Annotated in this window: 47 protein-coding genes and 1 tRNA gene (2 of these 48 running past the window's edge); 29 read left to right on the top strand and 19 right to left on the bottom strand. The window is 60.3% G+C overall.

Annotated elements, in window-relative coordinates:
• Window positions 1-565 carry the 5' portion of a metal-dependent hydrolase family protein gene (locus E0502_RS09140; RefSeq protein ID WP_137677714.1) on the bottom strand. It extends 707 nt beyond the left edge of the window, so the window shows 565 of its 1,272 coding nt (coding positions 1-565); the start codon lies at window positions 563-565; its stop codon lies off the left edge, out of view.
• 141 nt (window positions 566-706) lie between these two features.
• On the opposite strand from E0502_RS09140, the gene E0502_RS09135 reads away from it, so the two are divergent.
• Window positions 707-2,764: a S9 family peptidase gene (locus E0502_RS09135; RefSeq protein WP_137677713.1), complete on the top strand. Its 2,058-nt coding sequence runs from the start codon at window positions 707-709 to the stop codon at window positions 2,762-2,764.
• 97 nt (window positions 2,765-2,861) lie between these two features.
• Here the strand turns inward: E0502_RS09135 and E0502_RS09130 are convergent, their stop codons facing one another.
• Both E0502_RS09130 and E0502_RS09125 read right to left on the bottom strand, forming a co-directional pair.
• On the bottom strand, window positions 2,862-3,725 hold the full coding sequence (locus E0502_RS09130) for a MipA/OmpV family protein (RefSeq protein WP_137677712.1): 864 nt from the start codon (window positions 3,723-3,725) through the stop codon (window positions 2,862-2,864).
• A gap of 80 nt (window positions 3,726-3,805) precedes the next feature.
• Window positions 3,806-4,396, bottom strand: coding sequence for a DUF2585 domain-containing protein (locus tag E0502_RS09125; RefSeq protein WP_137677711.1), 591 nt, complete (start codon window positions 4,394-4,396; stop codon window positions 3,806-3,808).
• 111 nt (window positions 4,397-4,507) lie between these two features.
• Here E0502_RS09125 and crtY point away from each other — a divergent pair, with 111 nt between their 5' ends.
• The 7 genes from crtY to E0502_RS09090 all read left to right on the top strand — a co-directional run bounded on the left by crtY (window position 4,508) and on the right by E0502_RS09090 (window position 12,993).
• Window positions 4,508-5,725, top strand: a complete 1,218-nt coding sequence (crtY, locus tag E0502_RS09120) for a lycopene beta-cyclase CrtY (protein WP_137677710.1) — start codon at window positions 4,508-4,510, stop codon at window positions 5,723-5,725.
• Window positions 5,722-7,233, top strand: coding sequence for a phytoene desaturase (locus E0502_RS09115; protein WP_137677709.1), 1,512 nt, complete (start codon window positions 5,722-5,724; stop codon window positions 7,231-7,233). Before crtY ends, E0502_RS09115 begins: the two co-directional genes overlap by 4 nt.
• A complete protein-coding gene (locus tag E0502_RS09110; RefSeq protein WP_137677708.1) occupies window positions 7,233-7,814 on the top strand; it encodes an LOG family protein in 582 nt (193 codons plus the stop codon). Before E0502_RS09115 ends, E0502_RS09110 begins: the two co-directional genes overlap by 1 nt.
• A gap of 29 nt (window positions 7,815-7,843) precedes the next feature.
• The gene (locus tag E0502_RS09105) at window positions 7,844-8,836 is read left to right on the top strand and encodes a phytoene/squalene synthase family protein (protein WP_137677707.1); all 993 of its coding nucleotides are present in this window, start codon (window positions 7,844-7,846) and stop codon (window positions 8,834-8,836) included.
• A gap of 170 nt (window positions 8,837-9,006) precedes the next feature.
• On the top strand, window positions 9,007-9,435 hold the full coding sequence (locus tag E0502_RS09100; RefSeq protein ID WP_137677706.1) for a nuclear transport factor 2 family protein: 429 nt from the start codon (window positions 9,007-9,009) through the stop codon (window positions 9,433-9,435).
• Window positions 9,432-11,330, top strand: a complete 1,899-nt coding sequence (locus E0502_RS09095; RefSeq protein ID WP_137677705.1) for an acetyl-CoA carboxylase biotin carboxylase subunit — start codon at window positions 9,432-9,434, stop codon at window positions 11,328-11,330. Before E0502_RS09100 ends, E0502_RS09095 begins: the two co-directional genes overlap by 4 nt.
• Before the next feature lie 112 nt (window positions 11,331-11,442).
• A complete protein-coding gene (locus E0502_RS09090) occupies window positions 11,443-12,993 on the top strand; it encodes an acyl-CoA carboxylase subunit beta (protein WP_137677704.1) in 1,551 nt (516 codons plus the stop codon).
• On the opposite strand, the gene E0502_RS09085 is transcribed toward E0502_RS09090, so the two are convergent.
• On the bottom strand, window positions 12,990-14,255 hold the full coding sequence (locus E0502_RS09085; protein WP_137678756.1) for a multidrug effflux MFS transporter: 1,266 nt from the start codon (window positions 14,253-14,255) through the stop codon (window positions 12,990-12,992). The two genes, E0502_RS09090 and E0502_RS09085, sit on opposite strands and share 4 nt — an antisense overlap.
• Before the next feature lie 64 nt (window positions 14,256-14,319).
• Between E0502_RS09085 and dinB the strand changes: the two genes are divergently transcribed.
• The gene (gene dinB, locus E0502_RS09080) at window positions 14,320-15,450 is read left to right on the top strand and encodes a DNA polymerase IV (RefSeq protein ID WP_137677703.1); all 1,131 of its coding nucleotides are present in this window, start codon (window positions 14,320-14,322) and stop codon (window positions 15,448-15,450) included.
• On the opposite strand, the gene E0502_RS09075 is transcribed toward dinB, so the two are convergent.
• From E0502_RS09075 to E0502_RS09055, 5 genes are all read right to left on the bottom strand, one after another.
• A complete protein-coding gene (locus E0502_RS09075) occupies window positions 15,442-15,924 on the bottom strand; it encodes an NUDIX domain-containing protein (RefSeq protein ID WP_137677702.1) in 483 nt (160 codons plus the stop codon). The two genes, dinB and E0502_RS09075, sit on opposite strands and share 9 nt — an antisense overlap.
• Window positions 15,912-16,532: a 6-phosphogluconolactonase gene (locus E0502_RS09070; RefSeq protein WP_137677701.1), complete on the bottom strand. Its 621-nt coding sequence runs from the start codon at window positions 16,530-16,532 to the stop codon at window positions 15,912-15,914. The genes E0502_RS09075 and E0502_RS09070 overlap by 13 nt, the downstream gene beginning before the upstream one ends.
• Window positions 16,533-16,607: 75 nt before the next feature.
• Window positions 16,608-17,069: a Dps family protein gene (locus E0502_RS09065; protein WP_137677700.1), complete on the bottom strand. Its 462-nt coding sequence runs from the start codon at window positions 17,067-17,069 to the stop codon at window positions 16,608-16,610.
• 98 nt (window positions 17,070-17,167) lie between these two features.
• Window positions 17,168-17,728, bottom strand: a complete 561-nt coding sequence (locus E0502_RS09060) for a hypothetical protein (RefSeq protein WP_137677699.1) — start codon at window positions 17,726-17,728, stop codon at window positions 17,168-17,170.
• A 12-nt stretch (window positions 17,729-17,740) separates the two neighbouring features.
• The gene (locus E0502_RS09055) at window positions 17,741-19,090 is read right to left on the bottom strand and encodes an alkaline phosphatase PhoX (RefSeq protein WP_137677698.1); all 1,350 of its coding nucleotides are present in this window, start codon (window positions 19,088-19,090) and stop codon (window positions 17,741-17,743) included.
• Between the two features lie 116 nt (window positions 19,091-19,206).
• Between E0502_RS09055 and E0502_RS09050 the strand changes: the two genes are divergently transcribed.
• From E0502_RS09050 to E0502_RS09040, 3 genes are read left to right on the top strand one after another with little or no spacing between them, the layout of a single operon-like run.
• Complete coding sequence (locus tag E0502_RS09050) at window positions 19,207-20,001, top strand: SDR family oxidoreductase (RefSeq protein WP_137678755.1); 795 nt, start codon at window positions 19,207-19,209, stop codon at window positions 19,999-20,001.
• 18 nt (window positions 20,002-20,019) lie between these two features.
• Entirely contained in the window at window positions 20,020-21,228 is a 1,209-nt protein-coding gene (locus E0502_RS09045; RefSeq protein WP_137677697.1) for an acyl-CoA dehydrogenase family protein, read from the top strand.
• A 4-nt stretch (window positions 21,229-21,232) separates the two neighbouring features.
• The gene (locus tag E0502_RS09040) at window positions 21,233-22,336 is read left to right on the top strand and encodes an acyl-CoA dehydrogenase family protein (RefSeq protein ID WP_137677696.1); all 1,104 of its coding nucleotides are present in this window, start codon (window positions 21,233-21,235) and stop codon (window positions 22,334-22,336) included.
• Window positions 22,337-22,410: 74 nt separating this feature from the next.
• On the opposite strand, the gene E0502_RS09035 is transcribed toward E0502_RS09040, so the two are convergent.
• From E0502_RS09035 to E0502_RS09015, 5 genes are all read right to left on the bottom strand, one after another.
• Window positions 22,411-23,523, bottom strand: a complete 1,113-nt coding sequence (locus tag E0502_RS09035; protein WP_137677695.1) for a hypothetical protein — start codon at window positions 23,521-23,523, stop codon at window positions 22,411-22,413.
• An 18-nt stretch (window positions 23,524-23,541) separates the two neighbouring features.
• Complete coding sequence (locus E0502_RS09030; RefSeq protein WP_137677694.1) at window positions 23,542-24,528, bottom strand: hypothetical protein; 987 nt, start codon at window positions 24,526-24,528, stop codon at window positions 23,542-23,544.
• Between the two features lie 72 nt (window positions 24,529-24,600).
• The gene (locus E0502_RS09025; RefSeq protein ID WP_137677693.1) at window positions 24,601-25,845 is read right to left on the bottom strand and encodes an HBL/NHE enterotoxin family protein; all 1,245 of its coding nucleotides are present in this window, start codon (window positions 25,843-25,845) and stop codon (window positions 24,601-24,603) included.
• A 273-nt stretch (window positions 25,846-26,118) separates the two neighbouring features.
• Window positions 26,119-26,192, bottom strand: a tRNA-Gly gene (locus E0502_RS09020).
• A 130-nt stretch (window positions 26,193-26,322) separates the two neighbouring features.
• Window positions 26,323-28,764, bottom strand: a complete 2,442-nt coding sequence (locus tag E0502_RS09015) for a TonB-dependent receptor (protein ID WP_137677692.1) — start codon at window positions 28,762-28,764, stop codon at window positions 26,323-26,325.
• A 90-nt stretch (window positions 28,765-28,854) separates the two neighbouring features.
• Between E0502_RS09015 and E0502_RS09010 the strand changes: the two genes are divergently transcribed.
• The 12 genes from E0502_RS09010 to mmsB all read left to right on the top strand — a co-directional run bounded on the left by E0502_RS09010 (window position 28,855) and on the right by mmsB (window position 39,950).
• Complete coding sequence (locus E0502_RS09010) at window positions 28,855-30,417, top strand: tetratricopeptide repeat-containing sulfotransferase family protein (protein WP_161593746.1); 1,563 nt, start codon at window positions 28,855-28,857, stop codon at window positions 30,415-30,417.
• A 74-nt stretch (window positions 30,418-30,491) separates the two neighbouring features.
• Window positions 30,492-31,706 carry a DUF819 family protein gene (locus tag E0502_RS09005; protein WP_137677690.1) on the top strand — a complete coding sequence of 405 codons (1,215 nt, stop codon included), beginning with the start codon at window positions 30,492-30,494 and terminating at the stop codon, window positions 31,704-31,706.
• Window positions 31,707-31,797: 91 nt separating this feature from the next.
• Window positions 31,798-33,300 (top strand): CoA-acylating methylmalonate-semialdehyde dehydrogenase, encoded by a 1,503-nt coding sequence (locus E0502_RS09000; protein WP_137677689.1) that lies wholly within the window; start codon window positions 31,798-31,800, stop codon window positions 33,298-33,300.
• A 135-nt stretch (window positions 33,301-33,435) separates the two neighbouring features.
• Window positions 33,436-33,816 carry a hypothetical protein gene (locus tag E0502_RS08995; RefSeq protein WP_137677688.1) on the top strand — a complete coding sequence of 127 codons (381 nt, stop codon included), beginning with the start codon at window positions 33,436-33,438 and terminating at the stop codon, window positions 33,814-33,816.
• A 132-nt stretch (window positions 33,817-33,948) separates the two neighbouring features.
• Entirely contained in the window at window positions 33,949-34,443 is a 495-nt protein-coding gene (locus E0502_RS08990) for a hypothetical protein (RefSeq protein WP_137677687.1), read from the top strand.
• A complete protein-coding gene (locus E0502_RS08985) occupies window positions 34,440-34,829 on the top strand; it encodes a RidA family protein (RefSeq protein ID WP_137677686.1) in 390 nt (129 codons plus the stop codon). The genes E0502_RS08990 and E0502_RS08985 overlap by 4 nt, the downstream gene beginning before the upstream one ends.
• Window positions 34,830-34,880: 51 nt before the next feature.
• A complete protein-coding gene (locus E0502_RS08980; protein WP_137677685.1) occupies window positions 34,881-35,813 on the top strand; it encodes a polysaccharide deacetylase family protein in 933 nt (310 codons plus the stop codon).
• A 48-nt stretch (window positions 35,814-35,861) separates the two neighbouring features.
• On the top strand, window positions 35,862-37,007 hold the full coding sequence (locus tag E0502_RS08975; protein ID WP_137677684.1) for an acyl-CoA dehydrogenase family protein: 1,146 nt from the start codon (window positions 35,862-35,864) through the stop codon (window positions 37,005-37,007).
• Window positions 37,004-38,062 carry an enoyl-CoA hydratase/isomerase family protein gene (locus E0502_RS08970; RefSeq protein WP_137677683.1) on the top strand — a complete coding sequence of 353 codons (1,059 nt, stop codon included), beginning with the start codon at window positions 37,004-37,006 and terminating at the stop codon, window positions 38,060-38,062. Before E0502_RS08975 ends, E0502_RS08970 begins: the two co-directional genes overlap by 4 nt.
• The gene (locus tag E0502_RS08965) at window positions 38,059-38,856 is read left to right on the top strand and encodes an enoyl-CoA hydratase-related protein (protein ID WP_137677682.1); all 798 of its coding nucleotides are present in this window, start codon (window positions 38,059-38,061) and stop codon (window positions 38,854-38,856) included. Before E0502_RS08970 ends, E0502_RS08965 begins: the two co-directional genes overlap by 4 nt.
• 1 nt (window position 38,857) lies before the next feature.
• Window positions 38,858-39,061 carry a hypothetical protein gene (locus E0502_RS08960; RefSeq protein WP_137677681.1) on the top strand — a complete coding sequence of 68 codons (204 nt, stop codon included), beginning with the start codon at window positions 38,858-38,860 and terminating at the stop codon, window positions 39,059-39,061.
• Window positions 39,062-39,080: 19 nt separating this feature from the next.
• Window positions 39,081-39,950, top strand: coding sequence for a 3-hydroxyisobutyrate dehydrogenase (mmsB, locus tag E0502_RS08955; protein ID WP_137677680.1), 870 nt, complete (start codon window positions 39,081-39,083; stop codon window positions 39,948-39,950).
• Window positions 39,951-40,090: 140 nt separating this feature from the next.
• Here the strand turns inward: mmsB and E0502_RS08950 are convergent, their stop codons facing one another.
• Entirely contained in the window at window positions 40,091-40,834 is a 744-nt protein-coding gene (locus E0502_RS08950; protein ID WP_137677679.1) for an Nmad3 family putative nucleotide modification protein, read from the bottom strand.
• A gap of 74 nt (window positions 40,835-40,908) precedes the next feature.
• Between E0502_RS08950 and E0502_RS08945 the strand changes: the two genes are divergently transcribed.
• The gene (locus E0502_RS08945; RefSeq protein ID WP_137677678.1) at window positions 40,909-42,183 is read left to right on the top strand and encodes a lipopolysaccharide biosynthesis protein; all 1,275 of its coding nucleotides are present in this window, start codon (window positions 40,909-40,911) and stop codon (window positions 42,181-42,183) included.
• A 6-nt stretch (window positions 42,184-42,189) separates the two neighbouring features.
• Here the strand turns inward: E0502_RS08945 and E0502_RS08940 are convergent, their stop codons facing one another.
• Window positions 42,190-43,125, bottom strand: a complete 936-nt coding sequence (locus tag E0502_RS08940; protein WP_137677677.1) for a tetratricopeptide repeat protein — start codon at window positions 43,123-43,125, stop codon at window positions 42,190-42,192.
• A 146-nt stretch (window positions 43,126-43,271) separates the two neighbouring features.
• Between E0502_RS08940 and E0502_RS08935 the strand changes: the two genes are divergently transcribed.
• Genes E0502_RS08935 through E0502_RS08920 form a run of 4 tightly spaced genes read left to right on the top strand, consistent with a single transcriptional unit; the run spans window position 43,272 to window position 49,362 of the window.
• A complete protein-coding gene (locus E0502_RS08935) occupies window positions 43,272-45,812 on the top strand; it encodes a cyclic nucleotide-binding domain-containing protein (protein ID WP_137677676.1) in 2,541 nt (846 codons plus the stop codon).
• Window positions 45,813-45,820: 8 nt separating this feature from the next.
• A complete protein-coding gene (locus tag E0502_RS08930) occupies window positions 45,821-46,678 on the top strand; it encodes a hypothetical protein (protein ID WP_137678754.1) in 858 nt (285 codons plus the stop codon).
• Between the two features lie 10 nt (window positions 46,679-46,688).
• A complete protein-coding gene (locus E0502_RS08925) occupies window positions 46,689-48,491 on the top strand; it encodes a cytochrome c3 family protein (protein ID WP_137677675.1) in 1,803 nt (600 codons plus the stop codon).
• Window positions 48,492-48,513: 22 nt separating this feature from the next.
• On the top strand, window positions 48,514-49,362 hold the full coding sequence (locus E0502_RS08920) for a metallophosphoesterase (RefSeq protein WP_137677674.1): 849 nt from the start codon (window positions 48,514-48,516) through the stop codon (window positions 49,360-49,362).
• A gap of 286 nt (window positions 49,363-49,648) precedes the next feature.
• Here the strand turns inward: E0502_RS08920 and E0502_RS08915 are convergent, their stop codons facing one another.
• The 3 genes in view from E0502_RS08915 to E0502_RS08905 are tightly spaced (at most 48 nt apart) and all read right to left on the bottom strand, a layout consistent with a single transcriptional unit that may run on beyond the window.
• Complete coding sequence (locus tag E0502_RS08915) at window positions 49,649-53,821, bottom strand: multiheme c-type cytochrome (protein ID WP_192895947.1); 4,173 nt, start codon at window positions 53,819-53,821, stop codon at window positions 49,649-49,651.
• Window positions 53,821-55,773, bottom strand: a complete 1,953-nt coding sequence (locus E0502_RS08910) for a hypothetical protein (protein WP_420813521.1) — start codon at window positions 55,771-55,773, stop codon at window positions 53,821-53,823. The genes E0502_RS08915 and E0502_RS08910 overlap by 1 nt, the downstream gene beginning before the upstream one ends.
• Before the next feature lie 48 nt (window positions 55,774-55,821).
• Window positions 55,822-57,671, bottom strand: the 3' portion of a protein-coding gene (locus E0502_RS08905; protein ID WP_240048982.1) for a heme-binding protein. The gene runs 112 nt beyond the window's last position; the window shows 1,850 of its 1,962 coding nt (coding positions 113-1,962); its start codon lies off the right edge, out of view; it ends in the stop codon at window positions 55,822-55,824.

Below are 57,671 nucleotides of genomic sequence, written 5' to 3'. Positions count from 1 at the left end.
CAGCGCCGGTGCATGCAAAGCTGGTGCCCAGCGCATCGTTTACTTCACGGCGGAAACCGTTGGTGTCGCCGTGCCCGCCGACGATGGCGATGGTCCGACCCGAAGTGACGATGCGCGGCCCCGGAAGCATGCCGTCCGCTGTCGCCATTCGCAGCGATTGTGTCACCTGGTCGCTGCGTGAACCGAGATCGCGCACAGTGGTGAAGCCCGCTTTCGCGGTAACGTGCGCATTCTTGGCCGCGACCAGAGTGGACCATTCGGGCGGATTGACAGCGGAACGCCAGAACTCGCCGCTCGGGTCGCCGGAAAGATGCGTGTGCAAATCGATCAGGCCGGGCAGCACAGTGTGCTCGGGCAAATGGATCATCGCTGCGCCTTCAGGCGTCGGCTGGAAACCGTCCACGATGCTGACGATCTTTCCGTCGGTGACGGTTATGGTCGCCGGACCGCTCGGGTTGCCCGATGCGTCGGTGATGACCGAGCCGGCATGGATGATTGTCGTGTCAGCCAGTGCCGGTGTCGCAATAAATGCCGCCCCGGCGACCAGTTTTGAAATGATGCGCATGAAGTCCTCTCCTGTTGCGCCAGTGATGCCGCCAAGCGGCCCGGTGCACAACCCCGCCTTTTGCTCATCCGGTTGCGTGTGAAACCACATTCGGTATGACGCGTTCACACAACAGTTCGTCACAAGAGGAAATTTCCGCATATGACCCGCAAGCTGCTGCTCGCCGCCACTCTGCTTGGCTCAGTCTCGATTGCCGCGACCGCCGCTGCGCGGCCGATGACGCCGGAGGATGTCGCCAAATTGAAAAGCGTTGGCGCAATTGCCGTTTCGCCTGACGGCCAGCGCGTCGCCTATACGACAGCGGCCTTGCCTGATGTCACCGAAGGCGAGGACAATGGCAGCACCACGCAGGAGCTGAAGATCGCCACCGGGCCGGATATGGCGAGCCTGTATTTGCCCGAAGATGTCAGCCCTTCGGGAGTCACCTTCTCGCCCGACGGAACCATGGTCAGTTTCACCTGGGCCAATGATGATGACGACCGGGCTGTATGGGGCGTGCCTGTCTACGGCGGCACCCATCGCAAGCTGGCCGGAGTCGAAGACAGCGACGTGCGATCCTATGTCTGGGCACCCGATGGCCACAGCATTTACATGCTGGTCGGCGCAGAGACCGACGAACAGCGCGACACGCAGCGCAAGGGCGGTTTCGACGCAATCGTGTATGAAGAAGAAGCACGCTTGCCGCGCATGTTTGTGGCGCAGGTCGGCGAGACGCCGGACGAAGACCCGCGCCAGATCCAGATCCCGGGCTATGTCAATTCATTCGATGTCGCGGCCGATGGCAAGACAGGCATCGTGATGAGCCAGCCGACCCCACAAATCGATGACACGTACACTTCGCAGCGGGTCCACATTATCGACCTTGGCACAGGCAATGTCCGGACCGTCGTTGAAACACCCGGCAAGCTGGGCGACGTTGAAATTTCGCCCGACGGCAGGCAGCTTTCGATGATCGCCGGTGTCGACAAGAACGATCCTGCCGATACGACGCTGCATCTGGTCGATGTAGCCACCGGCAGCTACCGCGCGCTCAACGAAGGCGCTGCCGAAGCGGCAGTCGATGCCGAATGGCTTGCCAACGGCTCGCTTGCCGCAGTGATCCACAAGGGCGCCTCTAGCCATATCCGCCTTTACGCGCCCAACGGCGCACTGCTGACCGAGGAGCCGGCAGAAGGGCTTTCGCTGTCTTCGGTCGAGACCGGCGGCAACAATATTGTCGTGAGAGCAAGCGCCCCGACTCATCCGTCCGAACTGTACTTTTACAGCAACGGCACGTTCGAGCGTTGGACCAACCACAATGCGTGGCTGTCGGAAATCGATTTCGGAACGCAGCGGACATTCACGTACACCGCGCGCGACGGTCAGGAAATCGAAGGCGTGCTGATCGAACCGGTTGGCGGAGCGCCCGCGGGCGGAGCCCCGCTGATCCTCAATGTCCACGGCGGTCCGGAAGCGCATGACAGCAATGGCTGGCAGACCGCTTACTCGAAACCGGGACATGTCGCAGCCGGGCAAGGCTATGCCGTTTTCCTGCCCAATTATCGCGGCTCGACCGGATACGGCACAGCGTTCTCAAAACAGCACCAGGGCAACTACACCGATCCGGAGTTCACCGATCTGGTCGACGCCAAACGGGCGCTGGTCGCTGAAGGCATAGCTGATGCCGACCGGGTCGGCGTAACGGGTGGTTCCTATGGCGGCTATGCCACAGCCTGGACCAGCACCTATTTCAGCGACGAATTCGTCGCCGGGGTGATGTTTGTCGGCATTTCGAACCAGATTTCGAAATTCGGCACGACCGACATTCCCTATGAAATGTACAATGTGCATAGCTTGGCATGGCCATGGGACAATTGGCAGAAGATGCTCGAAGTCAGCCCGATTTACCATGTCGACAAGGCCAACACCCCGCTGCTGATCATGCATGGCGAGGAAGACACGCGTGTCAGCCCGAGCCAGAGCTACGAACTCTATCGCAGCATCAAGGTGCGCAAGCCCGATGTGCCGGTGCGACTTGTCCTCTATCCCGGTGAAGGCCACGGCAATTCCAAGGCTGCCAGCCGTTACGACTACAATTTGCGCATGATGCGCTGGTTCGACACCTATCTCAAAACCGGCGACCGCAATGCCGAGATGCCGTCACCGCGCCCGATGCTGCCGGAAACGGCCAAAGGCGGCGGCGACGGTAGCGACGACTAAGCCAGCACACGCAATCTGGCAGAGACCGTGCAAAGCAAAAGGCCCGCCGCCCTATTGGGTAGCGGGCCTTTTTTCTCAGCCTATCGAGTGCCGCCGGCTAGAAGGTGTAGCCGATACCCGCAGCGATGAAGAACTGGTCTGCGTCACCCCGAAGGCTGGTGAACGGCGTGCGCTTGGCATCGCCGAGCATCCGCGAGTAGCCCCCGATGCCGACCAGCGAAAGGCCGCCATTGGTCGCATCGCCATCGAGATCGAAGCCCAGCAGGATGGTTGCGCTGGCTTTCGTGAAGCCACTATCTGCGCTGAATTGCGGCAATCCGCTGGTCACGCTGTCAGCTGCATCGATAGTGAAGTAATAGTCGGCATAGCTGTCATCGACATATTCCGCGCCCAGCGTCAGCGATGCGATCGCTCCGCGGCTGAGCGGGGTGAAATACGTCACCGACGGGTCGATCACCATGCCGTCATGCGCCCCGGCGACGTCCCACCGCGCGTCGACATTGAAACTCAGACTGTCATAGGGGTTGAGCAGGCCGGGAAAGCTTACACCTGCGGTTGGGCCGACTTCGATGGCCGTTTCCAATTCACCCAGGCTAGCCACCACCGCATCTTCGATCCGGCCGGCACGATTACGCCGGATACGCGCGGTCACACCCAGATCGAAGTTGGGTCCTGTTTCCGTGTCGGGGATGAAATCGAGTGCCAGACCGCCGGGACGAGGATTGATATCGACCCCGCCAAACGAGCCTTGGACAATCGGCAACACGGACACGACATAATCGTCAGACCCGTCATAGCTTGGCGAATACGCAGCGCCGATGCCAATGCTGACCCAGTCGCCATCGAAGACGGTTTCGCCAATCGGCGGCGGCCCCTGCCGCGTTTCGACGGCAACTTCGTCCTGTGCAAAAGCGGGCGAGGCGAGGCACAGCGCCAGCGCGGCGGAAGTAAATTTTTTCATCGGAATCCCTCGGTGTCTTTAGACACCAACGCCCCGCTGACCGACACGTTCCAATCGGAATGTGTTACATGCTCGTGCGTTCAGCCCATTCCCTGCCACTGCCTGATCGCTTCAATCGGCCAGAACAGCATGATGACGTTGAGCGTCAGGTTGTCGCGAATGATCCACAGCGTAAGCAACTCGAAGAAAATTGCGATGCCAAGGCTGATCTTCCACGGGATACGCGCCGCGAACAGGAAGCCGATCATCATCCAGCCGATATCCGACATGGAGTTGAGAATGGAATCTCCAGAATAGCCGAAGCTGATCGTCACTTCGCGATAGCGGTCAATCACCGCCGGAGTGTTCTCGGAAATTTCCCACGCCGCTTCGACCAGCACTGCGATCGGGAGCGCCCACGCCGCGGGCTTACCGCCAAACCACGCCCATTTGCGCCACAATAACACTGCGAGACCGTACATGATGATACCGTGGATGAAGTGGCTCGGGCTGTACCAGTCGGTGATATGCTGGCTGTTGCCAGAGCTTTGTACGCTGCCGTGCCATAGCTTGATCTCACCACAGGTGCAGATCGGCGGGCGATCCATCGCGATCAGCACCACGAGAGTGACTACCAGCACGGCAATTGTCGCGATGATCGCCTTGCGATGCGGCATGAGAGTGTTTTTCATGCGGACGGTGTCGTCAATTTGCCGCCGCATAACAAGCATCACGGCACAATTTCCCACCGTGCGCGCCTGGACGATTGCCCGCCTGCACAATCCTCCTTAGAGCAGCTTGCGATGACCGGGCGCGCCACCGATAGACGAACAGAAATCGCCATTGTCGGCGGCGGGCTTGCCGGCGGGCTGATTGCGCTTGCGTTGCGGCGCCACCATCCGGAAATGCAGGTGACGCTGATTGAAGCGGGCGAAGCGCTGGGCGGCAACCATCGCTGGAGCTGGTTCGACAACGATCTCGACGCCGAAGGGGCCGAACTGCTGGCCGGATTCCGCAAGACGCATTGGAGTGGATATTCAGTCCGCTTCCCCGCCTATCGCCGGCGGTTCGACACCGGCTATAATTCACTTGCCTCGCCCGATTTCGATGCCGGCCTTCGCCGCGATTTGTCTCAACAGACAATCCATACGAAGCGGCGGGTCGAACAGCTCGATGCGGGGGGCGTGACACTGGATGATGGCTCGCGCATTTCCGCCCGCACGGTGATCGATTGCCGGGACGCTGCGCCAAGCACTCACCTCACCGGCGGCTGGCAGGTCTTCATGGGCCGCCACATCCGCACGCCGCGATTGCACGGAATAGAGCGTCCGATCATCATGGACGCTTCAGTGGACCAGCATGCGCCGCACGGGACCGGCGGTTCCTACCGCTTCGTGTACGTGCTCCCGCTCGGTGCCGACGAATTGTTCGTCGAAGACACTTACTATGCCGATGCGGCAATGCTCGACCGCAATGCGGTCTCGGGCAGGATCGATCGCTATCTCGACGCGCATGGCTTGCAGGGTGACATTATCGGCGGCGAAACGGGTGTGCTCCCGGTGATCACCGGTGGCAATTTTGTCCGCCATCAGGAGGACATGCGGATCGAAGGCGTTGCTCTGGCGGGCGCGCGGGGTGGCTTCGTCCATCCGCTGACAAGTTACACATTGCCCTTCGCGGTAGAAACCGCGCTGGCCATCGCCAAAGATGCCACTCTCCCGGGCGAACAGCTTGCGGCCTGGCTCGAAGCGCGGGCCAGAAAGCACTGGGCGCGCACCGGGTTTTACCGCATGCTCGGCTCCATGTTGTTCGGAGCGGCAGAGCCCGCGGAACGCTACCGCATCTTCCAACGTTTCTATCGCCTGAATCCCGGACTGATCGAGCGCTTCTATGCCGGACAATCCAATTTGGCGGACAAGGCGCGCATCCTGACCGGGAAACCGCCCGTATCTGTCTTCAGGGCAATCGGGGCACTTGCGGGCAAAGGCGAACCTTTGGTCGCTGAAAAAGGAAACTCATGAATAACAAGCAGCCAGTATCTCAAGACGAAGCAAAGACGGCCTGCGTTGTCGGATCGGGTTTCGGCGGCATGGCGCTGGCAATGCGGCTGCAATCGGCCGGGATCCAGACCACCGTTATCGAAGGCCGCGACAAGCCCGGCGGCCGGGCCTATTTCTGGGAGAAGGAAGGCTTCACTTTCGATGGCGGCCCTACAGTGGTGACCGATCCCGATTGCCTGAAGGAACTCTGGGCCCTGTCCGGTCACAAGATGGAAGAAGACGTCGAACTAATGCCGGTCAGGCCGTTTTATCGGCTCAACTGGCCGGACGGGACAAACTTCGACTATTCGAACGACGAGGCTGAGCTCAATTCCGAGATCGCCAAGCTCGATCCCGCTGACATTGCCGGCTATGCGCGGTTCCTGGAATATGCAGCAGGGGTCTACGAGGAAGGCTATGTCAAGCTCGGCACAGTGCCGTTCCTCGATTTCAAATCGATGATCAAAGCCGCACCCGCTCTGGCCAAGAAGCAGGCATGGCGCAGCGTCTATTCGATGGTTTCCAGTTTTGTGAAGAGTGAGAAGCTGCGCGAAGCGCTGAGTTTCCATACCCTGCTGGTCGGCGGCAATCCGATGAAAACCAGCGCGATCTACGCTCTGATTCACAAGCTGGAGAAAGACGGCGGAGTATGGTGGACGCGCGGCGGCACCAACCGCCTGATTGCAGGGATGATCCGCCATTTCGAACGGCTTGGCGGCAGAATGGTTGTCGGTGATCCGGTAGTTCAGGTTCACACCATCGGCAAACGCGCGACAGAGGTCGAAACCGCGTCAGGCTGGCGCGAAAAGTTCCACGCGGTCGCTTCGAACGCCGATATCATGCACAGCTACCGCGACCTGTTGTCAGGCAGCCAGCGGGGGCCGCAATACGCCGGAAAACTCAAGCGCAAAAGCTTCAGCCCCGGACTGTTCGTGGTCCATTTCGGGCTGGAAGGCAGCTGGCCGGGTATTCCCCACCACATGATCCTGTTCGGCCCGCGCTACAAAGGCTTGCTGGAGGACATTTACGACAACGGTGTGCTGCCGGCCGATTTCTCGATCTACCTGCACCACCCGACGGTGACCGACCCCAGCATGGCCCCGCCGGGCAAGAGCACGTTCTATGCGCTGGTACCTGTCGCACACATGGGCAAGCTGGCGGTCGATTGGGACGAAGTCGGGCCGCAACTGGAAAAACGCATCCTCGACGAAGTCGGACGCCGCCTGATCCCCGACATCCATGACCGTATCGTGACCAAGTTCCACTATGCACCGAAGGATTTCGCGAGCGATCTCAACGCGCATCTGGGCAGCGCTTTCAGCCTTGAACCCGTGCTCACTCAAAGCGCGTGGTTCCGCGGGCATAATCGCGACGATGTTATCGACAATTTCTACCTGGTCGGTGCAGGCACGCATCCGGGTGCGGGTATTCCCGGGGTGGTCGGAAGCGCCAAGGCGACTGCGGGACTGATGATCGAGGATCTCAAGTGATGAAACGCCTCGCAATCTACTGCGGCTCTGCCACACCGGAAGATCCGCGCTATATCGAGTTAGCCCACGAAGTCGGGCAAGACCTTGCCGAGCGCGGGATCGGTGTCGTTTATGGCGGCGGGCGGCTCGGGCTGATGGGAGCGGTCGCCTCGGGCGCGCTTGAGGCGGGGGGCGAAGTGATCGGAGTCATCCCCGAAGCGCTGGCCAATAGCGAAGTCGCCAATCACGATTGCACCGAGCTTTACACCGTCGGCGGGATGCACGAACGCAAGCAGCGCTTCACCGATCTGTCCGATGGCTTCATCACCATTCCCGGCGGGGTCGGGACGATGGACGAATTATGGGAAGCGATGAGCTGGGCGCAGCTCGGCTATCACCAGAAGCCGGTCGGCCTGCTCAACTCATTCGGCTTTTACGACGATTTACTGGCCTTCAACCGCAAGATGGCGGACGTGGGATTTGTGCGGCCGGTGCATCAGGGAATCTTGATCGCCGCCGAAGCGCTCCCCCGCCTGCTGAAGCTTATGGCGGAATACCGGCCGCACACTCCGATTTTCCAGATGAAAGCTGACGATCTGTGAAGCGGCCAAGGCCCCTCGCGCCTAACTATGTGCGCTCCACCCCGCGCAAGGCCGGCGGCGGGCGCAATCGCGGACCCTTGGTCGAAAAAGCCCATGCTGCCATTCGCGAGGGGTCGAAGAGCTTCCACGCGGCCAGCTTGCTGTTCTCTCGCAGGACTCGCGAGCGTGTATGGCTTCTTTACGCATGGTGCCGGCGGTGTGATGACATCGCCGACGGGCAGGACATGGGTGGCGCGCTGGGCGACCAGTCGGATATTGCCGACCGGGTCAAGTCGATCCGCATCCTGACGGCTCGCGCCCTCGACCAGCAGCCGACAGGCGACCCGGCGTTCGATGCGTTCGGCCTTGTCGCGTCGGAGTGCGGTTTGACCATGGAGGATGCCGATGCCGTCATCGCCGGGTTCGAACTCGATGCGGAAGACTGGCGCCCCAGGTCCGAAATGGATTTGATGCGCTATTGCTGGCACGTCGCGGGTGCTGTAGGGGTGATGATGGCCAAGGTCATGGGCGTGAGCGCTCACGATGAGGACACCTTGGCCCAGAACACTCTCGACAGGGCGGCAGACCTCGGCTTCGCGTTTCAGCTGGCCAATATCGCGCGCGATATCGCCGAAGACGACGCAGCAGACCGGTGTTACCTGCCGATCGAATGGCTGGTCGAAGAAGACATCGAACCCGGCCAGCATATGAAACCGCATCACCGGCAAGAACTGGCCGACATGGCGCAGCGGCTCGTTTCACTGATGGAAACCCATGCCGCAGCATCGCGCATCGGTGCATCGCGCCTGCCGTTCCGCAGCCGTTGGGCGATTCTGACTGCCGCCCGCATTTACACGGCGATCGGTCACGAGGTCCGCCGCCGGGGAACCGAAGCGTGGGACCACCGGGTTTACACCAGCAAGCTCGACAAGATCCGCCATGCGGCGATTGCGTTTTTGGAAGCGCTGATAAATCGTCCGCCTGAACCTGCCGAGATGCCGCGTTGGACCCGGTCTGCGTTGGTGAAGCGGGCTTCTGGCTAAGGTCTTGTTTGTGTCTCTGCGAGAAACCCAATCAGTACACCATCTCGACACGCACCACGCCGGTGGCTAATCCCCCAGCCATGAGAGGAACTCCCATTATAGTCGGGCTTTTGTTCGCATTCGCATCGCCTGCTTGGTCGCGCTCGCTGACCAGCGAACAGTCAGACGTCATGATCGACGCGCATGCTTTCTTCGGTGCGCTTCGCAGCTCGGACAAAACCGCCCTTGCCAATCACATGGTGCCCGAGGCCACTATCTTCGTCCATAACCGGATGGATCCTGACGCACCGCGCTTGGATATCGTCCCCGTGACAGATCATCTGCAACGATGGCTGAGCTCTCCGCCCGACGTCGTTGAATGGGTTCATTTCGAAACTATTCTGGTCGATGGCGATATGGCCCAAGTTTGGGGTCCATACTACTTTACGGTCGCGAAAAAACTGAGCCATTGCGGCATCAATTCCCTCAGTATGGTCAAGACCGACGAAGGATGGAAAGTCGCCAATACAAGTTTCACGATGGAAGCTCCGGAAAACTGTGATGGGATTGTGAAGAAGGTCCAGTCAACTTTCGTACGAACCGAGGCAGACCCGCGATGATCAAGAAACTCCTCATCGCCAATCGCGGCGAAATCGCCTGCCGTATCATCCGCACCGCGTTCGGAATGGGGATTGCGACAGTCGCGGTCTATTCGGACGCCGATGCCAAGGCGCTGCATGTGCGGCAAGCCGACGAGGCGGTGCATATCGGCCCTTCGCCCGCTGCCGAGAGCTACCTCGTGGGCGAGAAGATCATCGCTGCGGCGAAGGAGACGGGCGCGGAGGCGATCCACCCGGGCTACGGATTCCTGTCGGAGAATGCGGACTTCGCGCAGGCCGTTATCGACGCAGGATTGATCTGGGTCGGGCCGAAGCCGGAAAGCATCCGGGCGATGGGGCTGAAGGATGCTGCAAAAGAGCGGATGATTGCCGCCGGTGTGCCCGTGACACCCGGTTATCTGGGTGAAGACCAGTCGGTCGAGCGCCTGAAGAAGGAAGCCGATGCCATCGGCTATCCCGTACTGATCAAGGCGGTCGCGGGCGGTGGCGGTAAGGGCATGCGCAAGGTCGATGCGCCGGAGAACTTCGAAGCCGATCTCGAAAGCTGTCGGCGCGAGGCCAAGGCCAGTTTCTCCAACGACGAAGTGCTGCTCGAAAAGTGGATCACCTCGCCCCGCCATATCGAGGTGCAGGTGTTCGGCGACAGCCACGGCAATGTCGTCCACCTGTTCGAACGCGACTGCTCATTGCAGCGCCGCCACCAGAAGGTGATCGAGGAAGCCCCCGCCCCCGGCATGGACGAGGCCACCCGCGAAGCCATCTGCGCCGCCGCCGTGCGCGCCGCGAAAGCGGTCGATTACGAGGGCGCAGGCACGATTGAGTTTATCGCCGACGCCAGCGAAGGCCTGCGCGCCGACCGCATCTTCTTCATGGAGATGAACACGCGGCTTCAGGTCGAGCACCCGGTGACCGAGGAGATCACCGGGGTCGATCTGGTGGAGTGGCAGCTGCGCGTGGCAAGCGGGCAGCCGATCCCGCTCCGCCAAGAGGAGCTGTCGATCAACGGCTGGGCTATTGAGGCGCGGCTTTATGCGGAAGACCCGGCGAAAGGGTTTTTGCCGAGTACTGGGCGTTTGGAATATCTCAATGTATCGGACTATCTGGCACGCGTCGACACGGGCGTAGGGCAAGGGGCAGATGTTAGCCCATTTTACGACCCCATGATCGCCAAAGTCATTTGTCACGGCGATGATCGTAAGAGCGCAATTGAGGCCTTGCGCCAGTCAACCGCCAACGTTCAAATCTATCCGATCAAGCAGAACGCGTGGTTCCTCCTTAGACTGCTTCACCTTGAAGAATTCGTTTCAGGTCAAATGACGACTGGATCGATTGGCGAGCATCTCGAAGCACTGACAGAAGCGCCGAAGGCACCAATTTCGCTTCTAGCTATGATGGCCAACGACCTGCTTTATGCAGATGTTTTCGGCGATGACTACATTAAGCTCGAAGGGATTGGCGGCTTCCGGCTCAATGCGTCTCGCAAGGAAACGATGACTGTTCTCGTGGATGGCGAGCCTATCGAGGTGACGCCAGACGATACGGACCCGGATGCGTTTGTCCTGAACCTCGACCACAGCGGATACAGCGGTCAATTGCTCTTCAAAAACGGGGCAACGTTCAAAATGGAGCCTTACCGCTTCAACGGAGGCAGCCACGCCTCAGCCGCAGACGGCGCCATCCTCGCGCCGATGCCGGGCAAGGTCATCGCGGTCGATGTGGCCGAGGGAGACATCGTCACCGCTGGCCAGCGACTGATGGTGCTCGAAGCGATGAAGATGGAACACGCGCTCACCGCGCCCTTCGACGGGACCGTGACCGAGCTTTCCGCCAGCGAAGGCGCGCAGGTGCAGGTCGAGGCGGTGCTGTGCGTGGTGGAGCCTGCGGAGGAGGGCTAATCAGGCCGCACCGTCACCCTGAACTTGTTTCAGGGTCGATTTCGCCCCATGCATCTTTGTTCGAAGCTGAAGGATGGATGCTGAAACAAGTTCAGCATGACGGGAGCGGGTGTTGAGCTGGGCCAAGGAACTCGAAGAACTGCGCCACCGCGAAGCGCTCGCCGAGCAGATGGGCGGCGAAGACAAAGTCGCGCGCCAGCATGGCCGGGGCAAGATGGATGCCCGCGCGCGGCTCGCGGCACTGGTGGATGACGGCTCCTTCCGCGAAATCGGCAAGATTGCGGGCAAGGCCTCCTACGATGAAAACGGCGATCTTCAGGGCGTAATCCCCGCCCCGTTCCTGTTCGGCAAAGCGCTGATCGAAGGCCGCCCGGTCGTGGCCACAGCGGACGACTTCACCATTCGCGGCGGCGCAGCGGATGCCGGGATCAGTCGCAAGATGGTGCAGGCGGAGAGGATGGCGCACGAGCTGAAGCTGCCCATCATCCGGATGATCGACGGCACCGGTGGCGGCGGCTCCGTGAAAACGCTAGAGCAGATCGGTGCAACCTATATCCCCGCCGTGCCCGGCTGGGGCGATGTGGTCGAGAATCTAGACACCGTGCCGGTGGTGGCGCTCGCTCTGGGTCCGACCGCCGGCCTTGGCGCGGCGCGGACGGTTGCCAGCCATTACTCGATCATGGTGCGCGGCCTCTCGCAGATTTTTGCCGCCGGCCCTGCCGTGGTAGGCGCAATGGGTGCGACCTACCAGCAGGCAAAGGACCATGGCCAAGCCAAGGAAGAGCTTGGCGGTGTCGATATCCACACCCGCAACGGCGTGGTCGATGACGAGGTCGCCAGCGAAGCCGAAGCCTTTGCCCGCGCGCGGCATTTTCTCAGCTTCATGCCCGAACACGTCGGACAGCTTGCCCGCCGCTCCAACTGCACCGATCCGGTTCATCGCCGTGAGGAAGAACTTCTCAACCTGGTCCCGCACGACGCCAAGCAGGTCTATTCGATGCGCCGCTGCCTCGACATGGTGTTCGACCAGGGCACGGTGTTCGAAATCGGCCGGCACTGGGGGCGCGCTGCTATCACCGCGCTTGCCCGGCTCGATGGCTTCCCGGTGTGCATCGTGGCAAGCGATCCGAGCTATCTCGGCGGATCATGGGAAGCCAAGACGTCGGAAAAGGTCGAGCGCTTCGTCAAGCTGGCCGACCAGTTCCGCCTGCCGATCGTCCACCTGGTCGACAATCCCGGCTTCATGATCGGGCGCGAGGCGGAAATGGCGGGCACGATTCGCTACGGGGTCAATGCGATGAACGCGATCTATCGCGCCTCCGTGCCGCTCGCCTCCGTTGTCCTGCGCCGCGCATACGGCATCGCGGGCAGCGCGATGAGCAATGCGGAACGCTATCAATACCGGTTCTGCTGGCCGAGCGGTGACTGGGGCAGCTTGCCGATCGCGGGCGGGCTGGAAGTTGCCTACAAGTCCGAGCTTGAAGCCGCAGAGGATCCCGCAGCCGAACTGGAAGCGATCAAGCAACGTCTGGCAAAGGTCACCTCACCCTTCCGCAGCGCAGAACGCTTCAATGTCGAGGACATTATCGACCCGCGCGACACGCGGCCCTTGCTGTGTGAATTTGCCGGGCTGGCCTGGCGCAAGCTGGAAAGCGAACCCTAGTCCAGCGACGGCTCCGGCGGACCGAACAGCTTGCCGCGTTCCGAAAACAGGACGAAAATCAGCGTCAGCACGGCGGTGACAAGCAGCGCGGTGGCCAGTGGGCGAGCGGTCCCGTCATAGCTGTAACCGATATAGGCCCCGAGCAGCGCGCCGCTGGTCATCCGCAAAAAGCCCTGCGCGCTCGAAGCAGCTCCGGCAATGTGGCGGAACGGCTGCATTGCGATCGACCCGAAATTCGCCCCGATAAAGCCGAGCAGGCTCATGTTCGCCGCCATCAAGGGAACGAAGGTCCACAGTGTTTCATTCGGCTGGTGTGCAAACCACAGCTGCGCCGCCGCGACCATGATGAACGCAAACAATGCCGCATGGCTGACACGCCGGGCGCCGAACCGCTCGACAATGCGCGAATTGGACCAGTTGGCCAGCGCCATGCATCCTGCGCAGATAGCGAAGATCAGCGGGAAGCGTTCGCCCGCACCGAAGGCTTCGCCAATCAGTTGCTGGCTTGAGTTGATGAACCCGAACAGACCGCCGAACACCAGTGCACTGCCGAGCGTATAGCCGATCGTATGGCGCAGAGTGATGGCGCTTTTCATATTGCGCGCAATCGCCCTGATGCGAATTTCCTGCCGGTCTTCCTCGTGCAGCGTTTCAGGCAGGCGAATAAATACCCACAAGGCCATCACGACCCCGGCAACCGCCATCGAGACAAAGATCCAGCGCCAGTCGCCAAAAGCTACCATCACCGCCTGCCCGATACTGGGCGCGACAGCCGGGACCAGCAGAAATATGACGAAGATCAGGCTCATCATGCGGGCCATCTTGTCGCCCCCCACCCGGTCACGAATGATCGCGGGAGGCAAGGCGATGATCCCGGCAGCGAAAAAGCCCTGTGCAGCACGCAAGGCTACCAGCATGTCAAAAGTGCTCGCCAAGGCGCAGGCAATCGACAGGACGATATAGCACCCGAGCGCGACGAACAGCACCGGCCTGCGACCGAAACGGTCGGCAAACGCACCCGGTACCAGCGTACCCAGACCCGCAGCGAGCAAATAGACCCCGACCACGAACTGACGGCTGTTGCCCGGCGCGCCAAGGTCGCTCGCCACCGCGTCCAGTGCAGGAAGAATGGCATCGATACCGAAGGCGTTGCACGCCATCAGCAGCGCCATCATCCAGATCAGCTCGCGCTCGCCGATGACCGCGCGGCGCCGCTTGGCAACGGCGGGCCGTTCACCGTGGGAGAAATGATCATTTCGCATCTGCACAAAACCGGCGTTGCCGCACAAGGTTCCAGTTTGCAACCCAAGCGCCTATCATTGGTTGATGAGCGATGCGCCGGACAGGGCTGATACCGAACAAGACGAGGAAGCCGCGATTGGCCTGCGCAAGATCATTCATGTCGATATGGATGCGTTTTTCGCCAGCGTCGAACAGCGCGACAATCCGGAGCTGCGCGGCAAGCCAGTTGCTGTCGGCGGCTCGGGCGGGCGCGGCGTGGTTGCCGCGGCCAGTTACGAGGCGCGCAAGTTCGGCGTGAAAAGCGCAATGCCATCGGTCACCGCGCGCAGGCTTTGCCCCGATCTCATCTTCGTGCGCCACCGGTTCGACGCCTACAAGGAAGCAAGCGCGCAGATCCGCGAAATATTCCGCTTTTTCACACCCCATGTCGAACCGCTCAGCCTGGACGAAGCCTATCTCGATGTTACGGAGGACTTGCGCGGCATCGGCAGCGCCACCCGCATAGCCGAGCTGATCCGTCAGCGTATTCGCGAAGAAACCCGTCTGACCGCCAGCGCCGGGGTGAGCTACAATAAGTTTCTCGCCAAGCTCGCAAGTGACCAGAACAAGCCCGACGGGATCTGCGTGATCAAACCCGGTGATGGTGCACGATTCGTCCAGTCATTACCGGTGCGCCGCTTTCATGGTGTGGGTCCGAAAGGCGCGGCCAAGATGGCGAAACTTGGCATCGAGACAGGCGCCGATCTGGCAGCAAAGGATGTCGCCTTCCTGCGCGCGAATTTCGGAAGTTTTGCCGATTACCTTTATCGTGCATCGCGCGGCATCGACCTGCGCCCGGTGCGCGCCAACCGCATCCGCAAGTCAGTCGGTGGAGAACGCACATTCAGCGAGGATATATCCAGCGGCACAGCCCTGCGCGAGACGCTGGATAGCATCGTGGATATCGTGTGGGGAAGTATCGAGCGGTCGCAGGCAAAAGGCCGGACGATCACATTGAAAATGAAGTATACCGACTTTCAGACTGTGACGCGGGCCAGGTCGTTACCGCACAACGTGACAGGCAAGCCCGAGTTCTCTCAGACAGCGCACGCCTTGCTGGACGAGTCGCTGCCATTGCCCCTGCCGATCCGGCTGATGGGGCTAACCCTGTCAAACCTCGAACGCGCCGGAAAGGAAGAACCGCCGCGCGACGACGCGCAACTGTCGCTATTGTGATTTACCGTCCTGCTGTTCGCGCCAAAGTTGAAGCCTGCGGCGCGTTGCTGGCAGCAATGGTTCGGGCAGCGAATGTGTCGGGAAGAAGCGCGCTTCGACAATTTCGCGCCCATCGGGTTTAAGCTGACCGGAAACGCGGGTGAAAAAGACATGCACCGAATTGCTCGCACCCGAGAGTTCTTCGCACTGAATACCAAGATCTGTCATTCTGCCCGCTTCGCAGCCTGTCTCCTCGAGCAATTCCCGCCTGGCAGCCTCTTCCGGGCCTTCATCGCCCCTCACTCCACCGCTGGGGACTGCCCACCCGTGCGCACCATAACTGTGACGGACGAGCAGCAACTGATCGGACAGATTGAACGCCACCACGGCCACCCCGGTCAGTTCCGGCTTGGTGATCCGCCACACCAGCTTGCGGAGCGAATGCGCAGCAGGCATCAGCGCGCGCTGGATGGATGGCGGGATCAGGCGAAGCATGTGACCGGCTGGTTCGCTGCACCAAGGAAGCGCGCAATTGGCAAATCGTGATCACCGCGCATGGCCTGATCGAAGACCTCGCGCTTGTCGTCGCCGCGGATCACAAACATCACCTCATCGCTGTCGAGCAAGGCGGGAATTGTCAGCGTAATGCGATCAAACGGGGCCTCGGGCGGCAGCGGGTCGGGCGTGAGCTGCCGGATCGGAGCGGGATCGCTTACTTGAGGGTCGGTGTTGGGGAACAGCGACGCGATGTGTCCATCGCCCCCCATGCCGAGCCAGGCAATTGCGAAGTGCGGCACCTTTTCCATGATTGTCAGCGTAACCACCTGTGCTCCGACCGGATCGAACAGCGCGCGGATCTTGCCCGTGTTGCTGGCGGGATGATCTTCCGGAACGATCCGGTCGTCCCCTGGCCAGACTAGCAAGCGGGAGAAATCGAGATCGTGCTTCACCAGTTCTTCAAAAATGGGAAATGGGGTCGATCCGCCCGGAACCGTCATTGCGACGGGCCCGCGAGATTCGCGCAGCTTTGTCTCCAATCGCTGTGCGATCCAGCCGGCAATTCCTTCAGCGTCGATGTTCTGTTTGATCGTGATATTCTTCATGACGGACAGCCATAACAAAAAACCCGCCTCCGCACAGCGCAGAAGCGGGTTCTCTTGAGGGAATAGTGAAACGGTTTATTTAAGCGTCTGCGTCAGAAACCAGACACGTTCTTCAGCCATGTCGGTCCAATCATCCAGCAGCCCGTCGGTCGCATTGTCGCCTGCCTGTTCGGCCAGCGGCTTCATGGCCTTGAGGCGCTTGACCATTGCAGCATTGTCATCGCGCAATTCTTCGACCATTTTCTCGGGTGAAAGCGCTGCATCGTCCTGATCCTTGACCTGGGTCGCCTTGGCTACCGAACCGATCGAAGTCAGCGTGTTCTCACCCAGTTTGCGGACCCGTTCTCCAATCGCATCGATCTGGTCCCGCACCTCGATCGCCTGCTCGTCAAACATCAAATGCAGATCGCGGAAACGCGGCCCAGCTACATGCCAGTGAAAGTTCTTCGTCTTGAAATAAAGCGCCAGGTGATCGGCCAACAAACCGTTCAGTTCGCCAACCAATGCCGTTTTCGAATTATCGCCCGTGTTCGCCATGGGAATTCCTCCTTGCTATGCTGATGTATAAAAAACAAACACCGCAAATCGGCTCTGGCTCCCGGAGCAATTCCCCTTTCTGTGATCGACTGAAGCGATTAATCGATTAAGCCTCTGGCGGATAATCCGATTACAATGGAAGCCACCATCAACACCCCGGCTAACAACAGGCGCAACATTCGCAGCGGCATCCGCCCGATCTTTTCCGGTGCTGACCAGGCCGCCGCGAGTGCCAGACACCCGCCGATCGCGCCGCCCGCTGCTGCCAGCGCGGTCGCTGGGAGCGCCGCGGCCAACGCAAAAATCAGGAAGCGCGCGCCATCGGTGATCTGGTAACCTGCCAGCACGATTGCCATCGCCCCGACACTGCGCGTGGGCTCGACCAGCGCCCGCCTGCGGTTGGGCCAAGCGAGTTCGACCGCCGCGAGGAGCAGCGCCAGGGCGACAAGCATAGACTTCGCGGCCGGCGGCAACATGGCCGAGACTGTCCATCCCCCCCACGCCATCAGCCCTGCGGTCGCCGTCGAGACCACTAGCGCAGCGACGAGCAATCCGACGTGCCTGCCGAGCCGATCGGACAGCCGAGAGACCAGCAACTGGTCCCGGCTACCGAGCGATGTCAGGACAACCGCGACGAGCGCGAAGAGGAAAGCCGACACGCCTGAGCCCGGTCAGCCCCGCCGCAACCAGGGCCATGGCCCGGTAATCGCGAGCGTTGCTGTCGGGCTGTAGGCATTGACGAACAGCACGCGGCCATCGGGAGAGAAACAGGCACCAGCCGGTTCAGTCTGAAGCCGTAGCAGCGCTAGTGGATAGACTTTGCCGTCCGGCGCGATTCCCCGCAGATGGTTGGTCACCACTTCCGAGTACTGGTCTTCGCACACCACCAGGTGGCCGTCAGGGGCGATCGTCAGGTTGTCGCCGTAATTGAACTGGTCCGGGCTTGTGCTCTCGAAAAAGAGATCGAGCATGTCAGGTTCGCCGCCCTGCCCGACCTTCAGGCGGAATATCTGGCCGAGCTTGGCCGCGCCCCCGCTGGTGCAGGCGAAATACATCTCCCCGTCACCCATCCAGATGCCCTCCCCCCGAGCGAATAGGAGCCCGCCCATGGCCGCTCCGCGCAAACGCAGATCGTCTTCGGGTGCCTCCACATTGTCCATTGGAATCCAGCTCACCGCATGGCTCGACCCCGCAACCAAGGTGGGCGCGATGCCGGGTGCATCCCAATTGCGCGAGTCCGATATGCCGTCGACCAGCATCAAAGCTTCAAGCTTCCCGCCTTCGGCCAGCTTGCCCGGAACATTCGGAATGAAACGATAGAGCAGCGATTCGTTGCGATCCTCCGTCAGGTAGACGATGCCCGTCTCCGGATCGACGCAGGCTGCTTCGTGGTTGAACCTGCCCATCGCTTTCAATGGCACCGGATCGACCTGTTTCCCGGCATTGGCAGGCACTTCGAACACCCAGCCGTGGTCGCGATTGATCCGGCCATCGGCTTTGGCGGTGTTCTCCTCGCAGGTCAGCCAGCTACCCCATGGGGTGACCCCGCCAGCGCAATTTCGGATAGTCCCGGCAAGCGATCGGTACTGCTGTTCCACTTCAAGCGTCTTCGCATCGAGCACTAGCGTCGTGGTCCCGCCCGGCAGCGGGATCAGGCTGCGCGCGACCGTATCAAAGGCGGGCCCGCGCGCGCCGCCCGTGTCAGCGCCCGGCGAAAGCTCATGATTGCGCACCAGCGCGATCTTGCCCTTGCCCAGATCGAAGCAGCCCATGCCGTCGGCCTGGTCGGGCACAGTGCCGCCATCGTCCATCGCGTCGCCAAGCCGCGAAATGGCGCGGTAGGAAAAGCCAGCGGGCAGATCGAGAATGCCCTGCGGATCGGGGACCAAAGGACCGTAGTCGAACGGCTTGCTTGCCAGTCCGCCCGCACCACTGGCGGTGCAACCACTGGCAGCAAGCGCGGCGAAGGACGCAGCGGTCCCGGCGAGAAACTGGCGACGGTCGGCTGACGGGAAACTCATCTGGGCGAACTCCGGTTACTGTGTGGCCAACAGATATGCGTCTGCTCGACGAAGCGCAAATGACAGACGGCGTTTTCCGGTCTATCGCCGATTGCAAGGATCAGGGAGAGAGCAATATGGACTTCGCGCATAACCACGCAGCGGTTGTAACCGGAGGCGCCTCGGGCCTTGGGCAGGCGAGCGCGCGAGCGCTGGCAGAGGCGGGATTCAAAGTCGCAATTTTCGACATCAACGACGATGCCGGCGCAGCGACCGCGAAGGAAATCGGTGGTACGTTTCATCATGTCGACATCATGGACGAACAATCCGTGCAGGGCGGATTCGAGGCCGCACGCGCTGCGCATGGTCAGGAACGCCTGACGCTGCACTGCGCAATGGCGAGCAAGCGCGGCAAGACGCTCGGTTGGGACAAGGAAGCGGGCGGCTACAAGCGCCTTTCTACCGAAGACTACGAATTCGGCGCGCAGGGCATCCTCGTGGCCAGTTACCGCATCGCATCGATTTCCGCACTCGGCATGGCGAACAGCGAACCGGTTACCGATGATGGCGAGCGTGGTTCGATCATCCTGACCGCCAGTGTCGCCGCGCAAGATGGCCAGATCGGGCAGGTCATCTATGGCAGCTGCAAATCGGGCGTGAACGGCCTTGTCCTGCCCATGGCGCGCGATCTGATGGACATGGGCATTCGGGTGAACTCGATTATGCCGGGGATTTTCGCCACCCCGCTGATGCTGGGCATGAAGGATCGCAACCCCGCAATGTGGGCACAGCTCAATGCCAGCGTCCCTTTCCCCAAGCGGCTCGGCAATCCGGAAGAATTCGCTTCGCTGGTCCTTGAAATCGCCCGCAACGGCTACATCAACGGCCACCAGTTCAGGTTGGACGGCGCCATTCGGATGCCGCCGAAATAAAGATTCGAAAGGACCCCGATGAACATCGAATTCGGCCCCGAGCTTGAAGCCTTCCGTGCAGAAGTCTGCGCTTTTCTCGACACCGCACCAACGCCCGCAATCCGCGAGGCAGGGCGCAAGCTGACCAGCGTCTTCGGCCAGTTCGAGCAGGTGATGGAATGGCACCGCATTCTGTACAAACAGGGCTGGGCCGCGCCGCACTGGCCGGCCGAGCATGGCGGCACCGGCTGGTCGGTCGAACAGAAGTACATTTTCGCCGAGGAATACCGCAAGCGCGACCTGCCGCCCTTGCTGCCGCAAGGCGTGGGCATGGTCGGCCCGCTGCTGATCGACATCGGCACGCAGGAGCAGAAGGCGAAATATCTGCCGGGTATCCTGCAGGGCGATGATTTCTGGGCGCAGGGCTATTCCGAACCTAATTCGGGATCTGACCTTGCCTCGCTGCAATGCCGGGCAGAAGCAGACGGTGAGGACTACATCATCAATGGCTCCAAGATCTGGACCACTTACGCCCATCACGCGAACCGCATGTTCATGCTCGTGCGGACGGATAACAGCGGCAAGAAACAGCACGGCATCACTTTCCTCCTGCTCGACCGGATGGATTATCCGGGCATGACGGTGCGCCCGATCGTCGGGCTCGACGGATTCCCCGAGCAATGCGAAGTGTTCTTCGAGGATGTCCGGGTGCCGCAATCGGGCCGCGTCGGGGCGGAGAACGACGGCTGGTCGGTCGCCAAACACCTGCTCAAACACGAACGCGGCGGCGGGGCGCAAAGCCCGACCCTGAAACGCGGGCTCGAACGCATTCGTGAGGCTGCGCAGCACACGCCGAGCGGGTTCGGCACCGTGCTGGCAGAAGATCCGGTCTTCCAGCGCGATATGGGGGAACTGGAAGCAGATATCGCCAGCTTCGAACATTTTGAAAAGCTTGCCGTAAGCGGTCATCCGATCGCGAGCGATCCGGCCTATCCGTCGATGAACAAGACGATGAATTCAGAGCTGACCCAGCGGGTAACTGTCATGCTGACGCAGACCATCGGCAACGAAGCGCTGCCGCTGCAACTCGAAGCTTTGCGGGTCGGCGCCAATGCCCGGCCGCTCGGAACCGACCTCGAGCTCATCGCGATGCCGTGGTACCTCAACAGCCGCGCAACCACGATCTATGCCGGCAGCAACGAAGTTCAGCGCGACCTGATTGCCCGCACTGTCGGGCGGGAGGGATAAGGTCATGGATTTCACCTTCTCCGGCGAACAGCAGATGCTGCGCGACAGTGTATCCGCGTTCCTGCTGAAGCATTACGACTTTGACAAACGCAACGCGATTGTCCGTTCCGAGGCTGGCTGGTCGCGCGACGTGTGGGGCCAGTTCGCAGAACTCGGCCTGCTTGCCCTGCCTTTTGCAGAGGACCACGGCGGCCTTGGCGGATCGATGGCAGACCTGATTGCCATTGCCGAACCTTTCGGCGCGCATCTTCTGGCCGAGCCGTATCTCGCTTCGGTCATGCTCGGCGGCGCAGCGCTGGCGAAAGCGCCAGACGGATCGAGCGCAGCGGAGTGGCTCGAAAAGATCATGACGGGCGAGGCGATAGCCGCCTTGGCCTACGAAGAAGGGGCCGGGACGCCCGACCCGGCAATGGTCGGCCTCAAGGCCGCAAAAACCGCCGATGGCTTCGCGCTTTCAGGCGAGAAGCGCATGGTGCTAAGCGGCAGGGATGCGGATGTGATCGTGGTCGCGGCAAGAGGCGGGGACGGCAAACTTGCGCTGCTGACAGTCGATCCTGCAGCATACGGCCTCACCATCACACCGTTTGCCACCATCGATGGCAGGCGGGCAGCCCATCTCCGCTTCGACACGGTTGCCTTGCCCACCGACGCGCTGATCCTCGACGACGCCGAAACTGCACTGCGCAGCCTGCTCGACCGAGCAATTCTGGCCCTGTGCGCTGAAAGCGTCGGGGCGATGGGTGCGCTGCTCAAACAGACCGCCGAATATGCTGCCACCCGCAAGCAATTCGGTGTGGCCATCGGCACCTTCCAGACCGTCGCGCACCGGCTGGCAGACATGAAAATCGCTTACAGCAAAGCCCGAGCAACGCTGCTTTACACCACCGCTCTGATCGATGCAGGCCAGTCAGGTGCGAAGGACATCGCGATCCTGAAAGGCCAGACCGGCAAGCTGGGGCGCGAAATCGGCGAAGCGGCAATCCAGACCCATGGCGGCGTCGGCATGACCGACGAGCTGAGCATCAGCCATTTTCACAAGCGCATCCTTGCGAACGACGCCCTGCTGGGCAATGCGGAGTATCACCTGCGGAAAACAGGCACGCTCTGATCTAACAAGGTAGCATTGCAGAGCGCGGAGCATGCCCTTGCGCAACGCCATTCATCCCCGGAGACAGGACAAGTCTAGCCCATATGAAGGAGTGATCTGTCAGGCCCGGTATTCACTGCGATCGTGCCGAAACGTTCAAGCATTGTCGCGGAACGCGACCAGAAACGCTCGCCTGACTTGACTTGAGAGCCAAAGAATCCCTCAGTTTCAGGCGTGTTGAATTCGCCAAGCAAATCGACTGAGCTCAGCCAGTTCTTCAGTTCCGACTGAAAACCTTCCATCAGGGCAAGGACTTCAGCGACCTGAGACTGGAAGATTTTTATTTGCGCCGCCAACAAGGTTAGCGTCGCATAGTCGGCTTTGTCAGTCGCAATCTGAGTTGTGACAGACACGATCTGACGTCCGATCTCGGCCTGCTTCTTGTATGTTTCGCTGATTTCCGAGTTGTAAGCCGCGACTTCTTTCCCAAAGCCGTAAACGGAGACTGCACCACCGACGATACCCCCGGCGACCTCGCCGCCGAGTACTAACGAACCGATTTCAAATCCGAAGGCGATTGCATCGGGAATCTTGTCGACCGCACCAGCCGCGATCTGGCCGTTGATTTCGGCAAGCTGCGCCTGCAGGTCTTCCTGCTGTTGCTTCAGCTTGCCGATAAGGTTTTGGTCTTCGGCTTCCTGCATGGCCGTCTCGAGGCGGACATAGTCATCGTCAATCGACTGCGTCAGGACCCTTAGGTCGGACGTCATGTTCATCATGCGCGTGAAGTTGTTTTGCCGCCCTTGATCGGTGCTGACAACAGATTCGATCGAATCGAGAACGAAGCGGAAGTTCTTCAAATCGGATTTGTAATCGTCGGTTGACGGGTCTGCTAGGTCCAGCTCGTCTGCCAATTCCGCGGTACTGTTTCCGAGCAACGCGCCGATAGAAACAGCCACGGATTTCAGCGTGTTGATTGTGCCACTCGCGTAGCCAAAACCTCCGCCATTCTGATACTCACGCGCATGTTCCGCGGCAAGAGCCTCATCTTCCGGCAACGTTGCAAGCAGCCCATTGGTCATCGGGGATTGCAGGATCAGCGTCTGCGCACATGCCTGCGTCACCGAAGCGCTCTTGTTTATTTGACTGAATTGGGTCGCCAGACTTGCCCCAAGTTCGCCCCCGGGCACCAGATAATTGCTTGCCATTGTAATGTCTCCCAGTCTTCATCCACCGATGGTTTTTGCTTGATTGGCTGCCGCTGCCACGTCTTCAGCGAACACTTTGAGCAACGTCAGCGCGACTGCTGGATTCTGCGATGACTGCTGAATTACATCGTTCAATTGATTGGAAAGTTGCTGCAGCGCATTGTCGAGCGTCTGCAAGACATCCAGCAGGACCGAGACCGCTGTATTCACGTTGTAAAAGCCTGCCAGCACGGCCTGATAGCCCTGCTGGTTCACCATGAGCTGATATTCTTCGGCTCCTAACTCGCTCTGTTTCTTCCGGATTTCGATGATCTGGTGAATGATTGTTCCACCAAAAGTCACAATACCCAGAATGACGCTGCCAGCGGAATTGAGACTGTTGATCCTGGACTGCAAGTCCTTGATGTGCATGTCAATTTGCTGCTTTTCCTGATTGATTGCAGTTTGGGCGACCTGGTTGGCATTTGCACCCGACTGGTAAGCAGCCTGAACTCCGTCGCGAAATGTCGTGCCAGCTTGAGCCAGACCGGTCGCTTTGGGCTGAATATCGTTCAGTACTTCGACCAGCTTTTTCGACATTTCCGATACGGTCTGCTCATCGGCCTGATTGACCACATGTTTCGTCAAGCGATCCAGCCTCTCGACCGAAGCCGCCACCATCGGCATGTGTTTCTTAAGGCCAGACCATTGCGACAAAGCCGCCTGCATGTTTTGTGCGGCTGTCTCCATCTGGTTTTCACCGGTGAATGTCCACGGCAGGCCATGGATCGTGCCAATCTCCTGTTCAACAAGACTGAGAGCCTGAGTGACCCCTGCAGTCGCCTGCGAGAAAGTCACTGCAGTGGAGCCTGCCTGCGCGAGATTGGCGGATGATTCCATTGCAGCCGCGGCACGAATCTGCCCGGCACTGCTTTCTTTTGTTTGCTCCGACAACGAGTCCACTAGGGGTGCGTATTGCTGCAAAAGGGCTTCGGCGGTTGCATCGTCGGGATAGCCTTCAGGCATAGGGATTTCCTCGGTAATGATTAGGTGCCTGTCCGGAATCCTGGAGACCGGACAGGCTACATCTGGGTCAGGTCAGGCGCCGGAGTGTGATCGCGCAAATTCCGCGACCTCATCGTAGGTCGGGTACGGCGCATCGCCCTTGATCTTCGGTTTCATTTCCTGCGTGCTTGCAAGATTATTGAGGATAGTTTCCGCTGTATTCTCAGCGGCCGCCCAATCGGCCTGCGGGGATTTGAACAAAGCTTCCAAGATCGTGCCCATGACCATGTAGGACGGATTCTTGGTTGGATCCTGCTGTTGAATCCAGTTCTTCAGATCCGCCTCCGGCAGAGATAGCGCGCTGACGACGCTGGACAGGTTGTTGTCCATCTGCTGCCAAACCGTCACGATTTCCTCCAGCGCGGTATAAATGCTGCTGGTCAGTGTGGAAATCGTGGTCGCGGTGTTGCCGATCGTGTTGAGAGCCGCGAGTTCGGCACGGTCCGTAGCCAACTCCTGGGTCTTCTTGACGATATCCGCTTCCTTGTTCGCCAGATCGACTGCGCCGTAAATCGACGTCCCCACCCCACCGGCAATCACGACAGCGCCAGCTACGATGATCGCGGTGGAAGCGCCCGCGGTTTCAAATTCAAGCAGTGCTCCGACCGCTACAATCAGGATCCCGACAATAACCGCGGTCGCACCACCGGCGATCACAGCCCTGTCCGAATTGATCGCTTCGTTGTCGGCCTTGATATCGGCCAGCTTGTTTTTGATGTCCGCCGCGATGCCGGTACTCGAATTCATCGCCAGTTCGTGGAAATGGTTGAACGCTTTTTCGTCGAGGCTCACCGCCTGCTCATAGGCAGTGATCGCCTTGTACACTCCAAGCGCACTCGTGGCCTTCGGATCGCTGGTGCTGCCTCCGTCACCATACAGCAGGGAACCGACTTGCTGCTGGAGCGCCTGTAGCTCTGCGGCAAGATTGGTCATCGTTCCACTGCTCGGCGGATTCTCGTCAGTCGCCGTTTTGATTTCATCGATGGCGGCATTGATGCTGCTAGCAAGTCCGGAGTAGAGACGATTGTAGTCAACTATGGCCTGCATCTGGTTCTGTATGCCTGCCGTAATGTTGTCCGACCAGTTCTGGGCATTACCCTGCGCTGTTTTCAAGGCGGGGTTCACGCCATCGAAGTCTGGCAGAGCAATCTTTGGCACATCGGGTTGACTTCTGATGCGCTTATTCGCCGCCTGAATAGCAATGAATGCGCCAGCAATGGCTTTTTGTTGATCAAGAGTGGGCGGGTTCACTGGTTTGGTTTTTACGTCGTCTGCCATTTTTGGTCTCCATTGGGGATGAATATCCCGGTCCGTTCAATCGCGACCCACACGATTATTTTATGACGAGTTAATACGATTTGCAGCGAGGCAAAAAATGCCCCGCCTTAAGTTCATGATCAATTCGTTGGACAGACTATACTTGGGAAATAGCATCGGTAATTGTAAAAATACGAACCTTAGTTGATTCGCTTTTCATCAAGCATAGTTGCGCATTGAAGCGGGTGTCAAAGGGCACCCGCGCGACAGACTGCTTGTTCAGATCAAATGGATTGGAGCGGGTGAAGGGAATCGAACCCTCGTCGTCAGCTTGGGAAGCTGCTGCTCTACCATTGAGCTACACCCGCATCATCCGCACTGTGTCGGAGGCGGGCATTTGCCGCAGAGGTCCAATCAGGTCAACGCCGGATAGTGCGCCGATAGCAAAAGGCGCGACGGATCGCTCCGCCGCGCCTTTGCGCTATAGGTCGTTAATTGTCAGAAGTCCTTTCGAACCCGGATGCCGATCTGGCGCGGCGGGGCAACGAAGGTGCCATAAGTCCGCGTGTACACCGGATCGCCGTTTATATCCGAAACAGACTGGTCGAACAGCGGCGTGCCGCGCACGCCGGTCTCGCCGAACTCGTTGAAGATATTGTTGACATAGGCCGTAATCGACAGGCTGCCGTCGCTCAGGTTGAGCGAGAAATTGTGCGTGTCGAAGCCCGGCAACACAAGGCCGCCTGCACGGCTGCCGGTACGCGTCAGAACGTCGGAATGCGCGGTCATGCCGTAGCTCAGGGTCAAGTCCCAATCGTTTGACACAGGCATTTCGTAGTCAGCGAAGAAACTGCCCTGGTGTTTGGGCGAACCCGGCAAGCGGTCGCCGTCCTGCCCGGCAACCGGACTTGTGCCAAAGCCCGGAGGCGTCAACAGGTTGAGCAGCGATGGAGAAAGGGCGGTCAATTGCGCATCGGTGTAGCTGTAAGCTCCACGGAAGCTCAGCCGCTCCGTTGCCTGCAGCGCACCATAAAGCTCGAAGCCCTTCGATTCCGCACCGGCACCGTTGATGGTAATGGGTGAAGAACCGTTGATTGTGGCCGACGCCACCTGCGGGCCCTTCCAGTCGATGTAATAGACCGCGCCGTTCAGCGTCAGTCGGCGATCCATCCACTGGGTCTTGAAGCCAATCTCGTAATTGGTCGTCTTGTCCGCGGAGTATTCGAGCTCGTTCGGCAAGCCGCAGATATTCTGCACCTGGCCGCTGTTCGGATCGCATGGGTCCAGTCCGTTGGAATTCCCGATACGGAAACCCTGGCTGACGGTCGCGTAAAGCAGAGCGTCAGTGGTGAATTCGTAGGACGTGTTGAATTTGAACAGGAAGCCATTGTCTTTCTGGTTCGCCGGCGTGAAATTGAGGATGATCTGGTCTTGCGGATCGCCGAAGAACACAGTGTTGAGTAGCGGCAGATCAACTGCGCTTTCCGTCTGCAGATCGTAATCATAGTACCGTCCGCCCGCCGTCACCTGCCAGGCATCGGTGATCTGAAAGCTGAGCTCACCAAATACGGCGGCCTCTCGCAGATCGGAATTGAACGGCGCGATATATTCGATCGCATCCGGACGCAGCTGCACGCCGCCAAACTCATCGACGGCAAACTGGTCGAAGCCCGGCGCGAATTCCGTACTCAGCGCGCGGACTTTTTCCTTGTTGTAGAAACCGCCGATAATGAAGCTGAGCGGGCCATCGATGTCCGACACCAGCCGCACTTCCTGTGTGAAGATCGTCGTCTTGTCGCGTTCTTCGGTGAAGGCGGTGAAGTTGGGGAACTGCTCGTAGCTGTATTCAAGGGTGATCAGCAGATCGGTCTGGTCGCGGTTGCCCAGCTCCCGATGGTCGGAGTATCCGGTCGCCGACACCAGGCTGGCAAATCCGAGGTCGAGCTCTGCCTCTAGTGCCACCAGCTGGGTTTTCCGGCGGTTTGGCTCCGGCACGCGCAGAGCGTTCTCGTATTTGCCGATCTGAACCGGAAAATTGCTCAACCGGAACTGCGAAAACTGGCGGCCGTCGGTGCGCGCGTCCTGAAAATAGTAAGTCAGTGTCGCATCAAACGCATCCGACGGGTTGAAGCGCAGCGCAGCGCGAGCCGAAAGCGTATCGTCCGTATTGAGATCTCGCAGCGGGGTGAAGTTCGCCGGATTGCCGATGTCGTCAGGGTTGACCAGCCCGACAGTCTGGATGTTCGGGTTGCTGGTCACGGCATAGGGATAGTCGATGAAGCCGCGGTCATTTGTGTAATCAATCGAACCACGGAACGCGATGGTGTTGGTCAGCGGAATGTTGATCGTCAGGCCGGTATCGCTGCTAAGCCCGTGACCGGATTTGTAGGTGTAGAGATCCGCTCGCACCTGGCCGCTAATACCGTCGAACTTCGGCTTCACCGGGATATAACGGATCGCCCCCCCGAGCGTGCCGGCACCGTAGAGCGTGCCTTGCGGCCCGAGCAGAAACTCGACGCGCTCCATGTCGTTCAGGCGCAGGTCGACGTAGAGCGGAATGTCACCAACGTAGGTGGAGACCGCGCCACCTCCATCATTGTTGCCGTCAAACGAACCAAGGCCGGTCGCATTGAGGCCGCGGAAGACAATCGGCGTGCCAGCGCGGTTGCCCTGGTCGAGGATGTAGACACCGGGAACTGTGGCGGCGACTTCGCGCAGATTGTCGAGACCCTGTGCTTCGATCTGCGCACCGCCGACTGCCGAGATGTTGATTGGAACGTCCTGCACCGTGCCTTCGCGGCGGGTGGCGGTAACGATAATGATATCGTCGTCGATCTCTTCGGCACCCTCAGGGCTGACAGGTTGAGCTTGCGCCGCGAACGGGATAGTGCTCGCCGCAGCAAACAGCAGCGACCGAGCCGGTATTTTTGTGAACTTCATTATTTTCTGTCCTGCCCTGTTGGTGAACTGTATGAATCTGTCGCAATTCTATCGATGCTGCAACTGCGAAGCCATGTCGTAGGTCGAGAAATGTCAATCGTTGAGGCAAAAAAGCAACTACGCGCAGGGGCGCTGAAAAAGGCGTATGATCTGGCGCTGGATGCACTCGCGCTTGACCGGGCGGACGCTGAGGCATGGGGCGTCATGTCGCTGGTCGCGCTCGAAGGCGGGAATGTAGCCAAGGCGCTGGATATTTCTGACAAGGCAATAGCACTGGGCAATCAGTCGCCTTTGGTCCTGGGTGGGCGCGGGCGCGCGTTGCTCGCGACCGGCAGGCAGGACGAAGCGCGCGAACTTGCGGCTTCGATACCGCTCGACGCATGCGGCGATGCGCTCGAAGCTGACACCGTCGGCGTTATTCTGGCCCGGACCGGATTGCACGAACAGGCAGTGCCATATTTCGAGCGCGCCTTGAGCACTCAGCCATCCAACGCTCAATTCGGATACAATCTCGCCACCTCGTTGCAGTTCGTTGGCCGGCTGGATGAAGCCAGGCTGGCCTATGCGCGGGTGCTCGATGCCGATCCGGCCTTCCACCGAGCACGCCTCGCGCTGGTCCAGCTGCAATCGCGCGGCGAGCACGATCTCGCAGCTGTCGAAACCCTTTTCGAACAGTGCTCGGGCGATGCCGATAGCGCGCTTCAACTGGGCCACGCCGCCGCACGGATTCTTGAAAGCAGAGGCGATCACACTGGCGCCTTGGACTGGCTGTTCAAGGCCAAACACGGCAAGGCGGCAGCAGTCGAACACAATCGCGCCTGGGCGGAGAAACTGTTCGCCGCCGCCAGGGAACGCAACCCGGCATCGCTTCAACCTGTGGCCGAAACCAGTGAAGACGAATGCGCGCCCGTCTTCGTCCTTGGTATGCCGCGAAGCGGCACAACGCTGGTCGAACGGATACTCTCAAGCCATGCCAAAATTGCGACCGCTGGCGAACTTCCCGACTTTGCTTTGCTGGTCAAACGCAGCAGCGATACCACCGGGCCCCACACGCTTTCGCCCGAATTGTTGTCCGCTGCCTATGACCCCGAGCAAGTCGGCAAGGCATATCTTGCCCGCACCGAACCAATGGCAGGGGCAAACCTCAGGCTGATCGACAAGATGCCGTTCAACCTCTTCTTCGCCGCCCATATCCTCGAGAGCCTGCCGGCGGCACGCATCGTGATGGTCCGGCGCGACCCGCGCGACACGGTGTTCGCCAATTTCCGGCAGCTGTTCGCAACCGATTTTGGCTATTATGACTATGCCTATGACCTTGCGGACACCGCGCACTTCGTTGCCGGTTTCACTGACCTGGCTGAGCATTGGCGCGCGGCCTTGCCGGCGGGTCGCTATACCGAAGTCCACTACGAAACGCTTGTTGCCGAGCAAGAAAGCGAAAGCCGCCGGCTAATCGATTTTCTCGGGTTACAGTGGGATGATGCCTGCCTTCATTTCCATCGCAACGCAGCGCCGGTGGCGACGGCCAGTTCGGTTCAAGTGCGCGCGCCGATCCACAACAAGTCGGTCGGCCAGTGGCAGCGCTACGGCAAGTATGGCGAGCAAGTCGATGCCGATTTGCGGCGTTTCGGCGTGAGTTTTGCCGACAATTAACCAGCAGGCATGGCCAACTGTCACTGGCCGCCCTAGCGTTCATCCGGCAGCAGAGATTTGGGAACACGCACTTCATGATTACTGACGACCGGATCATCCTCGGCCTGCTGGCCGCTGTCCTGGCATTTGTATTCTTCACCCGCGACCGTGCGGGCTGGAAGAAGTTCTACACCTTCATTCCGATCATCCTGGTGTGTTACCTTTTGCCATCATTGATGGTCACATTCCGCCTGATCGACGTCAGCGAGAGCAATCTGTGGACCATCGCCAAGGACTATTTCCTGCCCGCCGCGCTGTTTCTGATGACCCTGAGTATCGACATGAAAGGGATCCTCGGGCTTGGCTCAAAGGCGCTCATCATGTTCTTTACCGCCACCATCGGGATTATCCTGGGCGGGCCGATCGCCCTGTGGATTGTCGCTCAGTTCGATCCTGCAATCATCGGTTCGGGCAGCGACGCGGCTTGGCGCGGTCTGGCGACCCTGGCAGGCAGCTGGATCGGTGGCGGCGCAAACCAGACCGCGATGCTGGAAGTGTATGGCTACAACATCGAGAACTATTCGGCTCTCATTGCGGTCGACATTATCGTGGCCAATATCTGGATGGCGTTCCTGCTCTACGGGGCTGGCAGCAGCAAGCGCGTCGACGGCTGGCTGAAAGCGGATAGCAGCGCAATCGATCGCCTGCGGGACAAGATGGCCGACTACACTGCGTCGGTCGAGCGGGTCGCCAGCGCAAACGACTATGTGCTGTTGTTTGGTGCGACTTTCGCCGTGGTCGGATTGTGTCATCTGGCGGGAACATTCCTCGGCGGGTTCTTCAGCCAATTGCAGGGCGAAGATGCCACACTGGCGAGCAGCTTCTTCTGGGTCGTGGTCGTATCGACCACGCTCGGCCTCGCGGCCAGTTTCACCCGGGCACGCAATCTCGAAGGGGTTGGTGCGAGCAAGTTCGGAACGGTGTTTATCTTCCTGCTCGTCGCCGTAATCGGTACAAAAATGGATGTGACCAAACTGGCCGATACACCTTCGTTCATGGCAATCGGCGTTATCTGGATGCTGTTTCACACCATCTTGCTGCTGGTCGTCGCGCGCATCATCCGAGCGCCGTTCTTTTTTGTTGCCGTGGGGAGCAAGGCCAATGTCGGCGGGGCTGCGTCCGCGCCAGTCCTCGCCAGCGCATTCCATCCGGCGCTCGCTCCTGTCGGCGTATTGCTCGCGGTGCTCGGTTATGCGGTCGGCACATACGGCGCGATTCTGTGCGCACAAATGATGGCCGGCATCGGATAGCCGGAACAGGCCATGACGGATTCGCATTGAGTCCGCGAACGCGCTAAGAGGCGCGCAACATTAGAACAACAAACTTTGCAGGAGATGCGCGATGCGTCAGGTCGATCACTTCATGGCAGGGGGAGCCGGTGGCTCCGCAAGCCGGACCCACAAAATCTGGAATCCTTCGACCGGTGAAGTCCAGGCCGAAGTCGGACTCGGCGATGCCGCACTGCTCCAACGCGCCGTCGATGCGGCAAAGAAAGTGCAGCCGGAATGGGCCGCTACCAACCCGCAGAAGCGCGCGCGGGTCATGTTCGAGTACAAGCGGCTGGTCGAAGCGCACAAGCAGGAACTCGCCGAATTGCTATCGAGCGAGCACGGCAAGGTCGTTGACGACGCGCATGGCGATGTGCAGCGCGGACTCGAAGTGATCGAGTTTGCCTGCGGCATTCCGCAGGCGCTCAAGGGAGAATACACTCAGGGCGCAGGTCCGGGCATCGATGTCTATTCGATGCGCCAGCCGCTCGGCATCTGCGCAGGCATCACTCCATTCAACTTCCCTGCGATGATCCCGATGTGGATGTTCGGCATGGCGATCGCGGCGGGTAACGCTTTCATTCTCAAGCCATCCGAACGCGATCCCAGCGTGCCGGTGCGCCTCGCCGAGCTGTTTGTCGAAGCGGGTGCGCCGGAAGGCCTGCTGCAGGTCGTCCATGGCGACAAGGAAATGGTCGACGCGATCCTGGACCATCCCGACGTTCCGGCGATCAGCTTCGTCGGGAGCTCGGACATCGCGCAATACATCTACTCGCGCGGCACCGCGAACGCAAAGCGGGTGCAAGCGTTCGGCGGCGCGAAGAACCATGGTATCGTTATGCCTGACGCCGATCTCGATCAGGTGGTGAACGATTTGGCCGGAGCGGCCTTCGGCTCGGCAGGCGAGCGCTGCATGGCGCTGCCTGTCGTTGTGCCGGTGGGCGAGGACACCGCCGATCGTCTGCGCGAGAAGCTGATCCCGGCAATCAACGCCCTGCGCGTGGGCGTATCGAATGACCCCGACGCGCATTATGGTCCGGTTGTCACTCCCGAGCATAAGGCCAGCATTGAGCGCTGGATCGGTACTGCTGAAGACGAAGGCGCCGAAGTCGTTATCGACGGTCGCGGGTTCAGCCTGCAGGGTCACGAAAAAGGCTTCTTTATCGGCCCGACACTGCTCGACCGCGTGACGCCGAAGATGAAGAGCTATCAGGAAGAAATATTCGGCCCGGTGCTCCAGATAGTGCGTGCGGCCGACTTCGAAGATGCCGTGCGCCTGCCAAGCGAACACCAGTACGGCAATGGCGTGGCGATCTTCACCCGCAATGGCCACGCCGCTCGCGAGTTCGCGAGCCGGGTCAATGTCGGCATGGTCGGCATCAATGTGCCGATTCCGGTGCCTGTCAGCTACCACAGCTTCGGCGGCTGGAAGCGGAGTGGCTTCGGCGACATCGACCAGTACGGGATGGAAGGACTGCGATTCTGGACGAAGACCAAAAAGGTCACTCAGCGCTGGCCGGATGGAACAGCGGATGGCAGCAATGAAAACGCCTTTGTCATCCCGACCATGGGCTGAAGCAGCTCAGCCCGCAGTCCGGGCGCCCGCTTGACAATTGTTACAATCGGGCGCTTGCTAGGGTTTCGGGTCAGTCGAACCGGGAAGTGGAAACATCCACGAGCGGCCTTGAAATCCCTTGGGGGGAGACTGAACGTGAAACGCATTATCCTAATCTCTATCGCTTCCGCGGCTGCTTTGGCGGCCATGCCGGCTGGCGCTGTGCCGGAAAACAAGCCGGTCAACGCCGCCGAGCAAATTCGCAACACCGGCTGCATTGTTCGCGGAGGCGAAGATCAGCCCTACCAGTTCGATGCCGAGTGCGAGGCGAAGATCACGAATAAACGCGACAAGGACGGCGTGCTGCAATTCCAGGTCTATCGCGACAAAGGCACATTGCAGCCGGGCCAGGAAATCGACACCGCGTTCAACTTCCGTGAGGATTCGACCATCGGTCCGTTTGAATGCACCACTGTCGAAACAGCGACACCGGGCGGCCAATACAGTTCGTTCCGCCACTGCCGCCGCGCAGACTAAACGAATTGCGAATTGCGAAAGAGGCCGGTGCAGGAATACCTGCGCCGGCCTCTTTTTTGGTCTGGACGTGGACCGAAAAACTTGGAGGATAAAACGCTGCGCCGGAAACGAAATCAGGCAGGAGCGCCCCACGTGAAGCACGCGATAATTCTACCGTTGTTATGTTTGGCCTTGCACGCCTGCGATGCGCAACCGGAGCATGCCGATGATGAGCTCAACCCGTCGCTGGACGAGCAGATGATGCCAGTCGAACCCGATGGCGGAATTGGCGATGGTGCAGAGCCACTTACCGGAACCGCTTCCGCCGATGTCGCGGACGAGAATACCGTCCCGAACCGGTTCATCGGGGTATGGGACTATATCAAGGGCACTTGCGACCCCGCCTCGGACATGCGGCTGGAAATCGGACAGACCGAATTCGGCTTCTACGAATCGGTCGGCCAGCTGGCCGGCGTGCGCCATGAGGGCGAAGCAATCGTCGTCGATCTCGACATGGCAGGCGAAGGTGAAACCTGGACTGAGTCTCTGCGACTGGTCCTGAAAGATGAGGGTACCCGGCTGCACGTCACCGAACCGCAAGCAGAAAGCGATGTTGACGAGTATCCACGCCGTCGTTGCCCGGCATGAACCGCAATCATGCGACATCGGGCTCGCCCTACGAAGCGCAGTTCGGCTTCAGCCGCGCGATCCGCATCGACAACCGCATCGTGGTCGCCGGGACCGGACCAATCGAACAGGACGGCTCGACCACACCGGGCGATGCCGCTGCGCAAGCCGAGCGCTGTTGCGCACTGATTGTCCGCGCGATCGAAGAGCTGGGCGGCCGTGCATCGGATGTCGTGCGCACGCGAATGCTCCTGACCGACCCGGCCGATCAGGATGCGGTAGGCGCTGTCCACGCGCGTTTCTTCGGCGAGGCAAGGCCCGCGGCGACCATGATGGGCGTAGCATGGCTGTGCCGTCCGGAATGGAAAGTCGAAATCGAAGCCGAAGCGGTGCTTTTTTCCGACTGACGCCGCCCCGTCCGATTGTTTGCGCGGCAAAATCTTGCTTCTGCTTCGGCCATGTTGAGAATCCTTTTCGCGCTGGTCGCTATCGCTACGGCTTTCACCGCCCCTCCTGCCATGGCTCAGAAGCGCGTAGCGCTCTCGTTCGATGACATCCCGCGACAGGCGGGCGCGTTCATGACTCCGGAGGAGCGAACTGAAAGGATCCTTGCGGCGCTGAGCGCGGCTGAAATCGAGCAGGTCGCATTCTTCGTTAATCCGGGCCATCTCGAAGCGCCGGAAAAGGCTGGGGCCGAACGCTTGATTGCTGCCTACACTGCGGCCGGACACGTCATCGCCAATCATTCTTACAGCCATGGACACCTCAGCAAGACCAGCGCTGAGAATTATCTCGCCGATATCGATCTCGCGCAGGAATGGCTGGTCGGGCGCGAGGGCTATCGTCCGTGGTTTCGCTTTCCCTATCTCGACGAAGGCGCGGGCGACTTGGAGAAGCGCGACACCGTGAGAGCGGGTCTTGCAACGCGGGGGCTGTCAAATGGCTACGTCACAGCCGACGGATCCGACTGGCACCTCGAAGCGCTGACCGTTCAGGCCCAGCGCAGCGGCAAGGCGATGAACGAGAAACATCTGCGCCGTCTCTATGTCGCGTCGCAAATGAGCGGACTGGAATATCATGATCAGCTGGCGCGTGACACGTTGGGCCGGTCGCCGGCACATGTCATGCTGCTGCACGAAACCGATCTCGCCGCTCTGTTTCTGCCAGACCTGATCGCCGAAATGCGTAAACAGGGGTGGACCATCATCACGACAGACGAGGCATACGCGGACCCGATTGCACAGGAGCAACCCAATGTGCCTTATGCCTGGGGTACGCTGATCGGATCAATGGCGTGGCAGCGCGATGTCCCTCCCCCGCTCCATCCGCAGTGGATGTCCACCGGCATGATCACGCATCTGTTCGAGACACGCGTGATCGAACAGAAATAGGCGACAGTCGCTGGCATTTGCCGCCAGCCGCCGCTAAACGCGCTGCCCATGACAGGTCAATTTCAGCTCACCGACGACCAGCTGGCCATCCAGGAGATGGCGCAGCGGTTCACCGCAGACAATATCACCCCGCATGCCGGAGAATGGGACGAGAAACACCACTTTCCCAAGGACGTGATCCAGCAAACCGGCGAACTCGGCTTCGGCGCGATCTACGTGTCCGAGGAATCGGGCGGGATCGCACTCGGCCGGCTCGAGGCGGCGCTGATTATGGAAGCGATGGCTTACGGCTGTCCTGCGACCAGCAGCTACATCTCGATCCATAATATGGCGGCATGGATGATCGACAGTTTTGGCAGCCAGGCAGTGAAGGACAAATATCTGCCTGACCTGGTGACGCTGGAAAAGATCGCCAGCTACGCTTTGACCGAGCCTGGCAGCGGTTCCGACGCGGCGGGGCTGAAGACCACCGCGCGGCTGGACGGCGACCACTATGTGCTCAACGGAACCAAGCAATTCATCAGCGGTGGCGGGTTCAACGATGTTTATGTCACTATGGTTCGCACCAGCGAACACAAGACCAAGGGCATCACGTGCCTGGTAATCGACAAGGACACGCCGGGCGTCAGCTTCGGCAAGCCGGAGAAGAAGCTCGGCTGGAATGCCAGCCCGACCGCGCAGGTAGTCTTCGAGGATGCCCGCGTCCCGGTCGAGAACCGCGTCGGTGATGAAGGCGAGGGGTTCCGGTTTGCCATGATGGGCCTCGATGGCGGCCGCCTCAACATCGGCGCGTGTTCGCTGGGCGGCGCGCAACGCTGTCTCGACGAAGCGATTGCCTATACCAAGGACCGCAAACAGTTCGACACGCCGATTGCCGATTTTCAGAACACCCAGTTCATGCTCGCCGACATGGCGACCGAGCTAGAAGCGGCGCGTGCGCTGCTGTATCTGGCCGCCGCCAAAGTAACCGACGGCGCACCTGACAAGAGCCGCTTTTCCGCGATGGCCAAGCGCCTCGCGACCGACAGCGGCAGCAATGTCGTCAACAACGCGCTGCAATTGTTCGGCGGTTACGGCTATCTCAAGGAATACCCGATCGAACGCTTCTGGCGCGACCTGCGCGTCCACTCGATCCTCGAAGGCACCAATCAGGTCATGCGAATGATCGTCGGCAGGGACTTGCTGCGCCAATGACCGATCAGATCCTCATTCACCGCCATGGCGCGGTCGGCCATATTTCGCTCAACCGGCCCAAGGCGCTCCATGCGCTGACGCTCGACATGTGCCATGCGATGAGCGCGGCTTTGACCGAGTGGGCCGACGACGACGAGATCGAGGCTGTGATCCTCGACCATGCCGAAGGGCGCGGCTTTTGCGCCGGCGGCGATATCCAGATGCTGCGAAATTCAGCGCTGAACGATGGCGGCGTGACGGGGCGCGCGTTCTTCCACGATGAATACCAGCTCAACCACCAGATGATGACCTATCCGAAGCCGATTGTGGCCTTCATGGACGGCATCACCATGGGCGGCGGGGTCGGTATTGCCTTGCCGTGCAAGTTCCGTGTCGCGACGGAAAACACGCGCTTCGCCATGCCGGAAACCGGTATCGGGCTGTTCCCCGATGTCGGCGGCGGTTGGCACTTGTCTCGGCTTGGGGGTCGGCTCGGCCAGTTCCTCGCGCTGACCGGCGCGCGGCTCGACGGGGCTGAGTGTTTATGGGCGGGCATAGCAACGCATTATTTGCCCTCGGAAATGGCGGCAGAGGCAAAGTCACGCATTGTCGAGAAGCCGGGCCGGATACCCGGCGTGCTCTCCGAAATGGTCGGCACCCCGCCCAAGGCGAGGATCGAGGACAACGCCGACAAGATCATCAAGCACTTTGCCTCGGACCGTTATGAAGACATCCTCGCCTCGCTCGAGGCCGATGCCAAAGACAATGGGAGCGAATGGGCGGCCAAGGAGCGCGATACACTCGGCACCAAGAGCCCGCAGACCTGCAAGGTTGCGCTGCGCCAGCTGACCGAGAGTGCGCAAATGAGCGATTTCGCGGAGAATATGCGGATGGAATATCGCATTGCCAGCCGCGTGCTGACGCGTCCCGACTTCGCCGAGGGCGTCCGCGCTGTGATCGTCGACAAAACAGGCGACCCCAAATGGGATCCGCCAACCCCCGAAGGCGTGACTGAGGAACTGCTCGACAGCATCTTCGCCCCGTTGCCCGCCGATGAAGAATGGAAGCCCCTATGACCGACCAAAGCGCGAGCTACGAAACCATCCTGACTGAAACCGATGGCGCGGTGACGATCATCACCCTCAATCGTCCGCAGGCATTGAATGCGCTCTCGAGCGTAGTGCTGGAAGAACTGATCGGCGCATTTGCCGCCTACCAGGCCGACGACACGCAGCTGTGTGCAGTGTTGACCGGCAGCGGCGACAAGGCGTTTGCTGCGGGCGCGGATATCAAGGAGATGTCGGACAAGGCCTCGGCCGATTTCTATCTCGACGACTTCTTCTCCAAATGGACCAGTCACATCGTCAAGACCACGCGCAAGCCGTGGATCGCGGCGGTCAACGGCTTCGCGCTGGGGGGCGGGTGCGAACTCGCCATGATGGCCGATTTCATCATTGCGAGCGAAAACGCGAAGTTCGGCCAGCCGGAAATCAAGCTCGGCGTTGCCCCCGGCATGGGCGGCAGCCAGCGCCTGACCCGTGCGGTCGGCAAGTCGAAGGCAATGGAAATGTGCCTGACAGGCCGGATGATGGGCGCGGAAGAGGCCGAACGCAGCAATCTGGTCGCTAAGGTCGTGCCGCATGAGGAGCTGATGACCGAAGCCAAAAAGACCGCCGCGCTGATCGCCTCGATGCCGCCAATGGCAGCGATCGCGAACAAGGAAATGGTCAATTCAGCCTACGAGATGACGCTCGAACAGGGCCTCGTGCAGGAACGCCGCCTGTTCCAGATCCTCACCGCGAGCGAGGACAAGGCCGAGGGCATGGCCGCTTTCATCGAGAAACGCGAGGGCAACTGGAAGGGTAGGTGAAGTGCGTACTCTGACGAAGATTGCGCTCTGCTTCCTTACAGCAGAGATCACTTCATTGGTGTTCGTTTCCATCGCCAGACCGGAATATGACGGCAATAACCTGTCAGCTTTGATCTTCTGGTTGGCGTATTTTCACGTCTTTCTGCTCGTGGCTGTGGTGTTGTTCGCTATCGTTATTGTGCAGGGTATCAAGCGCGGCTCCTAGCCGTGGAGAGGAACTCGAAATGAAAATCGCATTCATCGGCCTCGGCAATATGGGCGGCGGGATGGCCGCGAACCTCGTAAAGGCGGGACACGACGTCAGCGCGTTCGACCTCAGCGAGGAGGCACTCGCGGCAGCGAAGGACAATGGCTGCGCCACCTTCACCGATGCAAGCGAGGCCGTGCTGGGTGCAGAAGCGGTGGTGACCATGCTGCCCAACGGCGCAATCGTAAAGTCGGTCTACACCGACAGCGTGATCGGCAAGGCACCAGAAGGTGCGGTACTGCTCGACTGTTCAACCATCGATGTGGCGACCGCCAAGGAGGTTACCGCTGCCGCCGAAGCCGCCGGATACGACATGGTCGATGCGCCTGTTTCAGGCGGGATTGCCGCGGCCAATGGTGGCACGCTCACATTCATGGTCGGCGGGACCGACAAGGCATTCAAGCGTGCCGAAGCGGTGCTGAACGCGATGGGCAAGGCCGTGATCCACGCTGGCGATGCCGGGGCGGGCCAGACCGCGAAGATCTGCAACAACATGTTGCTCGCCATCTCGATGATCGGCACGGCGGAAGCCATGAAGATGGCGCAGAAGCTCGGTCTCGATCCGCAAAAATTCTATGAGATCAGCTCGCAGTCTTCGGGCTACTGCTGGTCGCTCAATGCCTACACGCCGATGCCCGGCGTTGGTGTCGAGAGCCCGGCGGATAACGACTATCAAGGTGGTTTTGCCACCGGCCTGATGCTCAAAGACTTGCGGCTGGCGATGGAAGCGGCGGAAAACGCCGATGCCAATGTTCCGATGGGGCAGCGTGCAGCCTCGCTCTACGAAGATTTTAACGGCGCAGGCAACGGCGGGCTCGATTTCTCGGCCATTATCAAAATGCTATGAATTGAAAGGGAAAGTTGCACCGTGGCCGAGCCGCCTTTTCTTGTGGTAACGGACCCGAAGGGCTGGAAACAGCCACGATGCAATAGACTGTTTAGTAGTTAATTTCCAAAACACCAACAGCTTCAATCACTATTTGCACGTTATTGCGACGACCTGCCCGTGATTTCCGTCAGTATGCTCTCCAGCCAGTCACGCGGAGCAGCTCGTTGTCCGATATCTGCGACGAATTCCTGGCCGCGTGCCACACTGCGCAGCATTCCCCCTCGTATCCAGCGATCTGCCCGGTCGTGGTAGGTCAGTCCCCCACGCTTGAGCCATGCCGGACGCGTCCACCGGCTGGGCGGGCCTCCGTCGATGGACAGGCGCAGCCTGCTCGTCGCTCTTCGTGCCGTCTCGCCGGGCCCAGAATAGATGACATCGTTCCGAGCATGCATTCCAATGGCGTGTGGATGGTGATGGGCCGCGAACTCCGCTATCCGATCCTCCTCACAGGCCGCGAGCCGGGTGATATGCTCTACCTGCAAATAGCCGAAAATCCGATGGTGTCGTTCGCCTGTCGCCTCTTCCCGAAAGAGGCCGAAAAACAGGAAAACATCGCCTTTACCGACATGCTGATTGTCAAGATGCGTCTGCGCCGCTCCGCATTGGCCGAACAGGCATTTACCCTCCGGCAGAAACATGGGGTCATGGTGGCACAATTCGTCGGAACCGAACCTGCCCCTGCTTGCTTCACTGGCAAGGTCGCCCAGGCCCAGGTCACCATAGGTGGTACGGGAATAGCCACCACTCGGTATCGGCAGGCTCACCGGGCGGCCATCGACAATCGGCGATGGGCCACCGCCGGCCGCACTGTCGAACCCTTTCCGGCTGAATATTATTCGCATGCGTCTCGCACTGCCCCGCGCTTCCGGACATGACAAGGCTTGCACTACAGGCAACCTCCTATACGTAACGCGGTGTGAAACGGCTCTTACGCAATATCGGCTGGCTTCTAAGCGGCCGTGCGGTCAACGCCCTGCTGAGCCTGCTCTATCTCGCCCTTGCAACGCGCTCGCTCGGGCTCGAAGCCTTCGGATATTTCGCTCTTATTGTCGCGCTCGGCCAGACTGTCACAGGGCTGGCGAACTTCCAGACCTGGCAATTCGTTGTTCGCTGGGGTGCCAATGGCGACGGCGCTGGCGAAGCGACCGGGTTTGCAATCGCGCTTGACGCGGTTTCCGTGGTGATCGGCGCGGTCCTCGCCGCAGGTCTGGTTTATAGCGCGCAGTTCTGGCTCCCGCTGCCGCATGACCTGCTGTGGGTGGCATTTGGATTCTGTATTCTTTCGCTATTGTTTATGCGGTCGACCCCGACAGGGCTGCTGAGGCTCCGCTTTCGCTTTGCCGAAGCAACGGCAGCCGAAGCCGTTCAGCCGATCGTTCGCGCCATCGGAGCAATTGCCGCATTCTTCTACATGCCGACCGTTTTGGGGTTCATCTTCGCATGGGCAGCGGCGGAAGTGGCGGTTGCGCTGGCTCTATGGTGGGCCGCAGCGCGCAAGGACACCATCGATTTTTCCCAGATCAGCCTCACAAAACTGCCCCGCGCGCATCCCGATGCTTGGCGGTTTGTCCTCTCCACCAACGCCATGGGGAGCCTCAATGTGGGCGGGAAGCAGGTTATGATCCTGCTCGTCGGCGCCATCGGCGGGGAAGCGTTTGCCGGGGGCTTCAGGGTTGCTGCACAGCTCGGTCAGGCGCTGGTCTCCTTGGCGCAAACTGTATCGAAAGCAATCTATCCGGAACTGGTCCATGCAAAGGACGATGCGGTCGAAATCGCGCGCAAGATGGCCAATCTCTCTCTGATTGGTGGCTTTCTGGCGGTTCTCTTCGCTGTACTGTTCGGCCGCTGGGGCCTTGAAGCGATCGCCGGGGAAGCCTTCGGCGTCGTTTACTGGACGATGGTGATCCTGGCCGTGGCAGGCGCGATCGAACTGGTCGGAGCGAGTCTGGAATCGCTTCTGGTGTCCGCCAACCGAGCCGGAACGGCATTTCTTGCGCGCGCTTTTCCCATGGGTCTGGCGTTCGCCCTGCTGCCGGTTGCGATGGGCTGGCAAGGCCTCAAGGGTGCTGCCATTACGGTGCTCGGATCAAGCGCACTGGCTGTCTTCGCGTTCTGGGTTGCGATCCTTTCTTTGCAGCAGATCAAGATTATCCTCGAGCCCAACCGGGACGGCACACCCCCACCCCGGTGAGCAGGATCAGGCGCCGGGCACGCCCAACGCCGAAGCTTCCGCGCGCAGACGATCCGCAGTGCCCGGGTTGGCCGCCACACCATCTTTCAGCGCAGCTGCTGCTTTCTCCGGCTCGCCCAGAGTCATCCGGCTGCGCATCAGCATTACCCAGCCGTCTGGGTTCTTCGGGTTGGCGCGAAGCTTCCCTTCAAGACTCTCGACCATGCCGACAGCCATATCGCGCTGCTCACCCGGCGGAATAGCACTGGCCGCGTCGATCTGCTGACGGCTCGGGCCCGGTATTGCTTCGCCGGCAGTCAGTTGCGGCGCTTCCGGGCGGCCTTGCATCGCTTCTGCGATACGGCTTGCGGTTTCGATGTCGTACTTCTTGCCGCTTTGTTCGATTGTCCGCTGGAGATTACCATCCCATGGTGCCCCCTCAGGCGTATCTTCCAGCAAGGCCAGCCAGTCTGTGATTGCGCCCTCGTGATCGCCCGATATGTCTTTCTGGACCGCAAGAAAATAGCGCGCCCGTGGTTCTTGCGGGTCAAGCTTGATCGCTTGCTGGAATGCCGTCAACGCAGCTTGCGGCAACGGATCATTTTCGCTGGCGTAGACACGCATCTCACCAACGGCAGACCACAGGGCGGCATTGGTCTTGTCGCCTTCTATAGCCTGGCGGTATGCGCGCGCTGCTCCATCGAAATCGCCGGTGTCGGACAAAGCCAGACCAAGATCTGTCCACGCGGCGGAGTCGAGCGGATCGGCCTCGGCCCGCTCCCGCAATTGCTCGATCGACAAGGGACCCTGATCGGTGGCGGCAACCTGTTCGGGCTCTTCCTGGCCCGACAAGGTGCGGTAGCCAATCAGTCCTGCGACCAGCAATGCGCCACCAGCGAGAAGCGCAATCCCGCCTTTCGACACCCCCGATGAATGTGCCTTTTCGGTATCTTGCGAATCCATATCCCCGCCTCTCAAATACGCGCCATGTGCGGGGGGTGCTATCAAGCATGGCACTTCGCGGCAATTGGCGCTGGAGGTTTGCTGTCAATTCCTTATGATGCCACAAATAAGAACAAGAAGGTCGCGGGATCATATCGGGGGGACTGATGCCGGAACCATACCGCGTAGCCATTATCGGATCCGGACCAGCGGGCTTAAGCGCCGCTGCCCGTGCGGCTGCGCTCGGCATGAGTCATGTCTTGCTCGAGAAGACGGATCATTTGTCCGACACGATTTTCAAATATCAGAAGGGCAAGCATGTCATGGCGACGCCCAGCAATCTGGTGTTACGCTCTGACTGCGACTTCGAAGCGGGCAAGCGAGAGACAATCCTCGGAAAATGGGATAACCAGGCCGAAGAATACGAGGTCAATGTCAAATACAATGCCGAAGCCAAGGCGATCAAAGGAACCGGACCTGCGATCGCCGGCAGCGTGCACAATATTGTCATGCGCGCGCGCGATGGCACCAAGTCGACCAAGGAAGTTCAAAGGCACGAACCGCCGTACGAAATCGAGCTGACCAATGGTGAGAAAATCATCGCCGAGAACATCGTTCTCGCCATTGGCACTCAAGGCAACCCAAACCGCATGCGCTGTGCTGGCGCAGATCTGCCGCATGTCCAGTATCAGCTCGACGATCCGACAGAATACGTCGATGAGCATATCGTTATTGTCGGCACGGGCGATGCCGGGATTGAAAATGCTCGCGGCTTGGCAGAGGATCCCGCGCAGGGAAACACGGTCTCGATCCTCAATCGCGGCACCGATTTTGCGACCGCAAAAGATGCCAACGTCAAGGCATTGCAGGCTGACAATGACGCTGGAAAACTGGCGATCAGGCTCGAAAGCGAGACCAAGGAGATCGAGCCTGGCTTCATCACGCTGAGCACCCGTGACGGCGAACTGCGCATACCTTGCGACAGGATCATAGCGCGCATCGGCTCCGCTCCCCCGCGGATGTTCGTCGAGGAGTGCGGAATTGAATTCGCCAGCGAAGACCGCAACGCGTTCCCGAAGCTTTCTCCAGTGTTCGAATCGACCACTGCAGGCATATTCGTGATTGGCGCACTAGCGGGATATCCGCTGATCAAGCACTGCATGAACCAGGGTTACGACGTAATCGAGTTCATCAACGGCAACACTGAACTCAAGCCGGCCGATGAACCGATAATGGTCGACAAGTTCAAGAACCTGCCAGGCAATCAGAGCACCGACGAATGGCTTGAGTTTCTCCGCGCCAATGTTTCGATTCTGAACGGCATGAACCCGCTTCAGATGCGTGAATTCATGCTCGAATCCGATGCCCGTTTCTATCGCAAGGGCGAGGTTATCTTTGAGCGCAACGCGCCGGGGAATTCATTGTTCGGGATTGCCAGCGGTTCAGTGCTGGTCGAAGTCGACCCCAAGGACTCTTCGATCACGATTCCGATCGGGACAGGCTCGATTTTCGGCGAAGTCGGTCTGATTTCCGGCCGCCGACGTGGTGCGACAGTTCGCGCGGCAGAAGACACTATCGTTGTCGAAATTTCTCGCCTCGCTGCCCTCAAGCTGCAATCGCAAGTGCCGACCGCTAAAGCTGCAATCGAACGCATTTCAACAGAGCGGCAGTTGCTGCAAATGTTCGGCTCGGGCCTGACTGGCGAAGACATCCGCGAAGTTGTGGACACATCCGAGATCATGCGGGTCCCGGCGGGCGAAGCAATCCTGACAGAAGGCGACGAAGGCAACGATATCTACGTGATCCGGGTCGGCTCGATGATAGTCGAGAAGGATATTGGCGGTAAGCCGGTGTTCCTGTCTTATCTCCCGGCCGGGTCTTATGTTGGTGAAATGGCGTTGATCGATGGCGGCAAGCGTACCGCAACCGTCAAGGCAGCGATCAAGTCCGAAGTGATCAAGATCAACGGTGATGCCTTCCGGCAAGTGCTCGAGGCCCACCCCAAGCTGCTCGAACGCGCCCGCGCCGACATGAAAGAGCGCCGCGAGATCAACAGTTTCATCGAGAGCCAGAAACACAGCTTTGGCGGGGCGGTCGATCTCTATTCCAAGACTGCGCAATTCCTGATCGATAACGGCATTGGTGAAGCCACCGATGTTCTTCTGATCGACGAAACGCTGTGTGTCGGGTGCGACAATTGCGAAAAAGCCTGCGCCGACAGCCATGAGGGACTGAGCCGGTTAGACCGCGAGGCGGGCACGACCTATGCGCACCTGCACGTACCAACGTCCTGCCGCCATTGCGAGCATCCGCATTGTATGGCCGACTGCCCGCCCAACGCCATCAAGCGCGGCCCGGATGGTGAAGTCTTCATCGATGAGACCTGCATCGGCTGCGGCAACTGCCAGCGCAATTGCCCATACGGCGTGATCCGACTCGATCCCAAGCCGCCGGCCAAGCCATCGCTGTTCAGCTGGCTTTTGTTCGGCAGAGGTCCCGGTCCTGGCGAAGCGCCTTACAAGTGGCGGAAATCAAAGGCGGAAAAAGCCGGGATCGAGCAAGCCAAACTGGCAATCAAATGCGACATGTGTTCGGGCATCGAGGGCGGACCGGCTTGCGTGCGCGCCTGCCCGACCGGTGCCGCAATCCGGGTCGGACCGGAAAAATTCCTCACCTTCACGAAGCTGGTGCAGGAGGATGCTGACTGATGGCCAGTATGCCCAAAGCCAACTTTGCTTTCCATGAACGGCGCAGAGATACCGACCACGAAAGTTTCCTCGCCCACAAGAGTTTTCGCTGGCTGAAGATTGCGCTGGCTGTGTCGCTGATCGTGGTGCTCAGTTACTTTCTTGTCGATGTAGAGCCGCGCCACAATGGCGGCAGCTGGTACGGCTACACGCTTGGCACAATCGGCGTGCTGCTGATCCTGTGGCTATCACTGCTAGGTATTCGCAAGCGCAAGATGACAGAGAAGTATTTCAGTCTCAAAGGCTGGACCAGCGCGCATGTCTATCTCGGGATCGCGCTGAGTGTGATCGGCACATGGCACACCGGCTTCCAACTGGGCTGGAATGTCCACACGCTTGCCTGGGCTCTGATGATGCTGGTCATCGTATCCGGCGTTTACGGCATTGTCGTTTATTCCGTTTTGCCGCGATCATTGTCCAACAATCGCCGGGAAATGACCCGCGAGCAGATGGTGGAAGGATTGGAAGCGCTAGACCGGCAGCTCGAAACCGCCGCCCAGCCGCTCGATCGTGACCTGACCGACAAGGTCATTGTCGCACTTGGTCAGGACGTTTTCAAAGCCGGCTTCATCGCTCGGCTGACCGGTAAATACCCGCGATGCGCCACACGCAAAGCTGTCCGCGCGTTTGACACAGCGGGCCAGAGCGAAGCTGAAGAGAAAGTGCGTTCGCTGTTGGCACGGCGGCAGGCCCAACTTGAACAAATCCGCCGGCACATGCGCTACAAGGCGCTGCTCGAAGTCTGGCTGTTCATCCATATTCCCGCAACCATTCTGCTGATCGCGGCGCTGAGCGCGCATGTCGTCAGCGTGTTCTACTATTGGTGAGGTGCGGACGATGACCTTCCTAATTCGCACCATCGACATCACCTCGAGTGGCCGTGAAATTATCCGTGACCGCGAGGTCGACAAGGACACGGTGACGATCGGCCGGGCGGCGGAAAACGACATCCATCTGCCCGATCTTGCAGTCGAACAACAACATGCCCGGATTGTCCCGGCGAACGGTGAACAATTGACCGCTGAAGCGGTCGGAACACTGGGCTTCTCCGCCGATGGGCGGACCACAACCTCGGCGACCTTCAGCCCGCGCGAAGGGACCGAGCTTGGCTTCGGGACCTACCGCCTCTCAGTGACGCAGGAAGGCGAAGATCCGGTTGTCATCACAGTACAGCAAGTGGACGACAAGCCTGAAGGGATCGAAGCGGTCCAAGGCTTCGCACTCGCCTCTGCCTTGCCGAGCAAACGGGCCATGGCATGGACCGGCCTGATTGCCATCCTGCTCGCCTTCCTCGCGATACCGATTTACACCAATCAGACACGTGAACGGGTTGATCCCGACTATGAAGAGCCGGGCCAGACCCTGATGGATGCGAGCTGGAGCACCGGCAAGCTGAGCCTGGCGCATCACGGCCTGGAGGATAACTGCGAGGCGTGCCACGTTGATGCGTTTGTCTCGGTTCGCGACGAGACATGCCTGACCTGTCACGAGGAAATCGGCGACCACGCGAAAATCGACCGTCAACTGACCGGTCGCGGCCCGATGTCGGGCGGTGACCAGTTCCTGTGGGCTGTCGCTGAATCTTTCGGCAAGGAAGGTCCGGGCAATTGCACAACCTGCCACACGGAACATGAAGGCGCGGGCCGGATGGAACCGGCGGCGCAGAAGTTCTGCGCTGAATGCCACGACGGGATGGATACACGTCTGACCGACACCGATCTGGAGAATGCCGCAGATTTCGGTACCAGCCACCCGCAGTTCAAAGCGGTATTCTTCCCTGAGCTTGGCAGCGATCGCACTGTGCGCCTATCGCTCGACCAACCGATTTCCGAACAGCATGGCCTCAAGTTTCCGCATGCACTGCATATGAGCCGGACAGGCGGGGTCGCGCGAATGGCGGGTAATATTGGCGCAAAGCGCGGCTATGGATCCGCTTTGGAATGCAAGGACTGCCATACAGCTACGGCAGACCAATACGCCTTCGAACCGGTTGAGATGGAGGAGGCCTGCGAGGCATGTCACAGCCTCGTTTACGACAAGGTCGGCGACACCTTCCGCACGCTGCGCCATGGCGATGTCAGCCAGATGCGAGCCGATCTGGCGGCAATGGACCGTGCGCCTCGCCGCCCGATCACCACCGGTCGCAAACGGCCTGGCGAGTTTGGCGAGGGGCGCCGTTACTATCAGGACTTTGGCCGGCCATCGCGCAATTACATCGCGATCAACCAGGCTTTGAGCCCGAGAGGCGTGTGCGGCGAATGCCACATCCCGACGACCCGCAACGGACGCGCCGATGTCCAGCCGGTCAATCTGCGTGACGGATACCTGGTGCACAGCTGGTTCCCGCATGACGACCACGGCGTCGCCGCGTTCCGGCAGTTGGATGGCAAGCGCTGGTCGCGGGAAGAGACCTGCCTCAGCTGCCATGCAGCAGACACATCCAAGACCTCCGAAGACCTGTTGATGCCCAAGATCGCGCAATGCCGCGATTGCCACATGGGCGAACAGGCCAAGCAGGCTCCGGTCCCTTCAAGCTGCGCCATGTGCCATTCCTATCATCCCAAACCCATGGGGGTGCCGGATGACGGGGATGATGCTAGGGAAGACACAGTCGCGATGCTGAGCCGGAAGCCCGGATGATCGCGACGCGGGAGGGGGCCCGATGCTGATTGCGCAGATGACCGATATCCATATCGGCTTCGACCCGGCCGCCAAGCCGGAGGAGCTCAACCGCATCCGGTTCCGCAAGACGCTGGATCGCTTGATCGCGCAGCCCAATGCGATCGACTTGCTGGTGCTGACCGGTGATCTGACCGACCATGGCGACAAGGACAGCTTCGAGAAGACAGCTGCACTACTCGAAGTAATACCCTGCCCGATCCTGCCGATGGTCGGCAATCACGATAGCCGCGAAGGCCTGCTGCACGCCTTCCCCGACACGCCAACCGAGGGCGGTTTTGTCCATTATGCCCACGAGCAGGATGGCCTGCGCCTGTTGATGCTCGACACGCTCGAAGATGGGCGTCACGGCGGCGCTTTCTGCACAGATCGCCGTGACTGGTTGCGCGGGCAGCTCGATGCGCACCGGGACACGCCGACGCTGATCTTCATGCATCACCCGCCGGTCGTCTCCGGCGTGGACTGGATGGATCCCGATCCGGACGAAGACTGGATCGCCAACTTTGCCGATGCAATTGCCGGGCACGATCAGATCCTCGCGATTCATTGCGGCCACTTGCATCGACCGATCCAGACCACATTCCGCGGCGTGCCGTTGGGCGTAACAGCTTCGGTTGCTCCGCTTGTCTCACTCGATCTCAGACCGGTCGATCCCGACAGAGCCGACAACCGCGACCTCATCACAACCGAGCCGGCGACCTATGCGCTGCACCGGTGGGACGGCGAGAACCTCGTGACCCATTACGAGAAGACGAACAATTGGGACGTGCTGGCATTCTACGGTGAACACCTGAAGCCGATGATGAAGGACATGTTCAAGGAACGTCAATAGCCGCTGCTGGGTGGAACGGTCCGGGAAGTTTTCGAACCCGTGACCTTTGCGTAAAACCCCCTTCAAACAGGTGATTATCGAACATTTCGGCCGGGTCAGTGTGACCTTTCAGCACATGCGTGTTCCATCACGAAGCCACCTGTCTTGCGCCGCCGATACGCAAGTTCCGGATGGCACGAATCCTCCAGATTGCCGACAATGGGAAAGAGCCGGGCGATGATAGCATCCGGCTCGCGTGTAGGAAAATTGCCTCTGCGCTGCTTGCCCCCGGCGGCGTCAGTCAGGATCAATACTCGACTGAACCTTTGGCATCTTCACGCAAGTACGGTCCGCGTTTGCCGACCCAGCCGCGCAGATCGACCTCGTCCTTCACAGTCCACACACTGCCGCGCTTGAACAGGCGTTCCATTTCCTCGCGATTGAACGGGCGTGAGCCGAGCCGCCCGAAAACAGCCATCTGCCCGCCGGTCTCATCGACCGCCCGGTCCCGGTCGAGGCCCTTGCTCAGCGAAATTGCCGGTGACTTGGTTTTTGCCCAGGCGACAATCTCCGGCATCGGTGCAGGGCTGAAGCCATAGAAATTGGGCTGGCTGTCAGGGCTGGTCAGTTGCAGCACCTTCATCCCGCCGCGCCCGTCAGCAACATAGGCGAATAGCGAGGCGTTGGTCGATCCGGCGATCACATCTTCCGTATCGATCAGCCTGCCGCCCAGCGTGCTGTCATACGGCTGGCCATCGGGCTGGATCCCGCGATAGATTTTCGGCGCAAGCGGCTTGGTCATATCGACGATCACCAGCCCGTTCTGCTTGGCTGCGACATAAGCGTAGGTTCTGGCCAGATAGAGCCGTTGCGCCCCCGGAATATCGACATTGCCCTGCGGCAGCGGCACCGGGTTGCGCAGATCGGTCACGTCGAACAGCTTGAGGCCAGTTCCGTCGGTCACCCACAGATAGCGGAACTGGATCGCGCTCGCCCGGGCACCCGGAAGTTCGATCAGCTTCGCCTCGGGCGCCTCGGGCACCTTGAGGTCGACCATCACCAGACCTCGATCGGTCGCGATATAGGCAATTTCACCGGCCAGCTGGACATGCCTTGCCCCGGTCAGCACACCGCCTTCGTTCCAGGCCGTCTCGCCATTGGCGAAGGTCAGGCGTTCGAGCTTGTTGTTGCGAAATTCGCCATCGGCCATGGTGTTGATGTTGACGAGGATCAGCCCTTCGACCGCATCGGTGATGACCGCATAATTATACACCGGGAGGAACGGCTGCTCCTCGTTCGCATCACGCATTGCTTCGGTGTTGCGCAGCGGATTGATCGGCTGGTTCGTGGCCAGCGCCATGCAGGTCGCATTCTCGGTGTCGACATGGGTATCGTGCCCCATCGCGCTGAACGGCGCCGTGATGATCCGCTCGCTTACACCCTTGTTGCCGATCGACGCGACATCGTAGACGCGGAAGCCGCCCTTGCCCTCGGCGACGAACATATACTCGCCGCGCAATTGCAGGCAGCCGACGCGGTCGCTCGTCCCTTCATGGACATTGGCGAATTCCTCGAACGGCTTGGTCTCGCCCGACAAGTCCTCGTCAAACGCCTTGCCGCGCACCCAGTCCTTCAGTTCACGGTCGTTCTCTTCGACAAATTGGTCGTAATAATCCGGGTAAGCGTATTTGTGCAGATAGGAACCAAGCACGGCTTGAGGCTCGTCCCATTCGGTCACGCGGATGGCTTCAAAACCGCCTTCTTCGCCGGTCCAGGCATTCAGCCCGACGAAGTTCACATAATTGGTCCCGAGCAGCAGGAGCTGTGACATGATCGCATTGTTGTCACCCTCGTCGGCGACATGGCAATCCGAACATTGCTTGGTTTCGGTCTTGCGCACGGTGTGCGGGAAATGCGGCGCGAATGCCTGCGAGCTGAAACCGCTCGACGATATTGGCGGCTGCTGAACGTAGATCCGTTCCCGATTGATATTGGTCGAGCTGAGAATGAGCGCCGACGTCGAGCGGACAGGAGCGATCTCGTTGCCCTTGGTCGTCTGGTGCTTGCCCAGCTGGAACATCTGGTCGCGCGCAACCTGCGGATTGTACGTCGCGAAGTTGCGCGTGCTTCCGTTTTCGTAGTGATGGTCCTTGGTCTTCCAGTTCGCTTCGATCGGCAAGTGGCAGCCGCCGCACGATGTCGTCCAGGACAGGTGACAGGTGAAACAGGCCATCTCCTCATCGCCATGCGCGCGCTTGTCCGGCGCGATGCCGGTGCCGAATTCCATCACTTCCATGCCGGCGCTGTCTTTGCTGACGGTTTTAGCCCGGGCCGATTTTGCGTTGAAATAGGGGCTGTCGGGATCGACACTGTCCTTCGTCAGGCTGATTTCCCACTCCAGCTCCGGATCGACGATCGAGCGCTGTTTGAGCACGCGTTGCCCGTCTTCGTTCCAGACCCATTCAAACCGGCGTTTGCCGTCCGGATTGCGCAGCAAGGCAAGATCGTTGCCCTTGGGCGGAGCAGCCGGTCCGCTGGTGCGCAGCGTCGGATAGGCATCGGCGGTACCGTGGCAATCCTTGCAGCCGATCTCGATCGCATTGGCGACCTCGCCATAGATCATCCCGTTGCCGTGGCTGTCCTGCGCGAAGTGACAATCGGCGCATTGCATACCCTTTTCGGCATGGATGCTCATCAGATGGACCGACTTGCCCGGATTGGTCTTCGGCTCGACGAACTTCCCTTCGCCTTCCTTGCGCCATTTCTCCGGATCGTCGTTTTCCACGATGTTGCCCTCGGCATCGAGCAGATTGCCTTCGCGGTCCCGCTTGAAAATGCCGCGGAAATTCCACCCATGGCCGTGATAATCGGCGAATTGCGTGTCGTTGAGTTGCGGGTTCAGGTCGTAAACGTTGCGCAGAAAGTCGATGTCCGCCCATTTCCCTTTGGGCGAAGCGCCTTCCGGATTGCGCTCCATGACTTCGCGCACTTCGTCGGCCGTCGGGTATTTCTGCTTGGCCGGCCACATGAAGGGCGCATCGGATTCATAGTCCCACATGGTGTAGCCCAGGTAGGAATTGAGGAAGATATTCGGCTGGTGCATGTGGCAGTTCATGCACTGGGCGGTCGGGATCGAGCGGGTGAATACGTGCCGCAGCGGATGACCCCGCTCCTTGTCGGAATCGTCCATATTATCGGCATCGGCCGCGTGTTCGTCATCCCCCGCGTCTTCACCGTGATGGTCGCCTGGCTGTTTCACATCGCCATGGCCGCCCGCGTTGGCGCCGCCATGTGAATCGCCGCCGTGCCCGTCACCGTGTGTCGGCTCACGTTTGCCGGCAATCGTCGGATCGATCGTCTGGGTCTGACCGTCACGCCCATACTTGGCATAGATCAGCGAATGGCGCGGTTCGCGATCGTTCGCGTAAACCACGTGACACGCGGCGCAGCCCGAATGGCGATAGTCGCCCGGCTGGTCGTTCGTGCCCATGAACCACATGAACGGGTCGTTGAGGCGGGTCTTGTGGATGTTGAGCACCGGGATCGCGACGCGCAGGCCCGTGCCCATGCCGCGGTTCGACTGCTTCAGATCAGGCCGCCCCGGCTCGTCGAGACGCTGGATGCTGCCGGTCGGATTGGGCAGTCCGATCTCCGGGAACACCGGGTTGATCACGCGGCCTCCGCGCTCGAACACGCGGAACACATCGCCCGGGGGGGTCACCTGCCAGGTCGGCAACGGATAGAGCGCTTCGAGCGCGCCGCGCGCTTTCTGGTTTTCCGTGACTGTGCCGGCCGGGTCACCCGGAGAGAGCAGCTTGGCAGGTTCACCGTCGCGGGTGAAAGCTTCGCCGATGATGTAATTCTTGAATGGCAGAATACCGTTGTTGTAGGATGCCCCACCCCACAACATCGCGCCGGTGGCCATGATCGAGCGTTCACCCGCTTCGATGATCGGCAGGTGGCACGCCCCGCAGGCTTCGCGCGCGACGCGGTAGTCGCTCGGGTTGTTGAACCGGATAAACTCGGGCGTTTCCTTGTTCAGCAGCGTGTAGCTGCGTTTCGGATTGGCGGATGACGGAAAATGCCAGTCGTCCGGATACTGCGGCAGAACATGCGCGGCATCGCGCTTGGCGACATAGGCCGGATCGTCATGCTCGAGCTTGCTGTTGCCGAACACCTCTGCGTTGCCGCCATGGCAATCGACACACCCGAGCTGGACAGCCGGGGTCTCGTGCATCGAAGGCGCATCGGTCTTGACGTGGCAGCTGTAACAGCCGTCGGATTTCGCAGCGACTGCAGCCAGTTGCTCGCCTTCGGTTCGGCCGGGCTGCTGTGCCGGAGCAGGCTTGGTCCAGATTTCGCTGTAGTCGCGTTTGACCTTGCGCGATTTGTCCGCCGCCTGACTCTGGCTGGCGAACATCATCGCGCCCGCCATGCTGATGGCGGCGAGAAGGAGGAGAATCTGGCGCAGAGCTGGCATCAGTAGGTCAGGATCACATTGGCGAGCACCGAATAGTATTTGCTATCGTTGCCGAGGTTGTCGAACAGGTCCTGGAAGCCGTTCCCCGAAAGGAGCGTCGCTGCCGAGAGGCGGAATACGATGTTCTGGGTCGCCTTGGGACGCCAGATGGCGGAAGCGGACAGATCCCAGCCGATGTCTTTCGGGATCGAGCCCTCGTTGCGCAGGGCTTCGATGCTTGACGTGTCCTCGAACCACAAATGGTTGGCATTGGCGGTCAGGCGGATCTCCGGCGTCAGATCGAAGTCCGCGCCCGCGCCGAGCAGGATCAGCCCCGGATTGTTGAAGTTCGACTGGCCCTGTTCTTTCGAGCTGCGCAGGTTGTTCAGGATGCCGTTGCGCCCGTTGACGCTGACCGCGCGGCCACCGCCGGCAAAGGGGATCGTCTGGCGGATCCAGTAGGATGTGTCGGCCCCGGCAAAAATCGGGTTCTCGAACACCGCGTCGAAGCCGCCTTCCTTGTCGTCATACGGATCGCTGTCGCCGCTCTGATACAGGCCGGACAGGCGGAACCGCATCCAGTCCTTGTCATAGCTGAGCTCTGCCGCCGCAAAATAGGCTTCGATATCCGCCGGGCGGTCGGTGAAGAAGCTGTTCCGGTCTTCACCCAGTGCGGCGTAGGCGCTGGCCGTGATATTGATCCGGCCTACCCGCCCGTCGGCATTGTAGCCGAGGTAGAACACGTCATAGTCGCGCCCACGCAGCGAGCCGAGCAAAGCCGGCCGGACCGGGAAACCATTGTCGTCGATCTGAATATCGTCGGCTTCGCGATTGCGGTTGTATGCCAGCGTGATCTGGCTGGTCAGCGCGGGGATCAGGAAATCCTGGCGATAGGCATTGGCGATGAACAGGAAATCGTCGCGCGGCGTCTGCGCAATCGCATTCAAACCGCTGTTGGTGTCTTTCTCCAGCCGCCAGAATGCGCCGAGGTTGAACTGGAACCGATTGTTGTCGCGGTTGCCGAACAGGCGGATGCCAAGCTGATTGTCGTTGAACAGAAACCCGCGGAAATCGGCTTGAAACGGCTGGATACCAGCGCGGACCGAAATGAAATCGTAGCGGGAATTGTCGTAGCGACCGATGTGGTAATCGACGAACGCTTCCTGCACGCCAAGGAACTGGTCGAGCCGGTCGGTGCCCTTGCTCGGTTCGACGAACAGCACGCGCCGCTCGGGCACGTCGACATAGTTGATGTTGTAGGCGAATGTGACGCGGTACTCGACAGTCGGCGGCTTGTAGGCCGTGCTGCCTTTTTGCAGCGCCGCACCAGCAATGAAGGTCTGCGAGAACACCGTACTGAAATCATTTCCGAACACATCCAGCCGGTCAGGATCCTGCGTCGTTTGCACTCCGACCGGAATTGGAAACGTGCGCGGCTCGTAAACCGTATCGCTGATCCCCGACAGGATCAGGAACCAGTCGTCCTCTTTGAGAAATCCGGGCCGCTTGCCTTTGGGCAGCGGGCGATCGCCTTTGAGCACGTTCTGGCCGTAAGGGTCGAGCTTGCCGGTGCAATTGTACTGGAGCGCGCCGAAGATGCCGTAGGCTTCCGGATCGTTGCGCCGGTCTTTGGGCGGGCACAGCGACTGCAGCAAGCGCCAGCGGTCCGGGATCGGTATTCCGTCCGCTTCGATGAAGGCCTCTGGCGGTGGCGCACGAAAAGCGCCTTCATTGGTCTGATCGATCCGGTCAGGCAGCGGGCCTGAATAGCCAGGGCGGCGCCTGTCCTCGAGTTCGTTTTCACTATCGACCGGCGGCGGCGCCGAAGGCTCGACTTCGAACTCCGGCCTGGCCTCGGCGGGCGCTTCTTCCTCGGGCTCGGTCCCGCCGGGTCGCTGGCGTTCCTGCGCTGGCTGGGCGGCGAGCGCCGATGCAGCCTGCGGTTCTGGCCGTTCCAGCACCGTAGGCTGCATCGGCGCAGCGGCATGGAGGATCATGGGGAAGATCAGCGCCGTCGCCATCTAAAGCCCCTCGCAGACATTCTGCTCGGCGGTATCGAGGAACGGCGCAAACGGGCAGCTGACATAACGCAGCCGGACCTGACGGTTGCCCACCGGGACAAGAATTCTGTCAGCACGGATCGCAGGATCGGCATTGCCGATACCGCCGATGCGAAGGCCCGCGTTGTGCGTTCCGAGGAAGCTGACCATGTCGTCCTGGTCGATCCCGTCACCGGACACTCCGATGCCGCCGACCAGTGTGTTGCCCCGGTAAACCGGCACGGACCCGGGGAAGATCTGGATACCATTGGCGATCCGGGGCAGCCCGGCAGGGGATGCCGGCAGGCCAGTGCAGCCGACTGCGGTGTCTGCGCTGCCGCCATTGGAAACGATAAAGTTCAGATGTTCGACGATATTGCCTGCGATCAGATCGGATTGCAGCCCGACGGCAAACGGACTGAACTGCGCGCTCCGTTCGACCGATAGCGGTCCGGGAGGCCGCCCAACTTCACCGTCCGGGAAGTAGGGCCGCGACAGATTACCGCCGGACCGGTCGGCAAAAGCAAACGCGCCGGTCAGCGCATTGGGATCGTTTAGGAAAGTGCGAACCCGCTGGACATAAGGGGCGGAAGCCGGGCTAGCGAGCAATTGCTGCGCTGCGGTCTGGCTTGAAAACAGCGTTGCCGTGCGAGCCTTTTGCAAGGATACATCGGTGCCGAAGATCGGCCCGTCCGGCGATCGTACAATGCCGAGGATTTCACCATTGGTATCGACCAGACTGATGGTGGCTTGCATCCTGCTGTCGAGCGGACGGCGAATTTGCGCGCGGGAACGCGACAGCACTGTAAAGGCTTCCTCCAGCAACGCTCTCGCTTCGGCTGCGGTCAGCGGCTGGCCCACATTTGCCCCGTCGGTCCCGCCGCGAATGGGGTAACGCCCCGCGCCCGCACCGTTGCTCAGCACATAGGCATCGGGCAGAGCGAATTCTCCAGCGGTTGAACGGCGGATGCCCGAAGCCTCTGTCCCGTAGGCCGTACCCGCCCGGATCACACCGTCGGTGTATCCGGTTACCGCGACTACCGCGCCCGCCGGTCCGTTGACCGCGCCAAAACTGGTCTGGAGCGCTGAGAGGTCACTCACCGTCATGTCACTGAACCGCAGCGTCGTGCCGTCGACCGTTATCCGGTCAGCAAGTATGGAAATGGGCGGAGCCATCCCCTGAATCCCCGCCAGTGCGATTGCTTCTTCATCGTCGACGTCAATATCGAGGATATTGGGATCGGCGCCGTAATCCCCGTCACCGGAAACGCCGATCCCGCCAACGACCACTCCGTTCTTGTAGATCGGAAATCCGCCCGGATCGGCTGACAGGCCGAGCGGCGAACGTTTCGGACCGATGAACGCGCCAGACCCGGCTGCTCCGGTGAAGCGTGCGCTGAGGTCGGAACAGGGGAGCTGACTGAACTGGACACCGAACAGCGGCCCGCTCTCAAGCCCGACGGTGCTGGGTGCCGGCGGAAAATGCTCCTGCACGATCTGGCTGGCCGTCCGGCTGGAAAAGGCATTGCCCCCGCTGGAAAGATAAGCGCCTGTGATCGCTTTGGCGATGGCCGCAGTGGTCGACGGGACGACAGCACCCTGCAGGCCGATTTCATTGCCCGCGGTCGCCGTACCGCCAATCGTCTCCCGGCTGACCGTGGTGGTTCCGGGCGCTCCGTTCATGGCGAACACTGCAAGCACGTTTCCGACCCTGTCGGTCACGGCGATGGTCGAAGGAAGCCCCCTCGCCTGCGCTTCGCCAATTGCCTGCGCGAGGATTTGCTGCACCTCACCCACGGAAAGCGATTCAATCGCCGGATCCGCGAAAAGGC

Source organism: Parerythrobacter lutipelagi, assembly GCF_005434975.1.
Classification (GTDB): Bacteria; Pseudomonadota; Alphaproteobacteria; order Sphingomonadales; family Sphingomonadaceae; genus Parerythrobacter_A; species Parerythrobacter_A lutipelagi.
Note: the sequence above shows the minus strand (reverse complement) of the source record. Positions and strands in the feature narration are given on the sequence as shown.

Excerpts from the sequence above, each read along its gene's own strand:
- E0502_RS09045 (WP_137677697.1), top strand. The coding sequence starts at position 20,020 with ATGAACATCGAATTCGGCCCCGAGCTTGAAGCCTTCCGTGCAGAAGTC.
- E0502_RS09070 (WP_137677701.1), bottom strand. The coding sequence starts at position 16,532 with ATGAAGAATATCACGATCAAACAGAACATCGACGCTGAAGGAATTGCC.
- E0502_RS09085 (WP_137678756.1), bottom strand. The coding sequence starts at position 14,255 with ATGCGAAATGATCATTTCTCCCACGGTGAACGGCCCGCCGTTGCCAAG.
- E0502_RS09125 (WP_137677711.1), bottom strand. The coding sequence starts at position 4,396 with ATGAAAAACACTCTCATGCCGCATCGCAAGGCGATCATCGCGACAATT.
- E0502_RS09025 (WP_137677693.1), bottom strand. The coding sequence starts at position 25,845 with ATGGCAGACGACGTAAAAACCAAACCAGTGAACCCGCCCACTCTTGAT.
- E0502_RS09000 (WP_137677689.1), top strand. The coding sequence starts at position 31,798 with ATGCGTCAGGTCGATCACTTCATGGCAGGGGGAGCCGGTGGCTCCGCA.
- E0502_RS08930 (WP_137678754.1), top strand. The coding sequence starts at position 45,821 with ATGCCCAAAGCCAACTTTGCTTTCCATGAACGGCGCAGAGATACCGAC.
- E0502_RS09115 (WP_137677709.1), top strand. The coding sequence starts at position 5,722 with ATGAATAACAAGCAGCCAGTATCTCAAGACGAAGCAAAGACGGCCTGC.
- E0502_RS09110 (WP_137677708.1), top strand. The coding sequence starts at position 7,233 with ATGAAACGCCTCGCAATCTACTGCGGCTCTGCCACACCGGAAGATCCG.
- mmsB (WP_137677680.1), top strand. The coding sequence starts at position 39,081 with ATGAAAATCGCATTCATCGGCCTCGGCAATATGGGCGGCGGGATGGCC.
- E0502_RS09095 (WP_137677705.1), top strand. The coding sequence starts at position 9,432 with ATGATCAAGAAACTCCTCATCGCCAATCGCGGCGAAATCGCCTGCCGT.
- E0502_RS09030 (WP_137677694.1), bottom strand. The coding sequence starts at position 24,528 with ATGCCTGAAGGCTATCCCGACGATGCAACCGCCGAAGCCCTTTTGCAG.
- E0502_RS08925 (WP_137677675.1), top strand. The coding sequence starts at position 46,689 with ATGACCTTCCTAATTCGCACCATCGACATCACCTCGAGTGGCCGTGAA.
- E0502_RS08910 (WP_420813521.1), bottom strand. The coding sequence starts at position 55,773 with ATGCAGCCTACGGTGCTGGAACGGCCAGAACCGCAGGCTGCATCGGCG.
- E0502_RS08980 (WP_137677685.1), top strand. The coding sequence starts at position 34,881 with ATGTTGAGAATCCTTTTCGCGCTGGTCGCTATCGCTACGGCTTTCACC.
- E0502_RS09040 (WP_137677696.1), top strand. The coding sequence starts at position 21,233 with ATGGATTTCACCTTCTCCGGCGAACAGCAGATGCTGCGCGACAGTGTA.
- E0502_RS08920 (WP_137677674.1), top strand. The coding sequence starts at position 48,514 with ATGCTGATTGCGCAGATGACCGATATCCATATCGGCTTCGACCCGGCC.
- E0502_RS09130 (WP_137677712.1), bottom strand. The coding sequence starts at position 3,725 with ATGAAAAAATTTACTTCCGCCGCGCTGGCGCTGTGCCTCGCCTCGCCC.
- E0502_RS09015 (WP_137677692.1), bottom strand. The coding sequence starts at position 28,764 with ATGAAGTTCACAAAAATACCGGCTCGGTCGCTGCTGTTTGCTGCGGCG.
- E0502_RS08975 (WP_137677684.1), top strand. The coding sequence starts at position 35,862 with ATGACAGGTCAATTTCAGCTCACCGACGACCAGCTGGCCATCCAGGAG.
- E0502_RS09100 (WP_137677706.1), top strand. The coding sequence starts at position 9,007 with ATGATCGACGCGCATGCTTTCTTCGGTGCGCTTCGCAGCTCGGACAAA.
- E0502_RS08950 (WP_137677679.1), bottom strand. The coding sequence starts at position 40,834 with ATGCGAATAATATTCAGCCGGAAAGGGTTCGACAGTGCGGCCGGCGGT.
- E0502_RS08965 (WP_137677682.1), top strand. The coding sequence starts at position 38,059 with ATGACCGACCAAAGCGCGAGCTACGAAACCATCCTGACTGAAACCGAT.
- E0502_RS09055 (WP_137677698.1), bottom strand. The coding sequence starts at position 19,090 with ATGAGTTTCCCGTCAGCCGACCGTCGCCAGTTTCTCGCCGGGACCGCT.
- E0502_RS08935 (WP_137677676.1), top strand. The coding sequence starts at position 43,272 with ATGCCGGAACCATACCGCGTAGCCATTATCGGATCCGGACCAGCGGGC.
- E0502_RS08940 (WP_137677677.1), bottom strand. The coding sequence starts at position 43,125 with ATGGATTCGCAAGATACCGAAAAGGCACATTCATCGGGGGTGTCGAAA.
- E0502_RS09050 (WP_137678755.1), top strand. The coding sequence starts at position 19,207 with ATGGACTTCGCGCATAACCACGCAGCGGTTGTAACCGGAGGCGCCTCG.
- E0502_RS09005 (WP_137677690.1), top strand. The coding sequence starts at position 30,492 with ATGATTACTGACGACCGGATCATCCTCGGCCTGCTGGCCGCTGTCCTG.
- E0502_RS09035 (WP_137677695.1), bottom strand. The coding sequence starts at position 23,523 with ATGGCAAGCAATTATCTGGTGCCCGGGGGCGAACTTGGGGCAAGTCTG.
- E0502_RS08915 (WP_192895947.1), bottom strand. The coding sequence starts at position 53,821 with ATGCCAGCTCTGCGCCAGATTCTCCTCCTTCTCGCCGCCATCAGCATG.
- E0502_RS09065 (WP_137677700.1), bottom strand. The coding sequence starts at position 17,069 with ATGGCGAACACGGGCGATAATTCGAAAACGGCATTGGTTGGCGAACTG.
- crtY (WP_137677710.1), top strand. The coding sequence starts at position 4,508 with ATGACCGGGCGCGCCACCGATAGACGAACAGAAATCGCCATTGTCGGC.
- E0502_RS09075 (WP_137677702.1), bottom strand. The coding sequence starts at position 15,924 with ATGCTTCGCCTGATCCCGCCATCCATCCAGCGCGCGCTGATGCCTGCT.
- E0502_RS08985 (WP_137677686.1), top strand. The coding sequence starts at position 34,440 with ATGAACCGCAATCATGCGACATCGGGCTCGCCCTACGAAGCGCAGTTC.
- E0502_RS08970 (WP_137677683.1), top strand. The coding sequence starts at position 37,004 with ATGACCGATCAGATCCTCATTCACCGCCATGGCGCGGTCGGCCATATT.
- E0502_RS09135 (WP_137677713.1), top strand. The coding sequence starts at position 707 with ATGACCCGCAAGCTGCTGCTCGCCGCCACTCTGCTTGGCTCAGTCTCG.
- E0502_RS09010 (WP_161593746.1), top strand. The coding sequence starts at position 28,855 with ATGTCAATCGTTGAGGCAAAAAAGCAACTACGCGCAGGGGCGCTGAAA.
- dinB (WP_137677703.1), top strand. The coding sequence starts at position 14,320 with ATGAGCGATGCGCCGGACAGGGCTGATACCGAACAAGACGAGGAAGCC.